We start from the raw sequence: 57671 nt of genomic DNA, 5'->3' as shown, positions 1-57671 counted from the left end.
TAGCGGAAACGACCACAATCGTTAGCGCCAACAGGCAAGGTTTGCGCTAACATGCTGATAATTCTGTCATTTTGGGCTTTGAAAATGGGGGGGGCTTGTGTACATCCAACCCAATGGGGCGTGGATATGAGGGTTTGAAATGACAATAACCATCGGAATCAATGGTTTCGGACGTATTGGGCGCTGCACTTTGGCCCATATCGCGGAAAGCGCGCGAAATGATGTACAGGTCGTCGCAATAAATGCGACCGGCCCGATTGAAACCAATGCCCATCTTTTGAAATACGACAGCGTGCATGGGCGTTTCCCCGGTACGGTTCGGGTTTCGGGCAATACGCTGGATCTTGGGCGTGGCCCGATGCGCGTAATGTCCACCTACAATCCGGCAGAGCTGGACTGGGAAGGTGTCGACGTGGTCCTGGAATGCACCGGCAAGTTTAACAACCGCGATGCGGCGGCTGTGCATCTGGGCCGTGGCGCCAAGCGGGTACTGGTCTCGGCCCCTGCCAAGAACGTCGATAAAACCGTGGTCTATGGTGTAAACCACCGCCAGCTGACGACCGATCATCACGTTGTTTCCAACGGCTCCTGCACGACCAACTGTCTTGCGCCTTTGGCAAAAGTGCTCAACGATACAATTGGCATCGAAACCGGTATCATGACAACGATCCACAGCTATACCGGCGACCAGCCCACGCTCGACCGTCGGCATGAGGATCTTTACCGTGCGCGGGCTGCGGCGATGGCGATGATCCCCACCTCGACCGGTGCCGCCAAAGCACTGGGTGAGGTCTTGCCAGAGCTTGCGGGCAAGCTGGACGGCACCGCAATGCGCGTGCCGACACCGAATGTCTCGGCAGTGGATCTGACCTTTGTGGCCCGTAAATCGGTTACTGCGGTCGAGGTGAATGAAATCGTGCGCGAAGCTGCCCAAGGCTATATGGGCATGGTCATGGCCTATGACCCAGAGCCAAAGGTTTCCATCGACTTCAACCACACCCCCCACTCCTGCATCTTTGCGCCCGAGCAGACCAAGGTTATGGGCAATTGCGTACGGGTCATGGCGTGGTATGACAACGAATGGGGCTTTTCCTGCCGGATGGCCGATGTTGCCGGCGCAATGGGTCGGCTGCTGCACTAAGACGGGTCTATGGTGGTCCGTGTAAAAAGGGACCTTATGACAAACACATTAGCCATTTGGCTGGGCATTGTGATCACAGCCGCTGTTTTGGGGGACTTTCTTCTGAACGGCGGCGGTGCTGCCCTCTTTTTGTTACGAAAATTCGCCGTATTCATCGATTACCTGTCTTTTTGGCGGTAAATAGGGCAAGCTATGCTTGAAACTTGCGCTTAAATCGTGATGTTAGCGCTAGCAATCAGGGCGTCCCGCCCCGATCCAAGCATGGAGAACCTGCCATGACTGTCAAAGTCGCTATCAATGGATTTGGCCGTATCGGCCGCAACGTCTTGCGCGCAATTGTGGAATCCGGCCGCACCGATATCGAGGTGGTCGCGATCAATGATCTGGGCCCCGTGGAAAGCAACGCGCATATGCTGCGTTTTGATTCGGTGCACGGTCGCTTTCCGGCCGAGGTCAAAACCACTGAAACCTCGATTGACGTGGGCCGCGGCCCGATTGCCGTGACCGCGATCCGCAACCCCGCGGAACTGCCTTGGGGTGATATCGATATTGTTCTGGAATGCACTGGCATTTTTACCGACAAGGAAAAGGCCTCTGTGCATCTGGAAAACGGGGCAAGCCGGGTTTTGGTCTCGGCACCGTCCAAAGGGGCGGATAAAACCATCGTTTACGGTGTAAACCATGACACGCTGACGGCGGCGGATGTGATTGTCTCTAACGCGTCTTGTACGACGAACTGTCTTTCGCCGGTGGTGAAGGTGCTGAATGATGCGATCGGTATCACCAAAGGCTTCATGACCACGATCCACTCTTATACCGGTGATCAGCCGACTTTGGACACATTGCACAAGGATCTGTATCGCGGACGTGCAGCGGCGCTTTCGATGATCCCGACATCTACCGGGGCGGCAAAGGCTGTAGGTCTGGTCTTGCCCGAGCTTAACGGCAAACTCGACGGGGTCGCCATCCGTGTGCCGACACCGAATGTCTCTGTGGTGGATCTGACCTTTGAGGCGGCACGCGCCACGACGGTCGAAGAGGTAAACGCCGCCATTATCGCTGCGGCGAACGGGCCGCTCAAAGGGGTTCTGGGGTTCACCGACCAACCAAATGTGTCATCGGACTTCAATCATGATCCGCGTTCTTCCATCTTCCATCTGGACCAAACCAAGGTTCTGGACGGCAATATGGTCCGGATCCTGACTTGGTATGATAATGAATGGGGCTTTTCCAACCGCATGGCCGACACGGCGGTGGCGATGGGCAAATTTCTTTAGCCCTGCGTCGTAAATATCTTGCATAAAAGGGGGCGACATTGCGCACGCCTCTGCCATAAATCGTTAATGGCCTGTCCATTTTGCGGCAGGCCATTTCTCTGTGGTATAAGGCGCGCCTTATCCCGCACCAAGGCATGCCTCTGCCTTTGAGGGTCAGACTTCGGGATTAGATCCGACGTTGCGCTTGTCGATGCGAGGCCACGGAAAGCCAGAACGGGATCGCATGTGCGACGGCAGCAGGATCATTGCCAATGCAGACCACCGACGCCCTAAGACCCGACCGGCTGGATGCGGCTTGGGTGGCCAACGGGACAATAAGCGGTGGGATGTCCGCCCCCTATGCCAAGTTCCGATGATGGGTCATCATCGACAATCCGGATAGCCACAAAGACCAGATGCGGCGCGCGGTCCCTCTTTCTGCCGCTCGACCGCCGAGATCTTATAAGCTTTTTCAAAGCGCCAGGATGCTGAGGTACTTTTTAATACTCACAGTTTAAGGCTCGGTCCCTGTGTGCTCATTTTCGGTCGAATCAGCTATGCGCCCTGTGCATGGCGGCATGGTCGACACAGCAGTTGTTAGCGCAACCAGATGCCCCAATATAGAGGAGAGATCGGCTGGCATAGGGCCAACCCTTCAGATGTATGTGAGGAAGAACATGAAAAACCTTATTAACCGCCTTAAAACCGCCTTCGGCAATTACGCCCTCTATACCAAAACCCGCAACGAAATCGCTCGCTTGCCCCGAGATGTCGCCCTTGACGTAGGACTATATCGCGGCGATGCCGACCGGATCGCACGCCAAGCGGTCTGGAACTAAGGGCTGCCTCAGTTTTTCTGGCTATAGCGTTCAACCAAAGCATCGCGCACGGCGGGCGGAACGAATTTGGAAACGTCCCCGTCAAGCCGCGCGATCTCTTTGACCAGCTTTGAGGCAATGGCCTGACGGCGGGCATCGGCCATCATAAACACCGTCTCAATCGAGGCATCCATCGCGCGGTTCATGCCAACCATTTGAAATTCATACTCAAAATCGGCCACGGCACGCAGCCCCCGCACTATGACGCTGGCCCCCACATCGCGGGCACAATCAATCAGCAAATTGTCAAACGGATGAACCACAATTTGTCCGCCCGTGTTGGCCACGATCGGCGCACATTCCGCCTCGACCATCGCCACCCGCTCTTCCAGCGTGAACAGGGGGTTCTTGTCGCGGTTTATGGCAACGCCAATCACCAGCTTATCGACCAGCCCCATCGCACGCTGGATAATATCGGTATGGCCCAAGGTGATTGGGTCGAAAGTTCCGGGGTATAGGCCGGTACGCATGGCAACTCCTGATTTGACGGTTAACGCAACAATATTGCGCCGTCCATTGCAAGCAGAAACACCACTTTTCTCGGCTTAAAACCCCTTGATCATGCCCTCCAGCGCGTCTTTTTCCATCGCCAGCTCTGACAGGCGGGCCTTGACCACGTCACCGATGGAGACAAGACCCGTCATCTCCTCTCCCTCCATCACCGGCATATGGCGAAAGCGGCCGTCCGTCATGATCTGCATCACACCGTCCGCACTGTCTTTCTTGGTACAGCAGATCAGCTTGGAGGTCATCACGCTCTCGACGCCATCCGACATACAGCCGACCCCGCGCTTACCCAATTCACGCACGATGTCACGTTCTGACAAAATGCCAAGCGGGTGCTTTCCATCCTTTGAGATGATGATCGCCCCGATACGCTTTTCAGACAACAGCGCCGCCGCTTCGCTTAACGTCGCCGTGGGCGCAAGCGTCAGGACTCCTTGGGTGGGTTTGGACTGAAGAATTTGTTGCACCAGCATAGCGATCTCCCTTTGGCATCTTGGGATAGCGTTGGCATTTGCGGGCAAGCTGTCAAGTCAAAGCTTCAAGACGCAGCAATTCACGGCGCACGCCTGTGGCCAAAAGCTCTGCAAACCGGTTCAACCGCTCAATTTTTGCATCATCGGCATGGCGCACCAGCCAGAAGCTGCGGGTAAGCGAGACATCCTGCGGCAAAACGCGCTGCAGTTCAGGTGCGAAGGGCATCGCAAAATCATGGACCATACCCACGCCGCCCCCTGCCCGCATCAGCTGTGTTTGTACTGAAACCGAATTGGATGAAATCTCGGGCACTGCAGAACCGATCTCATCCAGATAATCCAGTTCCTTGTCAAAAATCATATCGGGGATATAGCCGATGATCCGGTGGTTTTGCAGATCCTCGCGGCAGGTGATCTTTGCATTCTGCGCCAGATAGTCCCGCGAGGCAGCAAGATGCAGGTGGTAATCCGTCAGCTTTTGAACCGTCAGCCGTCCCGTTTCGGGGCGTGACACGGCGACCGCCATATCCGCTTCGCGTTTTGACAGGTTAAACACGCGCGGCAAGGCGACAAGCTGCACCTCCAGCCCCGGATTTTGCGCTGTGATCCCCGTCAGAACCTGGGGCAAAAGATAATTCGCCGCCCCGTCCGGCGCCCCAAGACGGATTTGACCAGTCAGCCCATCGTCTTCATTGCGCAGCCGGTCTTGCGCACTGGCAAGCGCGGTCTCCGCCGCCAGGGCCGGATCCATCAGACGTTGCCCGTCTTTGGTCAGCGCATAGCCCTGCGGGGTCTTGCTGAACAGCCGGGCCGATAGGGTGCCCTCCAGCCGCGCAATCCGCCTGCCCACAGTGGCCGGGTCAATCCGCAATGCTTTGCCCGCCCCAGAAAGGCTTTCCGATCTGGCAACCGCCAGAAATATGCGCAAGTCGTCCCAGTCCATCCACGCCCCTTTGCAAAAATGCAAAACGCTTTTGACATATTACCTCTTTATCGGGCATATTTGCAAGGCTAGAGTATGGACAACCATGAAAACCCCAGAGGAGGATACCATGCAAGAGCTTACCCATTGGATCAACGGCCGCCACGTCAAAGGCACATCGGGCCGCTTTGCCGATGTCATGAACCCTGCAACAGGTGAAGTGCAGGCACGCGTGCCACTGGCCACCAAGGCCGAGTTGGACGCAGCCGTTGCCGATGCCGCCAAGGCACAGCCTGCATGGGGTGCGACCAACCCGCAAAAGCGCGGTCGCGTGATGATGGCGATGGTTGGCCTGATCAACCGCGACATGGACAAGCTGGCCGAGGCCCTCTCGCGCGAGCACGGCAAGACCATCCCCGACGCCAAAGGCGACGTGCAGCGCGGGCTGGAAGTCATCGAATATTGCATCGGCGCCGCCCAGATGCTGAAAGGTGAATTCACCGATGCCGCCGGTCCGGGCATCGACATGTATTCCATGCGTCAGCCTTTGGGCGTGGCTGCGGGCATCACGCCCTTTAACTTCCCGGCGATGATCCCGCTGTGGAAAATGGGACCGGCACTTTCGTCCGGCAACGCCTTCATCCTGAAGCCATCCGAGCGCGACCCGACCGTTCCCCTGATGCTGGCCGAACTCTTCAAAGAGGCCGGTCTGCCCGACGGTGTTTTGCAGGTCATCAATGGCGACAAGGATTCGGTCGATGCGATCCTCGACAATGAGACCATTCAGGCCATCGGCTTTGTCGGCTCCACCCCGATTGCCGAATATATCTATGGCCGTGGCTGCTCTAACGGCAAGCGCGTTCAATGCTTCGGCGGTGCCAAGAACCACATGATCATCATGCCGGATGCCGATCTTGATCAGGCCGCCGATGCGTTGATCGGTGCCGGTTACGGCGCTGCGGGCGAACGCTGCATGGCGATTTCGGTGGCCGTGCCAGTGGGCAAGGAAACCGCTGACCGTCTGGTTGAAAAGCTGGTTCCACGGATCGAAAAGCTGAAGGTCGGCCCTTATACCGCTGGCAATGACGTGGATTACGGTCCTGTTGTGACGGCTGCGGCCAAAGCCAACATCCTCAAACTGGTCGAATCCGGTGTAGAGCAAGGCGCCAAGCTGGTCGTCGATGGTCGCGGCTTCAAATTGCAGGGCTATGAGGACGGCTATTTCGTCGGGCCGCATCTGTTTGACGATGTGACCACCGATATGGACATCTACAAGAAAGAGATCTTCGGTCCGGTTCTGTGCACGGTTCGCGCCGACTCCTATGAAGAAGCAATCGGCTATGCCATGGACCACGAATACGGCAATGGCACCGCGATCTTTACCCGCGACGGTGACACGGCGCGCGATTTCGCCAGCCGGATCAACGTGGGCATGGTCGGCATTAACGTGCCAATCCCGGTTCCGCTGGCCTATCACACCTTTGGCGGCTGGAAGAAATCCGGCTTTGGCGATTTGAACCAGCACGGGCCGGATGCGTTCCGTTTCTATACACGGACAAAAACCGTAACCTCGCGCTGGCCATCGGGCCTGAAAGAAGGCGGAGAGTTCCACTTCAAAGCTATGGATTGATCCAAAGCGACATTTGGGGGGCGTTCGCGCCCTCCTTCCCTATCGATATTCCGATCCGGCATGATGGTTGGCAATCTCTTGAAACAGTCTTGAAATGGTTGGGCATTAAGCAGAACGCAACTTTTTGAATTCTGATCTTGTGAGGATATGATGGACCTTTCCCTGACCGAAGAGCAGCAAGCAATTTTTGAAATGGCCCAAGGGTTCGGGCAAGAAAAGATCGCCCCCTTTGCACGAGACTGGGAAAAGGCCGAAAACATTCCCAAATCGCTTTGGCCCGAAGTCGCGGCCCTTGGCCTTGGCGGAATCTATGTGTCCGAGGAATCCGGCGGATCGGGGCTATCGCGCCTAGATGCGACCTTGGTTTTTGAGGCGCTGTCGATGGCCTGCCCCTCAGTCGCCGCCTTCTTGTCGATCCATAATATGTGCGGCGGCATGATTGACCGGTTCGGCTCCGCCGAGGCCAAAGCCCGTTGGTTACCAAAACTGTGCGGAATGGAAACTATTTTTTCCTATTGTTTGACCGAACCGGGGTCGGGCTCTGATGCGGCTGCGTTGAAGACGCGCGCGGTCAAGGGCGATGACGGCTGGCGCATGACCGGCACCAAGGCCTTTATCTCGGGCGGGGGCTATTCGGATGCCTATATCGTCATGGCCCGCTCGGGCGCGGACGGGCCCAAGGGGATCTCTGCGCTGATCGTCGAGGATGGTGCCGAGGGGCTTTCCTTTGGCGGGCTTGAGGACAAGATGGGCTGGCGCGCGCAACCCACGCGGCAGGTGCAACTAGATGATTGCGCGGTGCCCTTGGATAACCTTTTGGGTGAGGAAGGGCGCGGCTTTTCCTATGCGATGGCGGGGCTGGATGGTGGACGCCTGAACATTGCCGCCTGTGCCTTGGGCGGCGCACAAAGTGCCTTGGACGCCACCATGACCTATATGGCCGAGCGCAAGGCCTTTGGCCGCTCGCTTGACCAGTTCCAGGCCCTGCAATTCCGGCTGGCCGATATGGAGGTAAAGCTGCAAACCGCGCGGGTTTTCCTGCGCCATGCTGCGGCAAAATATGATGCGAAGGCGCCTGATGCATCGAAATTCTGTGCGATGGCAAAACTTTACGTGACGGATGTCTGCTTTGACGTTGCCAATAGCTGTTTGCAGATGCATGGCGGCTATGGATACCTTGCCGACTACGGGATCGAAAAGATCGTGCGTGATTTGCGCGTTCACCAGATCCTGGAAGGCACCAATGAGATTATGCGCCTGATCATCAGTCGCCAAATGTTAATGGACCGTGAATGACTGAAATAAAAACATGGACCGAGGGGCGCTGCGGCCGTATCAGGCTGACCCGCCCCGAGGTCCTGAATGCCCTAAACGAAACCATGTGCCAAGCGCTCGATACCGCCTTGATTGCATGGGAAAACGATGACGCCGTGGATCTGGTGGTTATTGATGCCGACGGCCCCCGCGCCTTTTGTGCCGGGGGGGATATTGCGGCGCTATATCATGCGGGCACGCGTGGTGATTACGGTCTTGGCCGCCAGTTCTGGCGCATGGAATACCGGATGAACCTGCGCATCGCGCGCTATGCCAAGCCGGTTGTCAGCCTGATGCATGGCTTTACCATGGGCGGCGGCGTTGGTGTTGGCTGTCACGCCCGCCACCGTGTCGTTGGCGAAAGCAGCCAGCTTGCGATGCCGGAATGTGCGATCGGATTGGTGCCGGATGTCGGTGGCTCCTATCTCTTGGCGCGGGCGCCAGGGCGGCTGGGGGCCTATCTGGCCGTAACCGGCACGCGCATGGGGCCAGGCGATGCGATCTATGCGGGCTTTGCCGATTACTTCGTACCCGAGGCTGACTGGCCCGCCCTGACCGCCGCCTTGGTGGCCGAGGGTATCACCGCGCTGGAACGTTACACGCAACCCGCACCCGAGGCGGGCCTGCCGCCACAGCAATCACAGATCGACAGGCTTTTCGGGCCTGAGGCCTGCCCCAATATTATCGCAGCGCTGCGCGCGGACAAAAGCGAATTCGCCCAAACCACGCTGGAGATCATAGAACGTGCCTCACCTTTGGCTACATGGGCCGCGATCGAGATCCAGAACCGGCTGCGCCCTGCGCCCGATCTGGCCGAAGCGTTGGAGCTGGAGTACCGCTTTACCCACCGCGCACAACAGATGAGCGATTTTCAGGAAGGCGTACGCGCCGCCGTGATCGACAAGGACCGCAGCCCGCGTTGGCTACATGAAAGTATCGAGGCCGTTAGCGCGGCTGAAGTGATCGCCATGCTCGCCCCCTTGGGCGCGCAGGCTTGGACAGTGGAGGATGATATATGAAAATCGGGTTTATCGGGTTGGGCAATATGGGCGGGCCAATGGCGGCCAATCTGGCGGCTGCGGGCCATGAGGTCACAGGTTTCGACCTGAGCGCGGCAATGCCAAAAGGTGTGGCCGCAGCAGCCACCGGCGCAGAGGCCGCCACGGGCAAGGATGTGGTGATCACCATGCTGCCCAACGGGGCGATCCTGCGCTCTGTCGCGGCAGAGCTGATCCCGGCGATGACGGCGGGCGCGGTCCTGTGTGATTGTTCCACCGTGGATGTCGAAAGCACACGCGCCGTGGCCGAACAAGCCGCCGCCGCAGGGCTTGACGCATTGGACGCGCCGGTTTCCGGCGGTGTCGGAGGGGCGACCGAGGGCACGCTGACCTTTATGGTCGGTGGGTCTGATGCGGGGTTTGCGACGGTAAAACCGCTCTTTGATATCATGGGGCAAAAGGCCGTGCATTGCGGCGATGCGGGGGCCGGACAATCGGCCAAGATCTGTAACAACATGATCCTTGGTGTCACCATGATCGCCACCTGCGAGGCTTTTGCCCTGGCCGACAAGCTGGGCCTGTCGCGCGAGAAGATGTTTGATGTGGTCTCCACCTCTTCGGGCTATTCTTGGTCGATGAATGCCTATTGCCCTGCCCCCGGTGTTGGTCCCAAAACGCCGGCGGATAATGACTACACCCCCGGATTTGCAGCCGAACTGATGCTCAAGGATCTGCGTCTTTCGCAGCAAGCCGCCGAGGCCGTTGATGCGGATACGCCAATGGGCCAAACCGCCGCAGCGCTTTACACCGATTTTGTTGAGTCCGAGGGCGGCAAGGGCAAGGATTTCAGTGCAATGCTTCCCCGGTTTGAAAAACGCGGGCGCGGCTGATCTACATCAATTGCAACAACGTGAATATGTCTTATCCTGATGCCAATGGCCGCGTGTTGCGACCTCAAGCAAGGAGACCGATATGTTCAAGACCAACGTTGGCGGTGCAGACCGCGTTTTGCGCATTGTACTTGGCATTGCCTTGATAGCTGCATTCTTTGCCCTGCCCGAACTGGGCTGGCGCTGGGTTCTGGGGCTTGTCGGGGCGGTGGCACTGATCACCGGATTGTTCCGGTCCTGCCCGCTCTATAGCCTGATCGGTGTAAATACCTGCCCGTTGAAGAAATAGGAAAAGGGGGGCACAGGCCCCCTTTTTTACTCCGCGGCCATTTTTCGCGGCTTCAGCATCCCTTTCAGATAACGCCCCGTATGGCTGGCCTCAACCTTGGCGACATCCTCAGGCGTGCCTTTGGCTACGATCTGGCCGCCCCCATCGCCCCCCTCGGGACCGATATCAATGACCCAATCGGCCGTCTTGACCACATCGAGGTTATGCTCGATCACGATGACCGTATTGCCTTGGTCAACCAGCTCGTGCAGCACCTCCAACAGCTTTTTCACATCCTCGAAATGCAGGCCCGTCGTTGGCTCATCAAGGATGTAGAGCGTGCGCCCGGTTGCGCGCCGCGCCAGCTCCTTTGACAATTTGACACGCTGCGCCTCACCGCCCGAAAGGGTCGTCGCCTGCTGGCCGACCTTGATATAACCAAGCCCCACGCGCACCAGCGCGTCCATCTTTTCACGAATGCTTGGAACCGCTTGAAAAAAGCTTTGCGCATCTTCAACCGTCATATCAAGAACATCCGATATGCTTTTGTTCTTGAACTTAATTTCCAATGTCTCACGGTTGTAGCGTTTGCCTTTGCAGGTCTCACACTCAACATAAACATCGGGTAGGAAATGCATCTCGATCTTGATCAGCCCGTCCCCCTGACAGGCCTCACAACGTCCTCCCTTGACGTTAAAACTGAACCGGCCCGGCGCATAGCCGCGGGCTTTGGATTCAGGCAGCCCCGCAAACCAGTCGCGGATCGGGGTAAAGGCACCGGTATAGGTGGCAGGGTTGGAACGGGGCGTACGCCCGATGGGGCGTTGGTCAATATCGATAACCTTGTCGAGATGCTCAAACCCTTTGATCGTCTCACAAGGTGCAGGGGTTTCCCGTGCGCCATTCAGCCGTGTCGCGGCAGTTTTATACAGGGTCTCCAGCGTCAGCGTCGATTTCCCGCCGCCCGAAACCCCGGTCACACAAACGAACTTGCCCAGAGGAAAGTCGACCGTCACATTCTGCAGATTATTGCCCGAGGCCTTGACCACCGTCACCTTTTTCCCTGAGCCTTTGCGCCGCACCGCAGGCACCGGAATTTCGCGCGTGCCTTGCAGATACTGCCCCGTCAGGCTGGCCGGATCAGCCATGACCTGCGCAGGCGTCCCATGGGATACCACCATACCACCATGCACCCCTGCCCCCGGCCCCATGTCGAAAACATAATCCGCCTCGCGGATCGCATCCTCGTCATGTTCGACCACAATCACCGAATTACCCTGATCACGCAGGTTCTTGAGCGTGGTCAAAAGCCGGTCATTGTCGCGTTGATGCAGCCCGATCGAGGGCTCATCCAGCACATAAAGCACCCCGGTCAGCCCCGAACCGATCTGTGATGCAAGCCGGATCCGCTGGCTTTCCCCACCCGAAAGCGTACCGGCATTACGCGAGAGCGACAGATAGTTCAGCCCGACATTCACCAAAAACCCAAGGCGTTCGCGGATTTCCTTGAGGATCGCGCGGGCAATTTCGTTCTTTTGGTTGGTCAGATGCTCTGGCACATGGCCGATCCAATCATGGGCCTCCTGAATGGACATCTGCACGACCTCGCCCGCATGAAGCCCCGCAATTTTGACGGCCAGCGCCTCGGGGCGCAAACGGTAGCCGTTACAAGCACCACAGGGCCGGTTGTTCTGATAACGCTCAAACTCTTCGCGGACCCAGTTGCTATCGGTTTCACGGAACCGGCGTTCCATATTCGGGATCACGCCCTCAAACACGCGGCTGACCTGATAGATGCGCCCGCCCTCGTCATAACGAAAGGCGATTTCTTCCTCGCCAGAGCCGCGCAAAAAGATTTCCCTTACTTTTTCGGGCAGGTCTTTCCACTTGGTTTTCTTGTCGAATTGATAGTGTTTCGCAATACAATCAATCGTCTGGGTGAAATAGGGCGACTTGGACTTGGCCCAAGGCGCCAGCGCCCCTTGCGCCAAGGTCAGGTTTTGATCAGGCACCACAAGACGTTCATCAAAAAATAGTTCAACCCCTAAACCATCACAAACCGGACAGGCCCCAAAAGGCGCATTAAAGGAAAAAAGCCGCGGCTCGATTTCGGGAATTGTAAAGCCGGACTCGGGACAGGCGAATTTTTCCGAGAATGTCGTGCGAACAGGCTCGTCACCCGCAGTTTCCAAAATCGCGATGCCATCGGCCAAATTCAACGCCGTGCGCAGGCTGTCCGCAAGGCGGGTCTCTATCCCTTCCTTGACGATAATCCGGTCGACCACCACGTCGATATTATGGCGGAATTTCTTATCCAGCGTCGGCGCATCTTCCAGCTCATAGAATTCGCCGTTCACTTTGACCCGCTGAAACCCCTGTTTGCGCAGATCGAGAAACTCTTTTTTATACTCGCCTTTCCGGTCACGGATGATGGGCGCCAGCAGATAGGCTCGCGTCCCTTCCTCCATTGCCATGATGATGTCGACCATATCCTGCACCTGCTGCGCCGTGATCGGCTTGCCGGTCGTCGGGCTGAAGGGCGTGCCCGTACGCGCAAAAAGCAAACGCATGTAGTCATAGATCTCGGTCACCGTCCCGACAGTAGAGCGCGGGTTTTTCGAGGTGGTTTTCTGTTCGATCGAGATCGCAGGGGACAGACCAGAGATGTGGTCCACATCCGGTTTGCCCATCATATCAAGAAATTGGCGGGCATAGGCCGAGAGGCTCTCGACGTAGCGGCGCTGACCTTCGGCATAGATGGTATCAAAGGCGAGGCTGGATTTTCCAGAGCCTGACAGCCCCGTGATCACAACCAGCTGGTCGCGCGGAATATCCACGTCGACGCCCTTCAGGTTATGTTCCCGCGCGCCACGTACTTCGATAAATTTATGCTCGGCCATGCCTGCCCCCGGTTATTCAAAGCCATAGATAGGGGGTTTTATCCGAGTCTCCAACCATTAAGCGTGAACATTGTATGAACATAAGCGTGATTGAGCAAATTTCACTGTCCCAGAACAGGAAAGAAGGCCGCCCGGATCAGAAGCGGCCCAATGGTTACGTCACAATCAGGACCGATTGCGACGGCGCGCAAGGCCGATCAACCCAAGCCCTGCCAGCAACAAGCCACCAGCGGCCGGAACGGGAACAGGGGCGACAACCTCTTCGATGCGCACATTGTCCAAGGCCGGGCCAACAACACCGGTTTCATTGCTTGCAAATCGCAGTAGGGCCGATGTGTCCGTGGCTTGGAACTGGAAGGATTGCGTCACCCAGCCCATATCGGAATTGCTTTGACCCGCTGTGTCAAACTCGAACACGCCACCGGCGCCCTCGATCGATGCCGCCAGCGACATGATCGTGCCGCCGTAATAGGTATTGCCGGCCATGTCAAAAGACAGGGCGTAATAGGCCCCCACTACCAGATCCGCGACGCGCTGCGAGATAATGCCCAAAGCGCTGCCATTCATATCGAGGCTGTAATCCCCATCGGAATGCTGCCAATAGCTTCTGATCAAGTCGACGCTACCGCTTTCGATTGTCCAGCCGTCAAGTGCTGTGGACCCCGCGACCAAGGTTTGAAAGCTTCCGCCATAGGTGCCGGGGGCCTCAAAGCTGCCGTTGAGCAAAGTCGCAGCACCGGCCGATCCGGAACAGGCCGCGGCTAAAGCCGTCATCAGCAAAATTTTTTTCATTATAAAGCTCCTAATATACCCCTCAATTATTACGCAAAAGGGAAAGGAGACAGCAAGAAGTTCCTGATATTTAGCCAAAGCAAGCCTACAATATAGCTCGCTTTGGCCCAATTATGTGCTGAATTCAGAACAATTTACATGTGAATGACCTGGCCATAGGCGTCCAGAACCGATTCGTGCATCATCTCTGATAAAGTCGGATGCGGGAAGACGGTGTGCATCAGGTCCTCTTCGGTGGTTTCCAGCTGACGGCCGATGACATAGCCTTGGATTAACTCGGTCACCTCTGCACCGATCATATGGGCACCAAGAAGCTCACCTGTTTTGGCGTCAAAAATCGTCTTTATCAACCCGTCCGATTCACCCAAAGCAATGGCTTTGCCATTTCCGATAAAAGGAAAACGACCAACCTTGATGCTGTGACCGGCCTCTTTGGCCTTGGCTTCGGTCAAACCGACAGAAGCCACCTGCGGGTGACAATAGGTGCAGCCCGCAATGGAATTCGGCTTGATCGGATGCGGTTTTTTGCCCGCGATCAGCTCTGCCACCATCACACCCTCATGACTGGCTTTATGTGCAAGCCACGGCGCGCCAGCGATATCACCGATGGCATAAAGCCCGTCAACGCCCGTGCGGCAGAATTCATCCGTCACAACATGAGTGCGATCAATCTTGACACCCAAAGCCTCCAACCCAAGATTCTCGACGTTGCCAACGATGCCCACCGCCGAAATTACCGTATCAAACTCCATGGTTTCGGTCTTGCCGCCCGCTTCGAGATGAGCCGTCACCTTGCCCTTTGCCTTCTCAAGCTTTTTGACCGTGGTCTTTTCCAGGATCTTCATGCCTTGCTTGACAAAGGCCTTCTTGGCGAGCCCGGAGATTTCGGCATCTTCCACCGGAAGCACACGGTCCATCACCTCAACCACCGTGGTATCAGCACCCAAGGTATTGAAGAAGCTGGCAAATTCGATACCAATCGCGCCCGATCCGATCACCAGCAGCTTTTTCGGCATCCGCTTGGGTTGCAGGGCATGACGGTATGTCCAGACCAGATCACCGTCGGCCTCCAACCCCGGCAGGGTGCGGGCGCGCGCGCCGGTGGCAAGGATGATCGCAGGCGCTTCCAACTCTTCCACGCCCTTGTCGGTTTTCACCGAAACCTTGCCTTTGGCGGGCAACGTGGCCTCGCCCATGAAGACGGTGACCTTGTTTTTCTTCATCAGATGGCCGATGCCGCCCGAAAGCTGCTTTGCCACCCCACGAGACCGCGCAACAACCGCGTCAAGATCGTATGACAATCCACTGGCGCCCAGACCAAACTCCTTGGCGCGGTGCATCAGATGGAACACCTCGGCAGACCGCAACAGCGCCTTGGTCGGGATACAGCCCCAGTTCAGGCAAATGCCACCAAGGTTTTCGCGTTCGACAATAGCAACCGATTTCCCCAATTGAGAGGCCCTTATGGCGGCGACATAGCCCCCCGGACCCGCGCCTACAACGACCACATCAAATTTCTTGGCTGCCATGTCTTTCCTCCTCAGAAAAAGTAGTTTGCCATTAAACTATTTCTTTATTTCAAGCAATGTTTCTCCTGCGCAGGCCCTATGCGCTGATTGCATGGCTATGACTCCGTTTTTTGCAAGGAACGCACAACCGCGCCGTAAGCTCCTTCATTCATAAAAGCTTCCTCCGCTTTGGTCGATTTGCGCCCCAAGGCCGCGTTGCGAAAGGGAAAGCGGCCGTACTTTTGGATAATATGCTGATGAGCCCGCGCATGCAGTGCGGACTCCGGGTTGTCCATGCGGGTGGTAAAACAGTCCACCGCAAGCGCCTGATCGGCGGCATCCTCGGAATGCTCGAACGGCAGGTAAAAGAACTGGCGTTCCGGTGTGGGGGCATCCAGATCCCAGTTTTCGGCCAAGGCGCGCCGGGCGGCATCACGGGCCAGCGTATCGGTGGCAAAGGCGCGCGGATCGCCACGGAACATATTGCGCGGGAACTGATCGGTGACGATCAAATAGGCCAAAGTCCCCACCGTTCCAGAAACCCAATGCTCCAACCCGCCATCATGAGCCGCCTGCCAAAGGTCGCCAAAGCGATCCGTAATCTCGGCATCCAGCGCCGGATTCACCTCATACCAGCCCTTTGCACCGACCTTTTGTAACCAGAAATCCAACACCTCCATCGGATCTGACATAGGCCTGTCCCTCCCCTGTTAAGGTTCAGCGTGGCAGGTTCGGAATGTAATTTCAATGGCTTTTGCGTTACTGCTCAGCTGCGGCGCTATCGTCCGGTTCGACCCCCGGGCTATCGCTGTCGCCTTCGATCATTGCCACCTCCATTACCACCTGCGTGGCCGATGCCAGCACGGCTTTATAGCTGGAGGTCGCCTCAACGGTTCCCTTGCGCTGCGTCATCCGCCAAATGGTATAGATTGCCAGAATGCCCAACAAAACGCCCATGAACAGGAAAAAACCGCTGGGCCCATAGATCGCCATGACCCACCCCGTGATGACCGGTCCGGTGATCGCACCCAGCCCGTTGATGAACATCAAACCCGCCGAGGCCCCCGCCATATCCGAGCGGTCCAGATAATCATTCACATAGGCCAACAGCAGCGAATAAAGCGGATTTGCCGCCGCCCCCGCCAGCCCACCGATAACACATAAGGCCCAGAATGGAATGGTCATGGCGACTGGAATCATCAGGCCGACCGCGCCCACGGCAGCCAGACCGAATATCACTTGTCGGCGGTCCATTCTGTCCGACAGCAGCCCGATCGGATATTGAAAGATCACCCCGCCGATATAAATACAGGCGATGAAAATCGTTGTGTCGCGCACATTCAGGCCCGATTGCGTGCCCCAGACAGCTGCCATGCCGTATTGCGCCGAGAACACGCCGCCCAGAATGAACATCCCCACACAGCCCAGAGGCGACGCCTCATAAAGCGCACGAAACGTCAGCCGTTTGGTGGTATCAAACGCAGGCGCCCGGGCAACCGACAGCAAAATCGGGGTAAAGGCCAAGGACACCAAAATCGACGGGATCACGAACAGGATATACCCCCCCGGATCGCCAAGGTTCAAAAGCCCCTGTGCCGCAATCAGCCCGATCATCTGCACGATCAGATAGAGCGAGAGCGCCTGACCGCGGTTCTCGTTGCTTGAGGCATCGTTAAGCCAGCTTTCCGCCGCGATATACACCCCGGCAAATGAAAATCCGATCAACACGCGCATCAGCGACCATGCAATCCAGTTCGGCGCCACCGCATACATGATCAGCACCGCCGAAATCAGTGAGCCGAGGGCCGCGAACACCCGCACATGGCCAACCCGGCGGATCATATTCGGCGCGATTTGAGAACCGATCAGATAGCCAAGGAAGTAGCTGGACATGACGATCGACAGATGGAACGTCGACATATCCTCTTGGCCGCCACGGATACCCAGCAACGAGCCTTGCATACCATTGCCCAGAACCAGCAGCATCACACCCAGCAAAAGGGCCCAGGAGTCTCGTAGAACACTCAGCATCACGTGGCCTTCTCTTGTCGTCGCCGCAATGGCTGTTGCTGGCCCCAGTCTGTTATCAAACCGACCTTACGGGGGGATTAAGCACCCTGTGCTATCAGCAAAGAGGCATCTCCGTAAGAGAAGAATCTGTAGTTTTGGGCAACAGCATGCGCATAGGCTTTTTGCATCAGGGACTGCCCCATGAGTGCCGCAACCAGCATCAAAAGGGTCGATTTCGGAAGGTGGAAATTTGTTATCAACGCATCAGTCGCATGAAATTTGAAACCGGGGTAAATGAAGATATCGGTTTCCCCCTGCCAAGGCTCCACCTTGCCCGTTTCGCGCGCCGCAGATTCGATCAAACGCAGCGCCGTGGTGCCCACGGGAATCACCCGCCCGCCCGCAGCACGGGTGGCGTTGATCTCGGCTGCGGCCTGTGGCGTGACCTCGCCCCATTCAGCATGCATCTTGTGGCTTGCGATGTCCTCGACCTTGACCGGAAGGAAGGTGCCTGCACCCACGTGCAGCGTCACCTCAGTCATCTCGACCCCCATCGCGGCCAGCTCGGCCAAAAGCGCATCATCGAAATGCAACGAGGCCGTAGGTGCGGCAACGGCGCCGGAATTTCGGGCAAAAACGGTTTGGTAATCATGATCGTCCTGCGCATCAGGCGCACGTTTCGCCGCGATATAGGGGGGCAACGGCATGGTGCCCGCGGCTTGCAGGGCCGCGTCAAAATCAGCGCCCGCGTGGTTGAAGGTCAGCCGCAGGTCGGTCTCGGATTTCTCGGCCACGGTTGCGGTCAGCCCGCCTTTGAACACGATATCCTCCCCCACCAAGAGCTTGCGCAGGGGCTTGGCCATCGCCCGCCAGCCGCCTTGGGCGTCCGGCTCCATCAAAGTCACCTCGATCTTGGCCGAGACCGGGCCTTGGGCGCTATTGCGGTGGCGCGCGCCGATCAACCGTGCGGGGATCACACGGGTATTGTTCAACACCAAACGATCCCCCCGGCGCAGCAGCTTGGGCAGGTCAAAGACATGGCGATCCGCCAGCGCATCCCCTTCCACCACCAGCATACGCGCGGCGGTGCGCGGGCGCGCGGGGCGGGTTGCGATCAGCTCTTCGGGAAGGTCGAAATCAAAATCGTCGAGTTTCACTCAGTCGGCTCCAGTTGCGGTGGCGGGCTGCGAAATATCTCGCGGAACATGCCGGGGGTCAGAATAGACAGCGGGTTAACCGAAACATCCGGCGTTTTTGCAGTCCCTTTGATCGTATAGCTCATGCCGAACAAACCTTCGCCCTTACGCGTAAAAATCGACCCGATCTGGTTGATAAGATAGATCGGCGAGACCACACCCTGCAAATCCAGCCGCCCGCCAGTCAGCACATATAGCCCCGAAAGCGACACGCCAAGCGACGCCCCCACGGCCGACGCCCTGTTGATCTGGATGGTGCGCGGGGTCAAGCGAAAGATGGCCTCGGCCTCATCAAACAACAGCCCGCCGCTTTGCAACTGGTCCAGCAGGCCGACCACGGAAATCGCGTTGATCAGCTCTGCCAATGCGGGGGCTTTGTGGATGCGGATGTTTTGCATTTTCAGGCTGCCATCATAGCTGCCTTTGTCGCCAGTGGGGGTCAGGATCAGATCCAGCGCCCCGCCCTCGGCATTGGGAAACACATTTGCCGCCGAGAAAACCGACCCCGCATCATTGGAACGGATGCGCACCGCCGTGCCCTTCAACGAGGGCGCAAGGCTGCCTGCAACTGTCGTTTGCCCGTTCACACGCCCCGTGAAATCCCCTGCAACACCGCCCGCTATGGGGGTGATCACGGTTTGAAACCCGCTTAGCGCAAGCCCCTTGGTGACAACTAGCCGGTCAAGCGCGATGGTCATTGGCGTGCCCGCCTGCCCTTGCCCCCCGCCACCTCGCGCGGGCAATCCGCGCAAATCCAGCATCCCGCCCGTGACCGCAACAACAGGTGTTTGCCCTTGACCCCGCCCCGTCAATTCCACCTGCGCATCAAGCCAATTGTCCAGTTTGACCGAGGACAGGCGCGCAACCCCCATCCCCCCGCCTTCCAGCAGGCCGATCTGGCCCGTAACATGCAGCCCCGCAGCATCAAGGGCAAGCCGGTCCACATTGGCGGGCTTGCCCAAGGTCATATCCAATGCCAGCTGTCCATTCGTGTTCGGGCTTTTGGTCCACCCCAGCGATGAAATCCCCATGCCGACGCCCCCAAGATCGGACCGCAGCGACAGTTTCGGGGTTTGACCCTGATGCAGATCCACCACGAAATCGGCCAAGCCCTGCCCCGTCAACAGCTCTTCAGGCAGGTTCACACCCAATTTTGTGGCGGCAGAATGGCTCAACTCTGCGCGGCCCTCGACCTTGGAAATGCCTTTGGCCTTAGGGGTGAAAACCTTGCTGAAACGGCCGTCGAAGGGCACATCCTGCAATGCGCCCTTGCCCGCGATTTCCATTCCGGCGGGCGTCACGTGGACCGCCAAACGGTCTGCACGCAACACGCGCCCCGGCACCAGTTGATCCGAGGAAAACCCTGTGATCGTGCCAGCCACATCGAAATCCACATCCTGAATCTTTACGCCCTTGCGCAATGGCATATCGATCTGTCCCACGACCTCGGCGCGGCCATCGCCCAGATCCACAGGCAGCTTGGCCTTGGTCATAAATTCAAAGGGTTTTTGGTCCAGCAGCGAGAGGGCCGCCGTCAAACCGGCGCGCGCCTTGACCCCGATATGCGCGCGCGCCGGTTTTTGCGTCACATCACCCACGGCAAAGATGCTGCCTGCGACGTCAACCTCCCCCCCTGCGGGGGCGGTGACCGTGCCCTCTTCGATCACCATGGAATAGGATTTACCCTCAACCACAGAATAACCGCGTCCGTTCTGGATCGGTGGCAAGGTTTTCAAGAAACGCACATTGCCACCGGAAAAGTCATACCCCAGCGAAAAGCGCGGCTCGTGCCCCGGTGCGCTGCGAAAACCGGCATGCAGGTTGGAAAGCTGTCCTTCTTGTACATTATCCGCCACCCAGACACGGGTTTTGGGAACCACCTTTGGCGGCCAGACCGCCAAAAGCCCGTCCCGCGCGATATGGTCAAGGCTGGCATCCACCGCGACTGACCAACCCTCAGGTCCGGCCTCAACCACCCCCGAGGCTTGCAAACGCTGGCCCTGCTGGATCAAGGCCGCCTGACCGATATCAATGCCAAAGGGGTTCATGCGGACTCGAAAATCCAATGCGCCCTGGTCAAAGACCACCGCCTCTTCCAGCGCGTCTTGCGGGTCCAGTTGCAAACGATCAATCTGGATCTGTGCCAGAATGTTCTGCGGTATCCCCGTCGTCACCCCCGGCAAATACGCGTGGCCCGATGCGGATAATACAAGGTCCTGACTGTTCACCGTCCATTCGCGCAGGTCCAGGCGCTCTTGCGCGGGATCATATCCGAAAAACACCGATGCCCCCTCAAAGGCGACGGGTTTGGTATCCGGCGAGGGGTGCAATGCACCCTTGTCCAGCGTCAAGGAAGCATCAAGCGATGACAGCGCGCCTTGCTGGTCCAGTGTCGATGCAATCTGCCCCGATATCGGCGCGTCGAGCACCCCCAGCCATGACAAGGGGGCGGCCTGCACCGCGATATCCGCGGCGGGTACACGGTCCACTGTCACCGTCATACGCGCACTGGCATCCGCTTTGGCCGCGATCAGGGTCACCGCGGCTTGGGCCGCCTGATCACCCGCCACCGAAACCCCAAGCTCCACCGCCAGCTCTTCACCGCGGTTCACAAGTCGCAAACGCCCATCGCCCAGATCCCACACCCGATCAAGCATCCGGTCTTCGATCTGGAATGTCAGGGCCTGTGCCTCCACCTGACGCAGATGCGAAAGCAGAGGCTGCTCAAATATCGCAACAAGGGTCTTGATCAACCCCGACAGGCCGACAGCCTGTCGGGGCTGCTCGGGCACCTCAAAGGCCAGATCGAACTGCCCGTCGTCCAGTCGCCGCAAATCGACCCGCGCCCCGATCAGGCGCAAGCTGCGCAGACGGATGTTACCGCCCGCCAAGGCTCCGGGATCCAGTGCCACCCGCAACTCCGGCAAGGACACGGCTGTCTTGCCGGATTTCTCCAGCAAACGGACATCCTCCAGCGCCAGGCGCGGCACCCAGTCTGTATCCACCACAAAGACCGCACCCCCAACAGAAACCGCCGTCCCCTCACGCGTCAGATCGCGCAGGGCGGTATTCAGCCGCTGCTCGGCCTCGACCACCATCCAGACCGGCAGGCGGATCGGCTTGCCCGTCAGCGCAAGCCCCGCAAAGACCACAGCCAGCGACAAAAAAATCAGCGTTGGCACCAGCCAGAATGTCCCGCGCCGATGTCGGCGAACGGCGTTTTTGGGTTTAAGGCGGGGCTTGCGCGAGCGTTCCAGCAACAGCGCAGGCTGCGGCGGGCCGATGAAATCGCACCGGTCGGGCCGCGGCCCCTTTTGCCCCGGCGTAGGCTCACCCATCCTTCAACAACCCTTTTACCTTTCACCCGTTGCGGTTACCGCAATTGCCCCTATCCTTAACCAATGACAGCCCGAATACAAAACACAGCTTTGACATCAAAGGAACAGATCATGCCGGACATTGGCGATATGGCACCCGATTTCACCCTCCCCCGCGACGGAGGAGAGACGATTACCCTTTCCGCGCTGCGCCCCGGCCGCGTGGTCGTTTATTTCTATCCCCGTGACGATACGTCGGGCTGCACGCTGGAGGCAAAGGACTTCACAGCCCTTGGCGCGGATTTCGCAGCGATCGGTGTCACTGTGATCGGCATTTCCAAAGACAGCGTTACCGCCCATGACAAATTTGTGGCGAAACACGATCTGGGCGTAATCCTTGCCTCGGATGAAAACGGCCAGACCTGCGAGGATTATGGCGTTTGGAAAGAAAAGAAGATGTACGGCAAGACCTTCATGGGGATTGAACGGACAACCTTTCTGATCGATGCGGATGGCAAGATCGCACAGGTCTGGCGCAAGGTTTCCGCCAAGGGCCATGCCGAGGCGGTGTTGGCGGCGGCAACATGACCCAATCGCTTGCAGAGCGCGCCGTCGAGGTGCTTATGACAGCCGACGGGCGCGCGAAAACCGCGCTCGGGCGGCGCCATGCGGCGGAATGGCTGGCAGCACGCGCAGCTGGCACCCCTTTGCCGATCGGAGAGGCAAGCCCGCCCCTGCGCCCCGCCCGCCCCGATGCGCCGGAACTGTTATCACCCCGCGATATGCCCCGCCGCCGTCCCGGCTCTGCCATGGGACGCAACGCCCTTTTGCATGCCGTGGCGCATATTGAGCTGAACGCTGTGGATCTGCATTGGGACATCATCGCGCGCTTTACCCATGTGCCAATGCCCTTGGGCTTTTACGATGACTGGGTACGCGCGGCAGATGATGAGGCGAAACATTTCAACCTGATGTGTGATTGTCTGGAGGCCGCAGGCAGCCATTACGGCGCCTTGCCAGCCCATGCAGGCATGTGGCGCGCGGCCGAGGATACGGTGGACGATCTCTTTGGCCGTCTTGCCGTGGTGCCGATGGTGCTGGAGGCGCGCGGCCTCGACGTCACCCCCGGCATGATCGCTGTGTTTGAAAAGGCAGGCGAGGCCGGCCCCATTGAGGCCCTCAAAACCATCTATAGCGAAGAGGTCAGCCATGTGGCTTACGGCTCCAAATGGTTCAACTGGCTTTGCGGGCGCGATGGTCTGGACCCCAAGGACACCTTCCACAGCCTTGTGCGGCGCTATTTCCACGGGGTCCTCAAACCCCCGTTCAATGAGGAAAAACGCGCCGATGCCGGATTGCCCCCTGACTTCTATTGGCCGCTGACAGAAGCCGAAACAGTTGAGATTCCGCCTGAAACCGCTTGACTTATCGGCGACATCTTGCCGGTTTATTTGCATCTGCGGGTTGCAAGCCGTTATTTGTTGCACCAGTGGCCCCTGATTTGTATGCCTGACCCGGATGTTAACCCTGCGGGATTCTTTGGTCGGGGGGCGTCCGAACTTCAACAAGACCGGAAAATGTTCAGTGCTGAAGCGACTTTCCTATCGTATTAACACAGGCCTTGGCCGCTATTTCCCCGAACAGCGCCTGTTCTTGAAATCCGATACCGATACGCGCTTTATCCGCCTTCAGCCTCTGACACAGGCGGTCGCCGTTACCGGCGCCGCGCTCTGCCTCGGGTGGACGATTCTGGCGACCTCGATCTTGTTAATGGATTCGATCTCGGCAGGCTCGGGGCGTGATCAGGCACTGCGCCAGCAATCACTCTATGAGGCACGGCTGAATGCGCTGTCCGCCGACCGTGACCTGCGCGCCGTTGAGGCGATGCGCGCGCAAGAACGCTTTAACCTTGCCCTGAAAGAAGTCAGTGACATGCAAGCGCGGCTGCTTGCCTCTGAGGATGGGCGCCGCGAGATGGAAACCGGGGTCGAGGTGATCCAGAACACCCTGCGTCGCACCATCAAGGAACGCGATGCCGCCCGCACCGAAAACGCCACATTGACCGCAAGCCTGCAAGAGCAAACCGGTTCCACCCGTACCGGCGAGGGCCGCATCCGCGATGCCGCAGCCACCGTCGAGGCGCTGGCCGCCGCCCTCTCTGGCACGTCCGAGCAGCGCGACAGCATTGCTCTGGTCGCCATGGCTGCCCGCGAAGAAACCGAAGAAATCGCCGCCCAGAAACGCGCGCTCGAAGTCAAGAACGACATGATCTTCAACCGGCTCGAAGAGGCGGTGGCCCTGTCAATGGAACCGCTGGACAAGATGTTCCGCTCTGCGGGCATGTCGCCCGACGACCTTTTGCGCACCGTGCGCAGGGGTTACTCGGGGCAAGGCGGGCCACTGACGCCCTTTACCCTCTCAACCAAGGGAGAGCCCCTGAGCAATGACGAGATCCGCGCCAATGCGATTTTGCAAGGGCTTGATCATATGAACCTTTACCGGCTGGCAGCAAGCAAGTCGCCCTTTGCGACACCTCTCAAAAGCGGCTTTCGTTTTACCTCTCCTTTCGGGTACCGCAATGACCCCAAAGGGGCCGGACGCCGCTTGCACGCTGGCACCGATTTCGCCGCCCCCTATGGTACCCCTATTTATGCAACCGCTGACGGGGTGGTCACCCATGCAGGCTGGGCCAGCGGTTATGGCCGCCTCGTCAAGATCAAGCATGAGTTCGGAATCGAGACACGATACGCCCATCAATCGAATATCCGCGTAAAAGTTGGACAAAGGGTATCGCGCGGGGATAGGATTGGTGATATGGGGAACTCAGGCCGGTCTACCGGCACTCATCTTCACTACGAGGTTCGGATCGGGGGCAAACCTGTTAACCCGATGACCTTTATCAAGGCAGCGACAGATGTTTTCTAAAAGCAAGATCAATGAACCCGGCCCAAAAACTGAGGCTGACAAGTCCCACGCCACGCAAGGCACCCCCGGGCGCAGCTCGATGGAATTCGGCAACGCGGCAGCCAAGACCAAGCCGTCGGCCTCTGTTCTTTCGTCTGATTTGACCATTACCGGCAACCTGCGCACCACCGGCGATATTCAGGTTGAGGGAACCGTCGAAGGCGACATTCGCGCGCATCTTTTGACCGTTGGCGAAACTGCCACCATCCGCGGTGAGATCGTGGCCGATGACATCGTGGTCAATGGTCGTGTGATTGGCCGCGTTCGTGGGCTCAAGGTTCGGCTGACCTCCACCGCGCGCGTGGAAGGCGATATCATCCACAAGACCATCGCAATTGAGTCGGGTGCGCATTTCGAAGGTTCGGTCCAGCGTCAGGATGATCCATTGGCCACCGGCCGCGCTTCAGCTGCTGCCCCTGCGCAAAATCAGACCCCTGCACCTGCGTCCGCTCCGGCTGCGCCAAAAGCACCGCCTGCCGACAACCGCTAGGCAAGGCGGCATTCTTATTTCGGGCATCCCTGTCATCGGGATGCCCTTTTTCATGCGCAGTCAGGCCAATGCACGTCGGTACAGATGCCATGTTGCGTGCCCCAGAACCGGCAACACGATAAACAAGCCAAAGAATCCCAATGCCATCCCGACAAATATCATAAGCGCAATCATCGCGCCCCATACCAGCATAAGCAACGGATTGTTCAGCACCACCGACACCGAGGTGATCATCGCGGTAACAAAATCCACTTCGCGGTCCAGGAGCAACGGCAGGCTGACAACCGTGAGGGAAAACAAGACCCCTGCGAAAACTGCGCCCACGATGGTCCCCACCCCCAGCATCATCAAGCCGTTCACCGTCAGGAACACATCCAAGGATGTGCTGATATTGGTCATGGCCTGAAGCCCCAGAAACAGCGCAAAAATCATATGCGCGAGGAAGTTCCAGAACAGAAAGAACACGACGACAACCGCCGCCATCGAAGGGATCTGCCGGTCTTTCTGACGGAAGATCACGCCCAGAATAGCGCGCCAGTTCAACGGTTCGCCGGTCTCCAACCTGCGGCTGACCTCATATAACCCACATGCGATGAAAGGGCCAAGGATCGGAAACCCAGCGGCCGCGGGCAGCGTCCACCACACCTGCCCTGTAGCTGTCAGCGCATAAAGGATCAACCAGCCACCGGCCACATAGACCGCCGCAAAGAACAGGCCAAAGACGGGGGCTGCACGAAAATCCTGCCAGCCAGCCGCAAGGGACGCACGCAGATCAGCCGCCTCCAGTATCAAGACTTCAGGCTTCGGGGGGGCGATCGCGGCGGATTGGGACATAGGCTTCTCCTGTCTGGTTTGGATAAACCCTAGCCAGACGCAAGCCGCCTATAAAGATATATTTGGGGTGGCGGAGCGGTTTAATCGTCCAGATTTGCCTCTGCGCGTGATTTCCCCGAGACATCCATCGCCAGCGTCGCCGCCATGAACTTGTCCAGATCGCCGTCCAGAACCCCTTGGCTGTCCGATGTCTCCACCCCTGTACGCAGGTCCTTGACCATCTGGTAGGGCTGCAACACATAAGAGCGGATCTGGTTACCCCAACCCGCATCACCCTTGTTCTCGTGGGCGGCGTTGATGGCCGCGTTGCGCCTGTCCATCTCCATCTGGTAAAGCCGGGAGCGAAGGGCATTCATCGCGATCTCGCGGTTCTGGTGCTGGGACTTCATCGAAGAGGTCACCACGATATTCGTCGGCAAGTGGGTAATCCGCACCGCGGAATCTGTGGTGTTCACATGCTGTCCCCCCGCCCCTGATGACCGGTAGGTATCAATCCGGATGTCCTTGTCGGGGATCTCGATATCAATATTGTCATCCACCACCGGATAGACCCAGACCGAGGAAAACGAGGTATGCCGCCGCGCCGCACTGTCATAGGGGCTGATGCGCACAAGCCGGTGGACGCCTGATTCCGATTTCAACCAGCCATAGGCATTCGGCCCCGAAATCTTGTAGGCGGCGGATTTGATGCCCGCTTCCTCACCGTCGGTCATGGATTGAAGCTCGACCTTATAGCCCTTCTTTTCCGCCCAACGAACATACATCCGCGCCAGCATCGACGCCCAGTCACAGCTTTCGGTCCCCCCTGCGCCCGAATGCACCTCAAGGAAGGTGTCATTGCCATCGGCCTCACCGTTCAGCAGGGCTTCCAATTCCTTGTTGCCCGCAAGGGTTACCAGCTCGCGCAGCGCATCCTCGGCCTCGGTCACCACCTCGGCATCATCCTCAGCTTCGCCCATCTCGATCAGCTCGACATTATCCCGCAGGCCGGTTTCGATCAGATTATAGGTCGCCAGCTGGTCAATCACACCCTGCCGTTCGCGCATCAGTTTTTGCGCCTTGGGCGGGTCGTTCCACAGGTCCGGATCCTCGATCATGGCGTTGAATTCTTCAAGCCGGTGCGGGGCCGTTTCCAAATCCATGCGCTGCGCAAGAAGCGTCAGTGATTTGCGGATGGCTTCCACATTGGACTGGGTTTCTGCGCGCATGTGAGTACTTCCTTGAAGGCGGTGTCAGGTTTCGGGTCATATCGCTTTGCGGGGGTATTTGGCAAGGGCCGCAGCCCCTAGTACAACCCCCCTGAGCTGAGCGTACCAAAATCAGCCTTGTCCGGGATGATCTTGGTCTGCCCGCTAGAGGTGGTCACAGCGCTACCGCCGCCGGTTCCATCATCTTCCTCGCCATAAGCAAAGAGGGGCAAATTCGTCCCCATCCCAAAGCCACCGTCGACATAGGCGCCAAAGCCGGACATCGGTTCATCCCCATCGCGGAAATATTCGGAAACCACATTCGGGCCGGATGCATCATCAGGCAGGACCGCACCGGTAAAGCGGTCGATCTTGCGGAAGAAACCGCCCGGCGGCACCTTGAATTTCCCACCGCCGTATTTGCTGACGGCCTTGCGCATGAACCGCTCAAACACCGGGCCGCAGGTCGTGCCACCATAGGCGCGCCCCATGCTGCGCGGGTTGTCATAACCGATATAGCAACCCGCCGCGATATTGGACGAAAAGCCCACGAACCAAACGTCCTTGGCGTCATTAGTGGTGCCCGTTTTACCCGCGATTGGCACCGGCAAGTTGATGCCCGCAGCCGTCCCGCGTGTCACAACCCCTTCCAGCATTGAGGTCAGCTGATAGGCCGTAATCGCATCCATCACCCGCTCTCGGTTGGAATTGATCCTTGGTAATTCGCGCGGGCTGAGCGCTGCCAGCTGGCAATCCTCACAGATGCGCTGGTCGTGACGATAGATGGTTTTGCCGTAACGGTCCTGCACACGGTCAACCAGCGTCGGCTCAACTCGCTCACCGCCATTGGCAAACATTGCATAGGCGGCAACCATCTTGAACAGGGTCGTCTCCTCAGACCCGAGCGAGTTCGCCAGAAACTGTCCCATCCGGTCGTAAACGCCAAAACGTTCGGCATAGGAAGCCACCACATCCATGCCGATCTCCTCGGCAATCCGCACCGTCATCAGGTTCCGCGATTGCTCAATCCCGGTGCGCAGGGTTGTCGGCCCGTAGAATTTATTCGACGAGTTGCGCGGCCGCCAGATACCTTGGGGGGTGTTCACCTCAATCGGGGCGTCGATAACAATGGTGGCGGGGTTAAAGCCGCTATCAAGTGCCGCCGCAAAGACAAACGGCTTGAAGCTGGAGCCGGGCTGACGCTGTGCCTGAGTGGCGCGGTTAAACACCGAATGCTGATAAGAGAAGCCACCCTGCATCGCCAAAACCCGCCCCGAGTTCACATCCATCGCCATAAACGCGCCCTGCACCTCTGGCACTTGACGCAGGGTCCAGCGAATAAAGCTGCCGTCGCTGTCTTTTGTCATCGCCCGTACCAAGACAACATCGCCCACAGAGACCAGATCGCCGGCGGCGCGCGCCTTATTGGCAAGCCGCCCGTTCGACAAGCGTTTGCGCGCCCATGTCACATCGGCGGCGGGGATGAAATGACCATCGGCGTCTTCTTCGACGCCCTCAATCCCGATCCGCGCCGAGGTATCACCAACCTCCAGCACAACGGCAGGCATCCAGCCTTCGATATCGCGGGCGACATCCACCTCACGCAGGGCTTTGCGCCAGCTTTCTTCATCGGTCAGCTGTGCAGCGTCGATCACCTTGCCCGTGCCGTTCCAAATGCCACGCCCGCGGTCAAATTCCTCCAGACCAGCCTGAAGCGCCTTGGCCGCTTCTTTTTGCAATTCGGGATCAACGGTGGCGCGAATGGTCAAACCACCGCCGAAAAATTCCTGCTCACCAAAGGTGCCGGACAACTGGCGACGGATCTCGTCGCTGAAATAATCGCGCGGGGGCAGGCTTTCACGGAATGCCGGATAATCCCCGTTTTGCACGGTTTTAAGCGGCAGCTCCTTTTCGCGCAGATACGTTTCCTCATCGATATAATTATTCTGCCACATCTCGCGCAGCACATAGTTGCGCCGGTCCACCGCACGGTCATAATCGCGCACCGGATGCAACCCGCGACCGGGCGATTTCGGCAACGCGGCAAGATAGGCGGTCTCTCCCGGCGTCAGCTGCGACAGGATCTTGTTGAAATAGGTCTGTGCGGCGGCAGCGACCCCAAAACTGCGCTGCCCCAGATCGATCTCGTTGAGGTAAAGCTCAAGGATTTTTTCCTTGCTCAGGGTTTCTTCGATGCGGGTAGCAAGGATAATTTCCTTGATCTTGCGTTCTGCCTTACGCTCACCGCCCAAAAGAAAATTCTTCATCACCTGCTGGGTGATGGTCGAGGCACCGCGCACGTTTTCCCCGCGTGATCGAACCGCCTCAAGCGCCGCCACGGCGATACCCCGCGCATCATAGCCGTTGTGGGTATAGAAGTTCTTGTCCTCGGCGCTGATGAAGGCCTGTTTGACAAGAGCCGGAATTTCCTCGGAACTGGCAAAAATCCGGCGCTCCTTGGCGAATTCATCCATCATGTCCCCGCCGCCCGAATAGACCCGGCTGATGGTGGGCGGCGCGTATTTCGCAAGGCTTTCATGGCTGGGCAGATCGCGGCTGTACATGTAGAAAATCGCCCCGACAGAGAGGGCCGCAAAAAACAGGCCCATCGTCAAAAGGGTGAACAGACCACCAAAAAAAGAGCCGATAAATCTGATCACACGCATTTCCCCATGGTTTAGACCTGCTCTATATAGCCTATGCGCCCTGCAAGCAAAAGCGCCGCCCGCGCGCAGAGTACAATTTTGCCCAACTCTTCGTGATCAAGGTTAGCGATGTTCAGGGTCTGGCAGAACCCGCCAAGGCGGCCTCGCGCGCGGCCCATTGCGCAAGACCTTGGTGCAGCGCCGCCATCATATACCCCCGCCACGCCGGGTCGATAAGTCGCGCCAGATCCTGCGAGGATGATAAAAAGCCAAGTTCAATCAAAACCGAGGGGATATCAGGGCTTTTGAGAACCGAGAACCCGCCGGATTGGATTGGCTTACGGTGCATCGGCAGCCCTTCATCTTGGATGGCACCTTTCAACGCCTCCGCCAGCCGCGCGACCTTAGGCGTGGTTTCAGCCCGCGCCATATCCATCAAGACATTCGCGACCAGATCATCTTGCTCGGTCAGATCCACCCCCGCAAGCAGGTCATCACGGTCATGACGCTCGGCCAGCAATTCGCTCGCCGCATCAAACGCATCCTCTGACAGTGTGTAAATCGTCGCCCCTGTCGCCTCGCCCTCGGCCAAAGCATCGGCATGCAGCGACAGCAGCACATCCGCCCCCGCCGCCCGCGCAAGAGATATGCGGGCCTCAAGCGGTACAAAGACATCATCATCCCGGGTCAGGATAACCCGGTAATCGCCGCTACGTTGAAGATATTCCTTGAACTCGCGCGCAAAGGTCAGCATCAGATCCGCCTCGCGGTAGACGCCATTTTCGGCCCCCGGATCAAGCCCGCCATGGCCGGGATCAAGCACCACAACCATCGGGCCCGCCCCGTTCGCCATCGCCTTCGGCAGGTCTGCCGGTTTGGGCAGCGCCCAGCCCTCCGGTTCGGGTCGCGCCGCCAAAGTGGCAAATGTGTCAGCATCTGTCGGGGCAAGGGTCACATGGATCTGCGTTGCGCCCTTGGTCCGCATTGTCGCCGACTGCACCGCCATAGGTCCCGAAAGCTCCAGCACCAGCCGCGACCAGCCGGGGCGAAACACCCCCGCGCGCAGATCAACCACCCGCGAACCAACGCGCGGCAGGTTTGCCACCTGCGAGAAATCGACCTCTCGGGTATCAAGCACCAGCCGCGGCGGGTTATCCAGCACGCGCACGCGCCACGGCACAGGTTGGGAAATTGCAAGCGAAAGTGCCACCCCCCGCCCCTTGTCCTCTACCTGAGACGCGGCCAGATCCAGCCGCGCAATGGCCGAAAGCTCTTGCCCCCAAGCGGGAAGCACCATCAGCATCAACGCCCAAACCGCCAAGATTGCCCGCATCACGCCAAACCTCTCATTTTGCACAGCTTCTAGGACCAGCTTAAGAGCGTAAAATCACGGCTTGATATAGCCCACCATAAAGCCCTTTAGCCGGGCGATGCCCTCTTCGATCTCAGCCGTGCTGCGGGCATAGGAAAAGCGCAGCGTATGTTTGCCCCGAACCGGATCGAAGTCGAGCCCCGGCGTCACCGCGACCCCCGCCTGCCCGAGGATCATCGAGCAGAACTTCAAGCTGTCATCGGTCAACTCCGACACATCGGCATAGACATAAAACGCGCCATCGGGCGGGGCTATCTTGGTGAAACCGGCCTCGCGCAGCCCCTCTATCATCAGAGCACGGTTCTTGGCATAGACGGCGCGGTTTGCCTCCATTTCATCGATGCAATCCAATGCTGCAAGGGCGGCAATCTGGCTGGCATGGGGCGGGCAGATAAACATGTTCTGTGCCAGACGTTCCACGCGGCGCACATGCGATTGCGGCACCACCATCCAGCCGATGCGCCAGCCGGTCATGCTGAAATACTTGGAAAAGGAGTTGATGACATAGGCATCATCGCTGATCTCCAGCGCCGTGACCGCCCGATCGCCGTAATGCAGCCCGTGGTAAATCTCGTCCGAGATGAAGGCGATGTCATGGTCGCGGCAATGATCCATCAACGCCTTGAGCGCGGCGTGGTCCAGCATGGTGCCCGAAGGATTGCCTGGACTTGCAACGATAAGCCCTGACATATCCACACCCGCCAAATCATCCAGCACGGGTTGCAGCCGGTTTTCAGCACGGGTCGGGATGCCCACCGGCGTCAGCGACAAGGCGCGCAGGATCTGCCGATAAGAGGGATAGCCGGGTTCCCCCAGACCAACCTTTTCGCCCGCGTCAAACAGCGATGTAAAAGCCAACAAGAACCCCGAAGAAGAGCCGGTCGTGACAATCACGCGGCTGGGATCAAGCTCCACATCATACCAACGTTTGTAAAGCCCCGCGATGCCTGCGCGCAATTCCGGCAGGCCAAGCGCCACCGTATAGCCAAGCGCGCCCTGCCCCATTGCCGCGGTCAAGGCATCACGCGCTCCTTGGGCCGCGCCGGTTCCGGGCTGACCGACCTCCATATGGATAATGCTGCGCCCTGCGGCCTCGGCAGCGCGCGCGGCCTCCATCACATCCATCACGATAAAGGGATCAACCGCCCCGCGCTGTGATTGTCTCAGGCTTTTTGCCACTGTCATATCCCCGTCTTCAAAGCTGTCTGTGCATTGCCACATCCCTTACAGAGTGGCCGCAATATCGTCAAACCTTTGGCACTGCGCCGAATTATCACGGGCAATTTGGTTGCCCTCCCCCCCCGCAATCGGGCATGAGGGGGCAAGGTCAACCAGACATGGCGCCACAGGTGCCACCACATCGGAGTACATTATGAACAAGCTGCTTGCCACCACGGCCCTCGCATTGGCCCTTGCCCCGCCCGCCTTCGCGCAAAGCAAGCTGTCGGATGCCGAGCGCGCCGATTTCCGCGCCGAGGTACGCGCCTATCTGCTGGAAGAGCCCGAAGTGCTGATGGAGGTCTTTGCCATCCTCGAAGAGCGCCGCAACAGCGATGCAGTGGCCGATGATCTGGCCATGCTTGAAACCAACAAAGACGAGATTTTCAACGATCCCGCAAGCTGGGTCGGCGGTAATCCCAATGGCGATATCACTGTGGTGGAATTCATGGATTATCGCTGCGGCTATTGCAAGAAAGCCTTTGAGGATGTGGCAGAGCTGGTGTCATCCGATGGCAATATCCGCTTTGTAGTCAAAGAGTTCCCTATTCTGGGCGAACAATCCGACTTGGCCTCACGCTTTGCGATTGCGGTCTTGCAGATGGACGGAGCGGCGGCCTATGAAAAGGTGCATGACGCGCTGATGGTGATGCGCGGTGAGGTGACGCCGGATAACCTTGCCAGCATCGGGAAAGATGCGGGACTTGCGGATGTCGACGCGGTCCTGGCGCATATGACATCCGCCGAAGTTACTGCCGTGATCGATGCAAACCGCGCCCTTGCCCAGCGTTTGGCCATCAATGGCACACCGACCTTCGTGATCGACAATACCTTGGTGCGTGGCTATGTGCCGCTGGACGGTATGCGCCAGATTGTCGAAGGCCAGCGCGAGGGCTGAATGTTTGGCCGGGGGTAAGCCCCCGGCGCACCCCTATTTACCAGCCGGTTCAGTCGGATCTTTGTCGGCGTCCAGCTCTGCCGCGCGCTTTTCGACAAGTTCGACAATATGGTCGATCATCGCCTCATTGCCCAGCTTGTGGCTTTGCTTGCCCGCAAGATAGACCATGCCCGACCCCGCACCACCACCGGTAAAGCCGATATCCGTCAACAGCGCCTCTCCGGGACCGTTGACGACACAGCCAATGATGCTCAGGCTCATCGAGGTGGTGACATGGGACAGACGGTCCTCCAGCTCGGTCACGGTTTTGATCACGTCGAACCCCTGCCGCGCACAGGACGGGCAGGAGATGATCGTGACACCCCGGTGGCGCAAGCCAAGGGATTTCAGGATCTCGAACCCGACCTTTACGTCTGCTTCGGGATCAGCCGACAGCGACACGCGGATGGTATCACCAATCCCCGACCAAAGCAGATTGCCAAGGCCGATGGCGGATTTGACCGTGCCAGATTGCAGACCACCCGCCTCAGTGATGCCAAGATGGATCGGCGCGTCAGTCACAGCGGCAAGTTGGGTGTAAGCAGCCGCAGACATAAAGACGTCCGAGGCTTTGACGCTGATCTTATATTCATGAAAATCATTGTCTTGCAGCAATTTGATATGGTCCAAACCGGATTCGACCATCGCATCAGGGCAAGGTTCGCCGTATTTATCAAGCAGATGGCGTTCCAGTGAGCCGGCATTGACACCAATCCGGATCGAACATCCATGATCTTTTGCGGCCTTGACCACTTCGCGCACACGGGCGGCATCCCCGATATTGCCGGGATTGATCCGAAGACAGGCCGCCCCCGCCTCTGCCGCCTCAATCGCGCGCTTATAGTGGAAATGGATGTCGGCAACGATGGGCACGGGGGATTCACGGCAAATCTCACGCAGAGCCAGCGCGCTTTCGCGGTCGGGTGCCGAGACGCGCACAATATCGGCCCCCGCGTCGGCGGCACGCTGCACCTGCGCAATCGTGGCCTTGATGTCGGTGGTCAACGTATTGGTCATCGTCTGGACCGAAATCGGGGCATCCCCGCCAACAGCGACCTTGCCCACCATGATCTGGCGGGATTTGCGACGTTCAATATTGCGCCATGGACGAATTGGATTATGGGTCATTGGATACTCGGGCCAAGGGAATTGCGTCCCCATTGGCTAGGGGGAAAGTGGCCAAAAGGCAACCGTTTGCTTGATCACAAAGACGGGCTGGAGGGGCAAAGCACCATTGCGTTATTGGCATCAGCCACGGCCACGGATTGCCCAGTCTCTACATTCGGGAATTTTCCCTGAACCGCATCCGCCGTCAGCACCACATTTTTGACAACCTGCGCACCCGGTGCCGAGGGGCCAAACGTCTTGCCATTGACGGTGAAATAGACCGAACCGGAATTGCCCGCGCGCAGCACAGGTGCAGCATCCATCAGCGGCACGGTATAGCGTTCACAGGAATCAAGAACTTTTTCCAGCAACACGGTCCCATCTGCCGAGGAAACCCGCACCCAAGACGGGCGCACGGCCAGAATTTCAACGATATTGGGATCAGCAGCGACGACCTGCACTTCGTTTTCAACCGAAACGGTTTCGGGCGCGCCTGCCACTTCGGCCACCAACTGCGCAATTGCTTGGCGCTGCGGATCAATCGCGGCAATCGGCCCGTCACGCGAGGTCAGCACAGGAACATCCAGCGCTTGAGGACGATATAGCCGGTCAGATCGGACCGGCATTTGCGTATTGGCAGCGATTGAGGTTGAAGTTTCCTCGACCGTCTGGCTTTCCGGAGCCGAACGGACCACCGGGGCCACGCCTTGCACATTGCCCAGGGGGTCGATTTCAGCGATGACTTGGGGTGCCTGATCTACGGGGGCAAGCTGTACGCGCTGCACCTCTTGCAAGACAGACCAGCCGCCATAGCCCAAACCACCGATCAGCCCGAGCAAGACCAACAAAGACCCGACAGCGCCCGGCTCCACACGCGAGAACAGCGACTCACTGCGCGGAACGAAGGTCGCATTAGGATTTGCCAAGGGGTCGCCAAAATCCTGCACGCGGCTGCGCGCCTTGGTCAGCCGGGCGGGGGATGCCTCAACCGACATGCCATGCGCCAGGGTGAAATTCGCCTCACGGCAAAACTTCGCATAGGCCCAATCAGGGTCCATGCCAAGATAGCGCGAATAGGACCGCACATAACCGGCCACAAACCCTTGGGTTTCAAAAGCAGAGGTGTCGCAGTTTTCGATGGCAGCAATATAGGTTGCCTTGACCTTCAACTCTCGTTGAACATCCAGCAATGACTTGCCCAAGGTTGCGCGCTCCCCGCGCATAAGGTCGCCCAGACGTAGCTCGAAATCGTCAAAGCCCTTGGGCTTGTCGCTTTCGGACGTCGAAGGTACTTTCCTTCGGCCGATCATCAAGTATGCCTCGTTTTCTGCCCCATCTTCTGCGCCTGAGTCGTATCACCGACTCGACGCTATCGTATTGCCCCTATAGTAGCACATTACAATCCAAATAGCACATCTAGATATAAATCAAGCCGTCAACTCGGCACGATTTAGCGCACATTGCTGCCAAAGTTTATCCATCGCCTTAACCAATGCGTCAATCTGGGCCGCATCATGCACCGGCGACGGGGTAAAACGAAGCCGCTCTGTCCCGCGGGGCACAGTGGGGAAGTTGATCGGTTGCACATAGATGCCGAATTGCTCCAGCAACATATCAGACAGCGCCTTACAATGCACCGGATCGCCAACATGCACCGGCACGATATGGCTGCCGTGGTCGATCAATGGCAGACCGATCGCCTTAAGCCGGCTCTTGAGAATCCGCGCATGAAGCTGCTGGCTGTCACGCAAATGCTGCGCGGATTTCAGATGCCGCACCGAGGCCGCAGCCCCCGCAGCAACCGCAGGCGGCATCGAAGACGTAAAGATGAACCCCGGCGCATAGGACCGCACCGCATCGCACATCTTGGCCGAAGCCGCGATATAGCCACCCGCAACCCCATATGCCTTGGCCAGCGTGGCATTAATGATATCAATACGCCCCATCAACCCGTCACGCTCGGCCACCCCTGCGCCGCGCGGGCCATACATGCCCACGGCGTGAACCTCATCGATATAGGTCAGCGCGCCGAATTCATCAGCCGCGTCACAAATCGCCTCAATTGGCCCAAAATCGCCATCCATCGAATAAATCGATTCAAATGCAATCAGTTTTGGTGCGGCCGGATCATCGGCAGCCATCAATTCGCGCAAATGCGCCACGTCGTTATGACGGAAAATCCGCTTGGCCCCGCCATTGCGGCGCACACCCTCGATCATCGAGGCGTGGTTCAGGGCATCCGAATAGATGATCAGCCCCGGAAACAGCTTGGGCAGGGTCGAAAGCGTCGCATCATTGGCGTTATAGGCCGAGGTAAAGACCAAAGCGGCCTCTTTCCCATGCAGATCGGCCAGTTCGGCCTCAAGCCGGTTGTGATAGACGGTCGTGCCCGAAATATTGCGCGTCCCACCAGAGCCTGCGCCCGTGGCATCCAGCGCCTCTTTCATCGCGTCCAGCACAACTGGATTTTGCCCCATGCCGAGGTAATCATTGCCGCACCAGACCGTAATCTTGCGCTGCTCCCCATCCGGTTTGCGCCAAATCGCAGCAGGATAGGCACCTTTGTGTCGTTCAATATCGATGAAAGTGCGATAGCGCCCCTCTTCGTGCAAACGGTCGAGGGCGGTGTCGAGGGCGGCATCATAATTCATCTTCATCTCCAGCTTTTCCTGCCCGAATCATGACGTTTACAGCAGGTTAAGGCCAATTTACGCCGGTAAACGGTATGGCGCTTTGATACTTATCAAGGCTTATAAACGAAAGGGGGCAATTTGCCGCCCCCTTTCGTCAAATTTCTGGTTATTCGGGATCGGCAACCACAACTTTGCAGTCATCTGCGCCCTTATCGGCACAATCCCTTAGCGCGCCTGCCTGTGCCTGCGCCCCTTTGCCCAAGGCAAAAAAGCCGGTTGTGGCCGATGTCGCCAGCGCACGCCCGCCACGGCGACCGTAATCCTCTGCCATCGCAACCGTGCCCTCAACTGACAACTGCAAGACGCGCGACTCCCATCCTTTGGGCCGCACAATGGCAGCAATCACGCATTCGGTCGCCGATTTACGCAAGGTATTGCACCCCGCCAGCGCCGCCGCCGAAGCTGCCTCAACGCTGTGATGGTTGGCAACAAGTGTCGTCGCCTCGGATTTCAAAAGTTCCTCTTCGGGCGCAATCGCGGCGGCGGCGTAATAGGCGTAATCCTTGACCACACCGGCCAAAAGCGCGGAATGCTCAACCGATAGCCCTGCGACCGCCAACATCTGCACCTCTGATCTTTTGGCGGAATAAAGTTGTTTGGCCGCCTGTTTGCCCGTTAATGGTTCGGCCAGCACCGCCCCCGAGCATAGAGCAAGCCCCAAGCCCGCACAGATCAACGCCTTACCTGATTGCAACATCACCAAACACCCCGCCTTTGTCGTCAAAACCCATTCTGCGCTGGCTTTACCCGATCTTGCCCCCTCTGGACAGGGGCCGCGTTGCTGTTACCTTGCGCAAAATATCAAAAACCGGAGAGCGCCATGACCATCCAAGCCGTCCTTGCCCGAATTGACCAAGCCTTGCCCGAGGCCACCGACCGCTTGCTCGATCTGTTGCGCATCCCGTCGATCTCCACCGATCCCGCCTATCAGGCCGATTGCGACCGTGCCGCCGATTGGCTGGTTGCGGATCTGCAGGGCCTGGGGTTTGAGGCCTCCAAGCGCCCAACGCCGGGGCACCCCATGGTCGTCGCCCATTATGACGGGCCGGAAGTTGCAGGCACACCGCATCTGCTGTTTTACGGCCATTATGATGTGCAGCCCGTTGATCCACTTTCCTTGTGGGACCGTGACCCCTTTGATCCACAGATCGAGAATACCCCCGCAGGCAAGGTGATCCGCGGGCGCGGTGCCTCGGATGACAAAGGCCAGTTAATGACCTTCCTCGAGGCTTGCCGCGCATGGCGCGCCGAACATGGCCGCCTGCCCTGCCGTCTGACGATTTTCCTTGAGGGCGAAGAAGAGTCGGGGTCTCCCTCGCTGATCCCGTTCATGCAGGAAAACGCCGAGGAACTGCGCGCCGATGTCGCCCTGATTTGCGATACAGGGCTGTTCCAGTCCCAAACCCCGTCGATCGTGACCATGCTGCGCGGATTGCTCGGTGAAGAAGTCACTATCAAAGCCGCCAGCAAAGACCTCCATTCCGGCATGTATGGCGGGCTGGCGATGAACCCGATCCGCCTGCTGTCGCAGATCATCGCGGGGCTGCATGATGATACCGGCCGTATCACCCTTCCGGGATTTTACGACGGCGTGCCGGAACTGTCGGACGAAATGCGTGCCCAGTGGCAGGGCCTCGCTTTTGATCACGCACGCTTTCTGGGCGATGTCGGCCTGTCCGTTCCTGCGGGGGAAACCGACCGCACGCCATTGGAAATGCTATGGTCACGCCCGACATGTGAGGTGAACGGCATCTGGGGCGGCTATACCGGCGACGGCTTCAAAACCGTGCTGCCCGCCGAGGCCCATGCCAAGATCAGCTTCCGCCTTGTCGGCCAACAAGACCCGCTGGCCATCCGCGAGGCCTTTCGCGCCTATGTCACGGCCCAGCTTCCGCCCGATTGCACCGCAGAGTTTTCCGCCCATGGCGACAGCCCCGCAGGCCAGATGAGCGTGGAAAACCCCGCGTTTGAGCCCGCCCGCGCCGCCCTGACCGAGGAATGGGGCACCGCCGCTGCCTATGTCGGTTGTGGCGGGTCGATCCCGATTGCGGGCTACTTCAAGACCTATCTGGATATGGATGCGATGCTGATCGGCTTTGCCAAGGACGATGACCAGATCCATTCCCCGAATGAGAAATACGACCTGCAAAGCTTTCAAAAAGGCATCCGGTCCTGGGCGCGCGTTCTGGACCGGCTGACCACGGCAAAAGGATAAACGGATGACCGTTGCAATACGCGACATCACGCCAGAGGATGAACCCCTCTGGCGAGATCTATGGGATCAATATCTGACGTTTTACGCCGTTCAGCTTGCCCCCGAGGTCACGGATAAGACATGGGCGCGGCTTATCGACCCGCAAGCGGTTTTGCGCGGTCGGGTGGCGGTGCTTGATGGCGTGGTGGTAGGCTTTGCCTTGTATCACCATCACCTGTCCACTTGGGCCGCCAATCCCGATTGCTATCTGGAGGATCTGTTTTTGACTGAGGCCGCGCGCGGCCATGGCCTCGGGCGCGGTCTGATCGATGATCTGATAAAAATCTGTCACGAGAGCGGTTATTCACGGCTCTATTGGCACACGGATGAGGGCAATACCCGCGCCCGCAAGCTCTATGACAGCTACACCCCATATGATGGGCACCTGCGCTACCGCATCAAGCTTTGATCGCCATGCGCGCCAGTTTGGCAATCAGCAAGACCACCGGGGCGGCATGCATCAACAAATCGAAAATATCAACGGGGCGGGTCAAGGTGCCTGCCCCCAACATCTTCAGCTTTTCCCACAGGTGCGGCTCCGGCACGAAAGGCGCAAGGCCCAGCCCCAAAGCGGCAATCACCAACAGGCCAAGCGGTATCGAATCAAGAAATGACATAGCAACCCCCATATGTTCGGAGCTGTTTATCGAATATATATGAAAATGGGAATGTATTAATGGCGCGGTTGACGGGACTCGAACCCGCGACCCCCGGCGTGACAGGCCGGTACTCTAACCAACTGAGCTACAACCGCGCTTTTAATACACGTTCGGGCGGGCGAATGGCGCGGTTGACGGGACTCGAACCCGCGACCCCCGGCGTGACAGGCCGGTACTCTAACCAACTGAGCTACAACCGCAGCACCATCCGGATCCGCCCGAACGTGAGGGGGTATTACGGAAGCACGCTGGCGGCGTCAAGCGGCCAATGTGGTTTTTCATCGCTTTGATGCAGGAATTATTTTTCGGGGCTGTCGGGAGCCATCAAAACCGTCCAATGCACGGCAGTCAGGCGATCGCCCGCGCAAGCCGCGTCAGCTTGGCACGTTTCAACAAAGGGCGCAGGGCCTTCTCCTCGCCCGAGAGGCGCGAAGCAGTGGCGCGCACCTCTTCCAATGCGGTTTCCACCGCTTGCGGGTGATGCGACCACAGCTCCCACAACAGGCCATCGGGGTCACGACGGTCCAGCCCCTCGGCGGCCAAAGTCCCGCGCGGAAAATCCTTGGCGTTCAGGGTCACAACCGCATCGGCATTGCCCGCTATCGCCACGGCCAGAACATGCAAGTCATTGTCATCCGGCAGATAGAGCCGCGCCTCCAACCCCGGCTGGGCGGGAATGCGGGCCTTTGGAAACAGATCCTGCGCGCGGGCGATGGCGGCCAAGGCCTCCCCCTCGGCCTGCGCGCCATAACGGGCGGCAGCATGTTGCCATTCGCCCAGTATCCGGTCGGACCAGATCGGCACGAACAACCCCTGCCCGGCCACCGCCAGCAATACCTCCCGCATCACCGTCGGGAATAAAACGCATGCATCAAGGCAAAGCATCATCCGTCAAGCCGGTAGAACAACGCCTTGAGGTATCCGCTTTCCGCCAGCTGCGGCAGCATCGGGTGGTCCGGCCCCGCGTGGCCGGTATAAATCAACTGCCCACGCCGCCCCGCGCGCCCAATCCCGCGCCCGCTGGCATTGCGAAACGCCGACAAATCAGCCGCATGCGAGCATGAACAAAGCCCGAGATAGCCCCCCGGTGCCAGCAAGGGTGCCGCAAGCCGCGCAACCCGCTCATAGGCGCGCAAACCGGCCACCAGCGCCGGCTTGGCAGGCGCAAAGGCAGGCGGGTCACAGATGATCACGTCAAACTGCGCGCCCTCGGCGGCCAAGGCCTCCAGCACCGCGAAAGCATCGCCTTGACGGGTGGTAAAACGATCGGCAAAGCCCGAAGCCTCGGCCCCCTGCTCCGCCAGCTTCAGCGCAGGCGCAGAGCCGTCCACCGCCAGCACAGAGGCCGCCCCCCCCGCCAAAGCCGCCAGACCAAAGCCACCGACATGGGAGAACACATCCAAAACCCGCGCGCCCTTTGACAAGCGGGCCGCAAAGGCGTGATTGGGGCGTTGGTCAAAGAAGAGACCGGTTTTCTGCCCGCTGATCAGATCGGCCATATATGTGGCCCCGTTCATCGGCACGGGGATCGGCCCGTCGATGGTGCCTTGCAGAACGGTGGTCTCCTCAGCCAGCCCCTCAAGGCTGCGAGCGCGGCCGGTGCCGTTTTTCAGGATATTCTTTACCCCCGTCACAGCGGTCAGGGCCGCAGCCAGCGCATCGATATGCGACTCGGCCCAAGCGGCATTGGGCTGAATAACGGCGGTATCACCAAAACGGTCGATCACCACACCGGGCAAACCATCTGCCTCGGCATGGATCAAACGGTAGAACGGCGCATCATAAAGCCGGTCACGCATCGCAAAAGCACGGGCCAGACGCGCCTCAAGCCAAGGCTGATCAATCTGGGTTGCGGGATCCTGGTCCAGCATCCGGCAGATGATCTTGGAATTGGGATTGACCGTAACCAGCCCCATAGCGCGGCGGTCGCCATCCTCCAGCACCGCAAGGGTACCGGGGGCAAGTTTCTGGGTGCGCCTGTCTGTCACCAGCTCATCGGCGTAAACCCATGGGAAGCCGTGGCGGATCGCCCGCGCCTCGGCCTTTGGTTTCAGGCGAACGACCGGCCGAGGGCCGGTGTCGGTTCTTGCGGGGGCGCTGTCACGCGAGATTGGGGTATGGTTCATCGCCTGATCCTTAACCTGTTCCGCAACCCACGAAAACCCCGTCTGTTGGTCTTAGCCCTTTCCAAAGATGCGATTTTCGGCCTAGCCTAGCCTTATCTTTGTTAAAACGCTTTCTTTTTGATAAGGTTAGCGCTAACATGTGCGCAATCACAGCTAATGAGGTCAGCCATGACATTGAACAGCACGATTGACCGGGTCACCGACCGCATCCGTGAAAGATCCGCAGACCTGCGAGGCGAGTATCTGACACGAATGGCGGCAGCCGTCGACAAGGGCCCTGCGCGGGCGCATCTGTCTTGCGGCAATCAGGCCCATGCCTATGCCGCGATGACCGCCGACAAAGATGCGCTGGTCGCTGAACGTCAACCCAATCTGGGTATCGTGACGGCTTATAATGACATGCTATCGGCGCATCAGCCCTATGAACGCTATCCCGACCTGATCCGCGATGCTGCCCGCCGCGCCGGTGCCACCGCACAAGTGGCCGGCGGCGTGCCTGCCATGTGTGACGGCGTGACCCAAGGCCAGCCCGGCATGGAGTTGAGCTTGTTTTCGCGCGATGTGATCGCCTTGGCGGCAGGTGTGGCGCTATCGCATAATGTGTTTGATGCGGCGCTTTATCTGGGGGTTTGCGACAAGATCGTGCCGGGGCTGATAATCGCGGCGGCCACCTTTGGCCATATCCCGGCGGTCTTTGTGCCTGCGGGACCGATGCCTTCGGGTATCCCGAATGATGAGAAAGCCGCCGTGCGCAACGCTTTTGCCCAAGGCGAGGTGACCCGCACCGAATTGATGGCCGCCGAGATGGCCAGCTATCATGGTCCCGGCACCTGTACCTTTTACGGCACCGCCAACACCAACCAGATGTTGATGGAGTTTATGGGGCTGCACCTGCCCGGCGCATCTTTTGTCAATCCCGGCAACGGGTTGCGCGATGCGTTGACCGGGGCCGCAGTGGAACGCGCAGCGTCAATCACAGCGCTTGGCAACAACTTCACCCCAGCGGGCGAAGTTCTGGGTGTGCGCAATTTTGTCAACGGGATGGTCGGACTGATGGCGACGGGCGGCTCGACCAACCTCGTGCTGCATCTGCCTGCGATGGCGCGTGCCGCCGGTATTGTACTGGACCTTGAGGATTTCGCCGATATCTCCGAGGCGGTGCCCTTGATGGCCAAGGTATATCCGAACGGGCTGGCCGATGTGAACCATTTCCACGCGGCGGGCGGGCTTGGCTTTATGATCGGGGAATTGCTGGACGCAGGGCTTTTGCATCCCGACACCAAGACAATTCTCGGCACGGGGCTTGAGGCTTACCGCAAAGAGCCCAAGCTGCAAGGCGATACGCTGGTTTGGGAGGATGGCGCGCGCGCCTCGCTCAACGAGAAAATCCTGCGTCCGGCGGCGACGCCCTTTGCCTCTGTCGGCGGGCTGAAACAGCTTGCGGGCAATCTGGGACGTGGGGTCATCAAGGTTTCCGCCGTTGCACCCGAACGTCATGTGATCGAGGCCCCTGCCCGCATCTTCCACACCCAAGAGGCCGTCAAAGCCGCCTTTCGTGCCGGAGAGTTCACCTCGGACACGATCGTTATCGTGCGCTTCCAAGGCCCCCGTGCCAATGGCATGCCTGAATTACACTCGCTGACGCCGGTGCTTTCGGTGCTGCAGGATCGCGGCCTCAAGATGGCGCTTGTCACCGATGGTCGCATGTCGGGCGCCAGCGGCAAAGTGCCTGCCGCCATCCATGTCTCGCCCGAGGCGGCCTGCGGTGGCCCGCTTGCCAAACTGCAAGACGGCGATATGATCCGGCTGGATGCCACGACCGGCGTGCTGGAGGTGCTCGACGTTGATCTTGACAGCCGCAGCGATGCCGTGGCCGATCTTTCGGGCAACGCGCATGGGATCGGGCGCGAACTGTTCGAAGTGTTTCGCCAGAATGTTGGCCCCGCAACCGACGGCGCGCGGGTGGTCTGACACCCCTGCCCCCCACCCTAATAAAGGACACCCCAATGACCCCTGCCGAACAATCGCTTCGCTCTGCTAAAATCTGCCAGTTGGCCCCTGTGGTGCCGGTGCTGGTGGTCGATGACCTGACCCGCGCCGAGGGGCTTGCGCGCGCTTTGGTCAAAGGTGGCCTGCCTGCGCTGGAGGTCACATTGCGCACCGCCTGCGCGCTGGATGCGATCCGCGCCATGTCACAGGTCGAAGGTGGCGTGGTCGGTGCAGGCACATTGCTGACCCCCGCCGATGTAAAGGCCGCCAAGGAAGCAGGCGCGAAATTTGGCGTCTCTCCGGGGGCAACGCCACGGCTGCTGGAGGCTTGTGCGGAATATGAGCTGCCGCTGCTGCCGGGTGCCGCCACCGCGACCGAGGTGATGACCCTACTGGAGCTGGGCTATACCGTGCAAAAGTTTTTCCCGGCAGAGGCATCCGGCGGCGCGCCCGCGCTGAAATCCATTGGTGCGCCGATCCCGCAGGTACGCTTTTGCCCGACCGGCGGCATCGGATTGAAAAACGCCCATGATTATCTGGGGTTGCCCAATGTGATGTGCGTTGGCGGCTCTTGGGTGGCACCACCCGCGATGGTTGCCGCCGGGGATTGGGATGGCATCACCAAGCTGGCGGTTGAAGCGGCCGCCCTCTCCTAACCGCGATCACGGGTATATCCCAAGCGTGCACCCCGCCCGCCCTTGCGCTTTGCAGGTGGGGGGGGCGCCAGCGCTGCTTGCAAAACCCCCGTCATCGGATGATCGGCGCGCCCGTAATGGGCCAAAAGCAAGCGCAAGGCCGCAGGCGTATCCGCGCCAAAAGCCACGGAAAGCGCCCAATCCATAAAGATGGATTTGCACTCATCGAGGGTGATCCCTTCTATTCGGTAGCTTTCGCGGATCAGCCCCTTTGGGTCGGCCTGCCCAAGGTCCATCAGCGGCGCAGTCTCGGTCGATGACGCCATCAGCCCTTTCCTCCCAGCACACGGTTGATCACTTCGGCAGATCCTGCAAGCACCTTTTCCAAACGGGAAAGCAGCGCCGCCTCATCCTGCTGATCGGTTTCGCGCAGCAAAAATGCCCGCGCACCGATGCCCAGCCGGTCCATATCCAGCGCCTTATCGGTCAACAGGCGCGATGCGGCCTGTAACCGCCAGCACAGACGATATGCGCCCAGCACGGCTTGCTCATCGGATGCGGACAAAAGACCCGATTTTACACCGACCCGCAACTGTGCCTCTACCCGTCGCGCAGGATCACCGGCACGAAGCGCCCCGGTTTGCGCCAAAAGCTCTATGTCCATCAGGCGGCCGGGGCCGTTTTTGGCGTCCCAATCATTGGCGGCGGGCTTGGCCGTGGCCAGACGGGCGCGCATATCCGCCACATCCGCCAGCACGGTTTCCCCCGTACCTTTGGTCGTCAGAACCTCACGGCGCAAATCCTCGAACTCGGCGCGCAGACTGGCATCACCGGCAAGGGTACGCGCACGGGTCAGGGCAAGATGTTCCCAGGTCCATGCCTCTGCCATCTGGTAGTTGCGAAAGGAGTGGATCAAGGTCGCCACCGGCCCTTGCCGCCCCGAAGGCCGCAGGCGATATCCACCTCATAGAGCCGCCCTTCGGGCAGTTGCGCGGTCACGGCGGTAATCATCGCCTGCGTCAGACGCGCAAAATAGGGCCGGATCCCAAGCGGCTTCGGCCCGTCACTGGCCTCGTCGTCACCGGCATCATAGATCACGATCAGATCGAGATCGGAGCCCGCATTCAACCGACCCGCCCCAAGGCTCCCCATCCCCAAAAGGATCGCGCCCCGTCCCGGCGGTGCCCCGTGTTTTTGCGCAAATTCCGCCTCGACCACCGGCCAGAGTGCTGCCAGACAGGCCTCGGCCAAATCGGCATATTGCTTGCCAGCCTCAAAGGCGTCGACCAACCCACGCAGGTGATGCACCCCGACGCGGAAATGCCATTCCTTCATCCAGCGCCGTGTCGCATCAAGCTTGCGTTCATAATCCGGGGTTCCGGCCAGCACCGCGCCAAGCTCGGCACTCAGGGCGGCCGTACCGGGCCAAGCGGCAAAAAAGCTGCCGCCAAGCACTGCATCGAAAACCGAGGCATTGCGCGACAGATAGCGTGCAAGCGCGGGCGATGTGGCAGCGATATCAACGATCAGGTCAATCAACTGCGGGTTCGCCTCAAAGAGCGAGAAAATCTGCACCCCCGCAGGCAGGCCCGCAAGAAAGCCGTCAAAGGCAATCAGCGCCTCATCCGGGTTGGCGGCCCGTTGCAACCGCGTCAACAACCCCGGCTTGACCCGCCGGAAAATCGTGCCCGCGCGTTCCGTGCGCAAGGCCTGATAGCTGTCCCAGCCGCGCACAATCTCATCGGCGCTTTCGGAAAGCTCCGGCCCCTCTTCGACCTCGGAAGGCGCAAAGAACCCTTCGGTCAGGTAATCCGTGCGCTCCAGGCGATCAATCAGGGCGCCGCGGAAAGAGGCATCCTCTTGCCCGCAAAAGGCCGCTATACGGGCCACGCCCTCGGGCGTATTCGGCATGTCATGGGTTTGCGCGTCATTCACCATTTGCAGGCGATGTTCCACCTCGCGGTGGGCACGGTAGAGGGTGATCAACTCCGATGCCACCTCTGCGGGGATCCAGCCCTTTTCGGCCAGCGCGGTCAGGCTTGGCACGGTTTCGCGGCCCCGCAGATCGGGGTCACGCCCGCCGGCAATCAACTGGCGGGTCTGGGTGAAGAACTCGATCTCGCGGATGCCGCCTACACCCAGCTTCATGTTGTGCCCTTCGACCACAATCGGGCCGTGCAGGCGGCGGTGATCGCGGATGCGCAGGCGCATGTCATGGGCGTCCTGAATGGCGGCAAAATCCAGATGTTTGCGCCAGACAAAGGGTGTCAGGGTTTTCAGGAACCGCTCCCCCGCCGCCAGATCACCGGCACAGGGGCGCGCCTTGATCCATGCGGCACGCTCCCATGTGCGACCCACGCTTTCATAATAGCTTTCGGCAGCAGCGAAAGACAGACAGACCGGCGTGACCGCCGCATCGGGACGCAGGCGCAAGTCGGTGCGAAACACATATCCCTCGGCGGTGCGGTCGCCCACAAGGGCCGCCATCTTGCGGGTGACGCGGATGAAGGCCGCGCGTGCCTCGGCGGCATCCTCGGGATAGAGGGATTCGTCAAACAGGCAAATCAGGTCGATGTCGGAGGAGTAATTCAGCTCCCCCGCGCCCATTTTCCCCATGGCAAAGACTACCATCCCCGCAGCCGTCACGGCATCCTCTGGCTTGGCACCCGGAATTTTGCCGCGCCGGATCTCCTCGGCCACAAGACGCTGCAACGACAGATCTACGGCGCGGTCAGCCAATTGCGTCAACGCGCCGGTCACTGCCTCTAACGGCCAGACACCGCCCAGATCGGCAAGCCCTGCCAAAAGGGCAATGCGGCGTTTTGCGCGGCGCAATCCGGGGCCAAGATCCGCCAGTGTCAAAGCGTCCAACGCCGCCAGCTCATCGGCCAAAGCCGCTTCGGGGGGCTGCATGAGTGCCTCACAAAGCCAATCGCCCTCGCGCTGCATCAGGTCCCAAAGATAAGGGCTGCACCCCGCTGCGCCGGTCAGAAGCGGCGCGAAATCGGGGCCGAGCCCCGCAAACCGGGCCGCAGCCTCATCCGCAATCGCGGGATCGAAGGGGAAGGGATGACGGGTGATACGGGGGGCAAAGGCATTTTCCATAGGCGCAGAATGGCGGGGCTTTGCCGCGTGGTCAACGGACGAAACGCACACAGCACGCGCCAATATGATCGCTTATCAGGTCATTTTATTCACGAACTTCAATTTAATATCAATGTCTTGGCGACATGATGTGCGCATCTGCCGAAAAAAATGTAAACCAGTTTAACATGAGGTCTTGTAATTGCCTGCCCGAGGGGCAATCTTAATAATGTAAAACAAATAAACATTGAACCATGGAGAGTGCAAAATGTACGACTCGACCAACCAAAACACAGCCGGTGCCTTGTTGTACTGGCCTCGCCGCGTCGAAAGCTGGCTGGATGCGCGTGGCAAAGGGGCCTGGATCGCCGCAATGGTGCTGGCCTTTATCTTCGTCTGGCCATTGGGCCTCGTCATTCTTGGCTATATGATATGGAGTAAACGCATGACCAAACCGACCCTTTGCCGCCACAACAGACAAGACCGCTGGGCCTCTACGGGCAACAGCGCATTTGATGCCTACCGCGATGAAACCATTCGTCGGCTCGAAAACGAGCGCAGCGCCTTCGAGGCCTTCCTGAAACGATTGCGCGATGCCAAGGACAAGCAGGAATTCGATGCTTTTATGGAAGAGCGCACCAAGGCGAATCTGCGGCCGACAGATGACAAAGATATCGCGGCCTATTGATTGATTGCCCGCAGCTCCCCATTTGGGGGGCTGCCCCTTGAAAGGACAGATATGATGTATGCAAACACGCTTCCCGACCCGGAATATCAATCCGAGTTTTATGAGGGGGTCGCCCTGAAACGCGGCTTGGCGTGGATTGTCGATACCATTTTTACCGCACTTATCACCGCGCTGATCGTGCCCTTTACGGCCTTTACAGCTCTCTTTTTCTTGCCGCTTTTGTATCTGACGGTAAATTTCGCCTATCGCTGGATGACGATCTCAGGGAAATCCGCCACCTTTGGCATGCGCCTTGCCGCGATCGAATTCCGCCGCGCCGATGGTCGCCCCTTTGACAGCGGCACGGCAGCATTGCACACCCTTGGCTATGCGCTCAGCATGGCGTTCGTCTTACCGCAGGTTCTTTCGGTTATCATGATGGTTTTCGGACCCAGGGGTCAGGGGCTAAGCGATACGGTGCTGGGAACCGTCGCAATCAACCGGAGCGCGCGCTTCTAGGTCGGCGGACATAACCAGAACAATGACCTCACCTCGCACAAAACAACGTGAAAACCGTCCCAACTCAGGAATTAACTAAAATTCTATCCTTGGCGACCCGGTTATGCCTTGCTAGTCTACGCCTTACATTCATGATCTTGCCGGAATACAATGCGCCACACCCTTCCTCTCGCGCCGCAGTTCTACGTGACGGCACCGCAGCCTTGCCCCTATCTTGAGGGGAGGATGGAGCGTAAGCTTTTCACAGCGCTGCAGGGTGAACATGCGCAAAAACTGAATGATTCACTATCCAAGCAAGGCTTCCGCCGATCGCAAAACGTGCTTTACAGGCCCTCTTGTGCGGAATGTTCAGCCTGTATGTCGGCGCGCATCCGTGTGGCCGACTTTGTCCCGACGCGGACCCAGCGCAAGATCTTGCGTCGCAATGAATCCCTTCAGCGCAAGGCCACAAGCCCTTGGGCCACCGAAGAGCAATTTGCCCTTTTTCGCCGCTATCTGGAATTTCGTCATGCCAAGGGCGGGATGGCGGATATGGACATATTTGAATTCGCCGCGATGATTGAGGAAACCCCGATCCGCAGCCGTGTCATCGAATATTCGGAGGCCAATGGCACCGGCCCGGCAGAGCTGTCAGCCGTCTGTCTGACCGATGTCTTTGATGACGGGCTGAGCATGGTTTATTCATTCTATGCGCCGGATTTGGTCAAACGCTCGCTTGGCACCTTCCTGATCCTCGATCATATTGAAATCGCACGAGAAACAGGTCTGCCATTTGTCTATCTTGGCTATTGGGTGCCGGGCAGCAAGAAAATGGGCTATAAGTCCGGCTTTACAGGGCTGGAAATTTACAAAGCCGACACGTGGCAACCCATCGGCAACCCCGAAGATCACAACGCCGAGCTTAACCCGCTTTCGGTGGACCCCATCGCAGAGCAGGTCGCCCGCATCAATCTGCCCGATGGTCGCAGCACCCTTGAGGCGCCGCCTTCATTTTCATCCGACCGCCGCACCGCCTCGGACGATCTTTAAGCCTGATTTCAGCCATCCCAGATATGAAAAAGCGCGACCAAAGCCGCGCTTTTCTGAATATTGATGTCGCCAAACTTAACGCTTGGAGAACTGGAAGCTCTTACGGGCTTTGGCCTTACCGTACTTCTTACGCTCAACAACACGGCTGTCGCGGGTCAAGAAGCCTGCGGCTTTCAATGCTGCGCGCAGGGTCGGATCATAAAGCTGCAAAGCTTTGGAAACGCCGTGCTTTACCGCACCAGCCTGGCCCGAAAGACCACCACCGGCAACAGTTGCCATCACGTCAAACTGACCTTCAACGCCAGCGACCGAGAACGGCTGGGCAAGGATCATCTGCAAAACCGGACGGGCGAAATATTCGGCCATTGGTTTGCCGTTGACCACAACCTTGCCGGAGCCGGGCTTGATCCAGACGCGGGCAACCGCATCTTTACGCTTGCCGGTTGCATAGGCGCGGCCAAGCTTGTCACGAACAGGCTCACGAACAACAGCGGCAGGGGCTGCTGCTGCGGGCGTGTCAGCAACGGCGGATTTCAGATCGTCAAGGGATTTGATATCGGACATGCTCAGGCGCTCCGCGTGTTCTTGGGGTTCATCGACGCAAGGTCAAGAACGGTGGGCTGCTGGGCTTCATGCGGATGCTCGGCACCTGCGTAAACGCGCAGGTTTGTCATCTGCTGTGCTCCAAGGGAGTTACGCGTGATCATACGCTCAACCGCTTTGGTCACAACGCGCTCTGGGTGCGCACCATCAAGGATTTGTGCCGCGGTGCGGAACTTGATGCCGCCCGGGTGACCTGTGTGCCAGTAGTAACGCTTGTCTGCGCGCTTGTTACCGGTCATCTGGATTTTGTCGGCATTGATCACGATGACATTGTCACCCATGTCCATATGCGGCGTGAAAGTCGGCTTGTTTTTACCGCGCAGGATATTCGCTACGATGGTAGCAAGACGGCCCAGAACGATGCCTTCAGCGTCGATCAGGATCCATTTCTTTTGAATATCCGCTGGCGTTGCGGAGAAAGTTTTCATCGTACACCCTTTAAAGTGTTGTGGGGGGAAGCCCCCTTATGTCTTCGATGGCGTCTGTATCCTTTAAGCGGCGCATACAGTCAAGGCATCTGGGCCACAAATTACAATGCCAAAACAAATGCTTAAAAAATAGGTATCATGATACCCCACGCAATCAACGCAGCTTTGGCGGCTTGGTCGGGTCCATACCCGGTGCTGCGGGTTTGGGCGGTTCGGTCACAGCGGGCTCTGGCATATCGAAACGATGGGCTACACGTGCCATACGCTCTGCTGCGGCCCTGCCTGCCGCGTCACCGATATCAAGGAATGTCACATCCATCTCACCGGCCTCGACGCCGGAAAAGGTCAAGGCCTCACTCGCGGCGCGGGTAAGGGCGGTTTGCGCCCCCGGCGCGGCCCCGACAAAGGCCAGCATATGCCCCTGACGGCCATCGTCATAGCGAACAGCCACCAAAAGCGCTGCCTGCGCAAGGCCACCCGCCCGCGTCAGCTTGCCCTCGATCGCTTGCATCAAACTGGCAGGCAGACCGTGCGGCACCTCAAAGGACACAGGCCGCGCGCTAACATCAACAGGGCTGTGTTCCAATGTTTGCGACAGCCACGAAAGCGCCTCGGGCGCGACCAAGAACTCTGCCTCACCCAAGCCCAGATTGATGCCAAGCGCCACATTCTGCCCGGCCAGTTGCGCCGCAATCACGCGCCCCGGCAATTCGGCATAGGGCACCGGCGCATCGGTGGCCGCCCCCATCCGTTCCTCGCTGTCATAGGCAAGCACGACCGAACCCTCATCCAGATCCAGCACAACAGGGCGGATATTGCTGCCGACGGCCTCTTCTTCCAGCACCAGATACAGCATGCCATCAGCAAGCCGCGCGTAATAGCGCAGGCGTGCCGCCTCATCCTCGGGGTGGGTCGTCATCGCGGCATGGGCCGCATCCAAACTTTGCGCGTCAGTCATAGCCACTCCGTTTTTATCCTCAACTGTCCGAATAATCCCAAGCCCCGCAAGGAACAAGATGCAAGGGCGGCACACCTGCAGCATTTTATCGCGCTGCAATTGCGGCCGGATACGCGCAGACCTATGAATGGAAGAAATTGTTACACAATCACAAGGCTGCCGCCCCCGTGACCCCTGCATCCCCCCGTCTGATCCACTACGCCACAGCCCTCTTGCTTGGGGCTGCAACGGCAACCCTTGCTGTAAACACGGCACCGGGAGTTTATTACGATATCATCCAGTGGCTGCCATTCGACAGTGATCCGCTGCACCGTCTGCGGCTGTTCTATCCGGGGTTCACGCTGGCGACTTTAGTATCCTGCTTGCTGATGCCGATCTTTATCTTGCTGATCAGCAAAGAGCTGTGGGAAGCGCTGGTACAGGAAAACGGCCCCCTGAGTGGGACGCGGGCGGTGGCACCGCTGGCGATGGTCGCGGGCGGCATGGCGGTATCGGCCGTGCTTTGGCAGGTCTTGACCGCACGATGGGAAACCGCCGAAGAGGCCATTGGCGCAAATGGCTGGGTCATGCCCTTTGGCAGCGATATGGTGCTGGCCTTCGTATTTGGCCGGATGATCTTTGGCCGCGGACATCCCGCCCTTCAGCTTTTGCTGTTCTTGTGTATATCGGACGGGCTGGCGGGGATGGTTATCGGTGGTTTCGCCGCCCCTATCGAGGGCAAGCTGCGGATTTTATGGCTTATCGTTCCGCTTTGTGCTGCCAGTTTCGGCTATTTCCGCCTGACGCGCCCGCTGCACAATGTAAATTTGACCGAGCGTGAACGCCAACGCAAATCGCGCCTTTGGCCGTGGCTGGTTCTGGGACTGATCAGCTGGATCGGGGTGTCCGCTGCCGGACTGCCGCCTGCGCTGGGGCTGTTGCCGCTGCTGCCTGCGATCGCACATGGCACCCGCAGCTTTGGCCTCTTTGCCGAGGCTGAGGGCTATTTGACCGATCCGCTGAACCGGCTGTCCAATGCTCTGATGGGGCCTGCGATCCTGATCCTGTTCTTGTTCGGGTTGACGGCCGGCGCGCTGGACTTTGCGGCCTTGGGTGCCACCAGTTTTGTAACGCTCGGGGCATTCTGGCTGGGCAAGCCTGCGGGGATTTTGCTGGTCGCCCTGGGTCTTCGGATCATCGGGCAGCCGCTTCCTAACACCCTGAATATGCGCGATATTGCTTTGGTTGCGGGGTTGATGGGCATCGGCCTCACGTTGCCGCTGATACAATTGCAAACCGCCCTGCCCGGCGGCGCGATGCAAGAGGCCGGGCGGCTTGGTCTGGGCATGACAATCCTTGCTGGCCCCGCATTGGTTTTGCTGGCCCGCGCCTTGCCGGAACGCAACACTCAGCCCACCCCGCCGCGACGCCATTAACCTTGCCGATATAAGCCGGAAACGACATAATACCAACGGTAAGCCGGCAATGGTCCAACCGGGAGGGTTCAGGCCAAGGCTAGTTATGAATCCTTAACCAAATCAGCATATTCCGGATTGAACCGGAACAGGGGCGTATACTGAAAGCAGGTCGATGATCGCGTTCGAAAATGTAAGCAAATCTTTTTGGACCGGCCAATCCCGCAAGGTTATCCTTGATCGGGCCTCATTTACGGTGGAACTGGGTAATTCGCTTGGCATTCTGGCACCAAACGGGACCGGCAAGACAACGCTTATCAACATGATGGCAGGCCTGGAAAAACCGGATGAAGGGTCGATTATCCGCACATCTCGCATATCCTTTCCTTTGGGGTTCATGGGCGGGGTGATGAACAAGCATAGCGGCACCGAAAATGCACGCTATATCGCGCGGCTATACGGGCTGGATCCCGACTATATGGAGAGTTTCTGTCGCTGGCTGGCCGGGATAAACGAATATTTCGACATGCCGGTGGGGACTTATTCATCTGGCATGCGGTCACGGTTCTCATTTGCCCTGATGCTGGCGCTGGAATTCGACTTTTATCTGATCGACGAGGGTATGCCCTCCACGGGGGATGTCGAATTTAACAGAAAAGCCGGCGCGATTTTGCGTCAACGCCTTGAAAACGCAACAGTCATCGTGGTGTCCCATCAGGCAGCCACGTTGGAAAAATTCTGTCGCTCTGCGGCGGTGCTGCGCAACGGGCAGCTTTATATGTTTGAAACCCTTGAAGAAGCGAAACGTCTTTATGACTACGAAGCTCACAGCTAAGCGGTTCCGCATCCGCCGCCCGGAATTTCCGCCTGCCCCCGTCGAGGGGGATAAGGGTCTGTTCGATAACGCCGATGACGGTTTTGGGGACAATAAATTTCCGACCGCCACCCCTTCGACAACCCAAACCTCTGTTACACATGAGGGCGACGACGAGGCCTTGCAAGAGATCAAGCGCGAGGGGTTGACCGGCCGACAGCTGCGCATGGCCCGCAAGCTTGCGCGCAAACATGATATGCCCGCCACCAGCGATTATGACGCGGTGCGTCTGCTGCGCGCGGCGAATATCGACCCGTTCAAACGCACAAGCATGCTGGACCTTGTGACCTCTGACGGGCAGCCGGTTCAATCCGATACATCCCACGCCCTGGCAAATGTGCCCAAAGATGACGGATCAAAGCTGCCGCAGACGATCAAGCCTGTTCAGCTGCCCTCAACCGCGGCGCGGGCAGAGACAAGCCATGCAGCCGAGATCATGAATATCCAGCGGGATTTATCGCGTCGCAGGCGCCGGAAATCGATGCTGTTGATCGCCAGGCTGGTCTGCTTTGTCTTGCTGCCCACGCTTGTCACCGGTTGGTATTACTACATGGTTGCGACCCCGCTTTATGCCACTCAGACCGAATTTGTGATCCAGCAATCGCAAAACCCCACCTCTGGCGGGGCGAGTGGGTTGGGCGGCTTGTTGCAAGGCTCCCCCATGGCCACATCACAAGATAGCATCGCAGTACAGGGGTATTTACAATCACGAGAGGCAATGCTGCGCCTCGATGAAGAACATGACTTTCGCGCCCATTACAGCGCCAAAGACATCGACCCTATTCAGCGGCTTGCACCCGACGCAACCTTGGAAGCTGCCTATAAGCTTTATCAGCGCAATTTCCAGATTTCCTATGATCCGACCGAAGGTCTGGTAAAAATGGAAGTTATCGCAACCACACCAGAGAAATCTGTCGATTTTGCCCAGGCCCTCATCGAATATGCCGAAGGTCAGGTCGATCATCTGACCCAACGCCTGCGCGAAGACCAGATGCGTGGCGCACGTGAAGGGTTTGAAGAAGCGCAGACCAAAATGATGGAAAGCCAGCGCAGCGTGGTAGACCTTCAAGAGAAGTACAAGGTTCTGTCGTCTGAAGTAGAGGTGTCTTTGATCACCAACCAAGTCGGTCAACTCGAAACCCTTCTAAGCCAGGACAGGCTTTCGCTCCAGCAAATGAAATCCAACAGCAATCCAAACCCCGCGCGCATGGAACCGCTAGAGCGCCGGATAGAGGCGCTGGAGACCGAAATCGCGCTCCTCCGCGGCAAGTTGACCGAAAGTATGGACGGAGAGGACTCCCTGCCGCAAGTGCAAAGCGCCTTGCTGATGGCCCAAGCAGATGTGCAGACCCGGCAGTTGATGCTTGCCCAGGCCATCCAGTCAATGGAAACCGCCCGCTCAGAAGCGAACCGGCAGACCCGCTATTTGTCCCTATCGGTGAAGCCGATCATGCCTGATGAACCCAGCTATCCCCGTGCATTCGAAAGCACATTGGTCGCCATGCTGATTTTTGCCGGGATATACCTTATGATCTCCATGACTGCCGCCATATTGCGAGAGCAAATGTCTGCATAAAATGAGCATCCAATGCTTCTGCGATGCAGCGGGCAGCTTTCCCCTACAGCCATGCGCCTACTGCAACTCGGCCTTGTGGCATTGGCTGTTTATACTTTAGCTGCGGTGCAGCATACTCTTTCTCAAGAACACAGAACATCTACCCGTGAAGGAGTAAATCATGGCTTATATCACCACCGCAAAACCAATCGGTTCCGTTTTTGCCATCGCAGCTCGTCCATTTCAGGCAGTCTGGAACTTTCTGATCATGTTGGCAGAAGCTAACCCGCGCATGAAGCAGGTTGACAAGCTGAGCCAGGAAACCGATGAGCAATTGGCTGCGCGCGGCACCACACGCACCAAAGAAATCCAGCGCCTTTTCGGTGTGCACCTGCATATGTGATTGACGGGCCAAAACGTATAAAGTTTGTACTTAAGAGAGAGACTCACAACGCAGTCGTGAGTCTCTCTGTACAAAAATTATATTTTTACCCTCCACAATGTCAAAGTTTTAGCCGTGCAATGTCGATAACATTGCACGGCCATACTTAATGGAGGGATCCTCTCTCCAATTTTAGAAGATGCGCTCTGTTTCGGAAGCTATTTCACGAAAGTAGAGGCCTTCGGTTGCCGAGTTTTATCAGCCGGATGAGCGGGAGAATTAAGGCGAACATAATGTCATTGTTCAGCGGGTGCTTGCCTGCACCCGCCAACAGGGAATGCGTCGCTCTACAAACGGCAGGCAAAGTATAGTGGCATGCGCTTTTGGCCCTGTCGCGTTTTGATGCTCTTACTTTGACAAAATTTACTGCACCAAAGGAGACTGGCTATAGGACTGAAACGGACGAACGAATTCCGCCGGGATGCGTTGCGGACCGCACGGGCCAGCGGGCTTATGCGCAAGCAGGTGGCAGATGATTTGGGCGTTGGCATGTCGACGCTGAACAAGTGGATCAAGGCGCAGATGTGCTGTCGAAAGACGAGTTAAAACGCGCCAACGGGAATGACCGGCTTCGGCGCGAGAACCGTATCCTCAAGGAGGAGCGGGAAATTTTAAACTAAGGAGGGACAGAAAACCGTCTGGGGGGTTGTTTTCCCGGCGAAGGCCACAGTGTTCTTTGCGATCCAAAAGCCGTGAGGTTTAGGTTCATCAAAGAGCATCAATCTACGTTTTCCACCCGGCGTATGTGCCAAGTGGCGCAGGTCAGATCGCGTGGATTGCGGGCCCTGCGCGGCCGTCACGCCAATCGCAGGCAACGGACTGACTTGGTCACATTTGCACATATCAAGGAACAGTCTCGACTTAGCCTTGGTCGCTACGGCAGGCCACGGATGACCGAAGAGCTGAAAAGAGATTGGTCTGAATGTCGGTCATAGTTGCGTTGGCCGCTTGATGCGTCAGAACGGCATAGGTCACGACAGATAGCGATCATAAGGTCAACATTGCGCC

The 57671-nt window shown here is 58.5% G+C and carries 50 protein-coding genes, 2 tRNA genes and 2 pseudogenes; 25 read left to right on the top strand and 29 right to left on the bottom strand.

Annotation, left to right across the window (positions count from 1 at the left end; all coding sequences use genetic code 11):
• The first annotated feature begins 139 nt into the window (after window positions 1–139).
• The 3 genes from gap (AKU94_RS11165) (at window position 140) to AKU94_RS20035 (ending at window position 3236) form a co-directional block, all read left to right on the top strand.
• Complete coding sequence (gap, locus tag AKU94_RS11165) at window positions 140–1141, top strand: type I glyceraldehyde-3-phosphate dehydrogenase (protein WP_050527348.1); 1002 nt, start codon at window positions 140–142, stop codon at window positions 1139–1141.
• 275 nt (window positions 1142–1416) lie between these two features.
• Complete coding sequence (gene gap / locus AKU94_RS11155; protein ID WP_050527346.1) at window positions 1417–2418, top strand: type I glyceraldehyde-3-phosphate dehydrogenase; 1002 nt, start codon at window positions 1417–1419, stop codon at window positions 2416–2418.
• 656 nt (window positions 2419–3074) lie between these two features.
• Window positions 3075–3236 (top strand): DUF1127 domain-containing protein, encoded by a 162-nt coding sequence (locus tag AKU94_RS20035; protein ID WP_198144895.1) that lies wholly within the window; start codon window positions 3075–3077, stop codon window positions 3234–3236.
• Between the two features lie 8 nt (window positions 3237–3244).
• Here AKU94_RS20035 and coaD read toward each other — a convergent pair whose 3' ends face one another.
• From coaD to AKU94_RS11135, 3 genes are all read right to left on the bottom strand, one after another.
• Entirely contained in the window at window positions 3245–3745 is a 501-nt protein-coding gene (coaD, locus tag AKU94_RS11145) for a pantetheine-phosphate adenylyltransferase (protein WP_050527344.1), read from the bottom strand.
• A gap of 75 nt (window positions 3746–3820) precedes the next feature.
• Complete coding sequence (locus tag AKU94_RS11140) at window positions 3821–4255, bottom strand: CBS domain-containing protein (RefSeq protein WP_050527343.1); 435 nt, start codon at window positions 4253–4255, stop codon at window positions 3821–3823.
• Between the two features lie 52 nt (window positions 4256–4307).
• Window positions 4308–5198: a LysR family transcriptional regulator gene (locus AKU94_RS11135; RefSeq protein WP_050527342.1), complete on the bottom strand. Its 891-nt coding sequence runs from the start codon at window positions 5196–5198 to the stop codon at window positions 4308–4310.
• Window positions 5199–5307: 109 nt separating this feature from the next.
• Between AKU94_RS11135 and AKU94_RS11130 the strand changes: the two genes are divergently transcribed.
• From AKU94_RS11130 to AKU94_RS11110, 5 genes are all read left to right on the top strand, one after another.
• Entirely contained in the window at window positions 5308–6807 is a 1500-nt protein-coding gene (locus AKU94_RS11130; RefSeq protein ID WP_050527379.1) for a CoA-acylating methylmalonate-semialdehyde dehydrogenase, read from the top strand.
• 150 nt (window positions 6808–6957) lie between these two features.
• Window positions 6958–8103 carry an acyl-CoA dehydrogenase family protein gene (locus AKU94_RS11125; protein WP_050527378.1) on the top strand — a complete coding sequence of 382 codons (1146 nt, stop codon included), beginning with the start codon at window positions 6958–6960 and terminating at the stop codon, window positions 8101–8103.
• Window positions 8100–9140, top strand: coding sequence for an enoyl-CoA hydratase/isomerase family protein (locus AKU94_RS11120; RefSeq protein ID WP_050527341.1), 1041 nt, complete (start codon window positions 8100–8102; stop codon window positions 9138–9140). Before AKU94_RS11125 ends, AKU94_RS11120 begins: the two co-directional genes overlap by 4 nt.
• Window positions 9137–10009 carry a 3-hydroxyisobutyrate dehydrogenase gene (mmsB, locus tag AKU94_RS11115; protein WP_050527340.1) on the top strand — a complete coding sequence of 291 codons (873 nt, stop codon included), beginning with the start codon at window positions 9137–9139 and terminating at the stop codon, window positions 10007–10009. The genes AKU94_RS11120 and mmsB overlap by 4 nt, the downstream gene beginning before the upstream one ends.
• 82 nt (window positions 10010–10091) lie before the next feature.
• Window positions 10092–10298, top strand: coding sequence for a YgaP family membrane protein (locus tag AKU94_RS11110; protein ID WP_050527339.1), 207 nt, complete (start codon window positions 10092–10094; stop codon window positions 10296–10298).
• A gap of 26 nt (window positions 10299–10324) precedes the next feature.
• Here AKU94_RS11110 and uvrA read toward each other — a convergent pair whose 3' ends face one another.
• From uvrA to AKU94_RS11075, 7 genes are all read right to left on the bottom strand, one after another.
• On the bottom strand, window positions 10325–13177 hold the full coding sequence (gene uvrA / locus AKU94_RS11105; protein ID WP_050527338.1) for an excinuclease ABC subunit UvrA: 2853 nt from the start codon (window positions 13175–13177) through the stop codon (window positions 10325–10327).
• Between the two features lie 165 nt (window positions 13178–13342).
• Entirely contained in the window at window positions 13343–13969 is a 627-nt protein-coding gene (locus AKU94_RS11100) for a choice-of-anchor C family PEP-CTERM protein (protein WP_083445040.1), read from the bottom strand.
• A 134-nt stretch (window positions 13970–14103) separates the two neighbouring features.
• Window positions 14104–15498, bottom strand: coding sequence for a dihydrolipoyl dehydrogenase (gene lpdA / locus AKU94_RS11095; protein ID WP_050527337.1), 1395 nt, complete (start codon window positions 15496–15498; stop codon window positions 14104–14106).
• 95 nt (window positions 15499–15593) lie between these two features.
• Window positions 15594–16169, bottom strand: coding sequence for a DUF924 family protein (locus AKU94_RS11090; protein WP_050527336.1), 576 nt, complete (start codon window positions 16167–16169; stop codon window positions 15594–15596).
• A 67-nt stretch (window positions 16170–16236) separates the two neighbouring features.
• A complete protein-coding gene (locus tag AKU94_RS11085; protein ID WP_050527335.1) occupies window positions 16237–17508 on the bottom strand; it encodes an MFS transporter in 1272 nt (423 codons plus the stop codon).
• Between the two features lie 77 nt (window positions 17509–17585).
• Complete coding sequence (gene queA, locus AKU94_RS11080; RefSeq protein WP_050527334.1) at window positions 17586–18644, bottom strand: tRNA preQ1(34) S-adenosylmethionine ribosyltransferase-isomerase QueA; 1059 nt, start codon at window positions 18642–18644, stop codon at window positions 17586–17588.
• Window positions 18641–22021, bottom strand: coding sequence for a YhdP family protein (locus AKU94_RS11075; protein WP_050527333.1), 3381 nt, complete (start codon window positions 22019–22021; stop codon window positions 18641–18643). Before AKU94_RS11075 ends, queA begins: the two co-directional genes overlap by 4 nt.
• 111 nt (window positions 22022–22132) lie before the next feature.
• Here AKU94_RS11075 and AKU94_RS11070 point away from each other — a divergent pair, with 111 nt between their 5' ends.
• The 4 genes from AKU94_RS11070 (at window position 22133) to AKU94_RS11055 (ending at window position 25454) form a co-directional block, all read left to right on the top strand.
• Window positions 22133–22588 (top strand): peroxiredoxin, encoded by a 456-nt coding sequence (locus AKU94_RS11070; RefSeq protein ID WP_050527332.1) that lies wholly within the window; start codon window positions 22133–22135, stop codon window positions 22586–22588.
• Window positions 22585–23424 carry a ferritin-like domain-containing protein gene (locus AKU94_RS11065; protein ID WP_050527331.1) on the top strand — a complete coding sequence of 280 codons (840 nt, stop codon included), beginning with the start codon at window positions 22585–22587 and terminating at the stop codon, window positions 23422–23424. Before AKU94_RS11070 ends, AKU94_RS11065 begins: the two co-directional genes overlap by 4 nt.
• 160 nt (window positions 23425–23584) lie before the next feature.
• Window positions 23585–24925 carry a M23 family metallopeptidase gene (locus AKU94_RS11060; RefSeq protein WP_050527376.1) on the top strand — a complete coding sequence of 447 codons (1341 nt, stop codon included), beginning with the start codon at window positions 23585–23587 and terminating at the stop codon, window positions 24923–24925.
• The gene (locus tag AKU94_RS11055) at window positions 24915–25454 is read left to right on the top strand and encodes a bactofilin family protein (RefSeq protein WP_050527330.1); all 540 of its coding nucleotides are present in this window, start codon (window positions 24915–24917) and stop codon (window positions 25452–25454) included. Before AKU94_RS11060 ends, AKU94_RS11055 begins: the two co-directional genes overlap by 11 nt.
• Before the next feature lie 60 nt (window positions 25455–25514).
• On the opposite strand, the gene AKU94_RS11050 is transcribed toward AKU94_RS11055, so the two are convergent.
• The 5 genes from AKU94_RS11050 to AKU94_RS11030 all read right to left on the bottom strand — a co-directional run bounded on the left by AKU94_RS11050 (window position 25515) and on the right by AKU94_RS11030 (window position 32659).
• Complete coding sequence (locus tag AKU94_RS11050) at window positions 25515–26288, bottom strand: DUF2189 domain-containing protein (RefSeq protein WP_050527329.1); 774 nt, start codon at window positions 26286–26288, stop codon at window positions 25515–25517.
• A gap of 80 nt (window positions 26289–26368) precedes the next feature.
• Complete coding sequence (gene prfB / locus AKU94_RS11045; protein ID WP_050527328.1) at window positions 26369–27496, bottom strand: peptide chain release factor 2; 1128 nt, start codon at window positions 27494–27496, stop codon at window positions 26369–26371.
• Between the two features lie 77 nt (window positions 27497–27573).
• A complete protein-coding gene (locus tag AKU94_RS11040; protein WP_050527375.1) occupies window positions 27574–30135 on the bottom strand; it encodes a penicillin-binding protein 1A in 2562 nt (853 codons plus the stop codon).
• A 118-nt stretch (window positions 30136–30253) separates the two neighbouring features.
• The gene (locus AKU94_RS11035) at window positions 30254–31453 is read right to left on the bottom strand and encodes an N-acetylmuramoyl-L-alanine amidase (protein ID WP_050527327.1); all 1200 of its coding nucleotides are present in this window, start codon (window positions 31451–31453) and stop codon (window positions 30254–30256) included.
• A 54-nt stretch (window positions 31454–31507) separates the two neighbouring features.
• Complete coding sequence (locus tag AKU94_RS11030) at window positions 31508–32659, bottom strand: pyridoxal phosphate-dependent aminotransferase (RefSeq protein ID WP_050527374.1); 1152 nt, start codon at window positions 32657–32659, stop codon at window positions 31508–31510.
• Window positions 32660–32864: 205 nt separating this feature from the next.
• Between AKU94_RS11030 and AKU94_RS11025 the strand changes: the two genes are divergently transcribed.
• On the top strand, window positions 32865–33608 hold the full coding sequence (locus tag AKU94_RS11025; protein ID WP_050527326.1) for a DsbA family protein: 744 nt from the start codon (window positions 32865–32867) through the stop codon (window positions 33606–33608).
• A 33-nt stretch (window positions 33609–33641) separates the two neighbouring features.
• Here AKU94_RS11025 and ispG read toward each other — a convergent pair whose 3' ends face one another.
• From ispG to AKU94_RS11005, 4 genes are all read right to left on the bottom strand, one after another.
• Complete coding sequence (gene ispG, locus AKU94_RS11020) at window positions 33642–34775, bottom strand: flavodoxin-dependent (E)-4-hydroxy-3-methylbut-2-enyl-diphosphate synthase (RefSeq protein ID WP_050527325.1); 1134 nt, start codon at window positions 34773–34775, stop codon at window positions 33642–33644.
• 74 nt (window positions 34776–34849) lie between these two features.
• Window positions 34850–36064, bottom strand: a complete 1215-nt coding sequence (locus AKU94_RS11015; RefSeq protein WP_050527324.1) for a helix-turn-helix domain-containing protein — start codon at window positions 36062–36064, stop codon at window positions 34850–34852.
• 117 nt (window positions 36065–36181) lie between these two features.
• Entirely contained in the window at window positions 36182–37405 is a 1224-nt protein-coding gene (gene hemA / locus AKU94_RS11010) for a 5-aminolevulinate synthase (protein WP_050527373.1), read from the bottom strand.
• Window positions 37406–37553: 148 nt separating this feature from the next.
• Entirely contained in the window at window positions 37554–38144 is a 591-nt protein-coding gene (locus AKU94_RS11005) for a hypothetical protein (protein WP_050527323.1), read from the bottom strand.
• A 123-nt stretch (window positions 38145–38267) separates the two neighbouring features.
• On the opposite strand from AKU94_RS11005, the gene AKU94_RS11000 reads away from it, so the two are divergent.
• Together AKU94_RS11000 and AKU94_RS10995 are read left to right on the top strand one after the other, a co-directional pair.
• Window positions 38268–39662: a M20/M25/M40 family metallo-hydrolase gene (locus AKU94_RS11000; RefSeq protein ID WP_050527322.1), complete on the top strand. Its 1395-nt coding sequence runs from the start codon at window positions 38268–38270 to the stop codon at window positions 39660–39662.
• A gap of 4 nt (window positions 39663–39666) precedes the next feature.
• Window positions 39667–40110, top strand: a complete 444-nt coding sequence (locus tag AKU94_RS10995; RefSeq protein WP_050527321.1) for a GNAT family N-acetyltransferase — start codon at window positions 39667–39669, stop codon at window positions 40108–40110.
• Here AKU94_RS10995 and AKU94_RS10990 read toward each other — a convergent pair.
• The 5 genes from AKU94_RS10990 to AKU94_RS10970 all read right to left on the bottom strand — a co-directional run bounded on the left by AKU94_RS10990 (window position 40100) and on the right by AKU94_RS10970 (window position 42486).
• Entirely contained in the window at window positions 40100–40318 is a 219-nt protein-coding gene (locus AKU94_RS10990; protein ID WP_050527372.1) for a hypothetical protein, read from the bottom strand. The genes AKU94_RS10995 and AKU94_RS10990 overlap by 11 nt on opposite strands.
• A gap of 60 nt (window positions 40319–40378) precedes the next feature.
• A tRNA-Asp gene (locus AKU94_RS10985) sits at window positions 40379–40455 on the bottom strand.
• A gap of 28 nt (window positions 40456–40483) precedes the next feature.
• Window positions 40484–40560 (bottom strand) — tRNA-Asp (locus AKU94_RS10980).
• A gap of 148 nt (window positions 40561–40708) precedes the next feature.
• Window positions 40709–41248 carry an RSP_2648 family PIN domain-containing protein gene (locus AKU94_RS10975; protein WP_050527320.1) on the bottom strand — a complete coding sequence of 180 codons (540 nt, stop codon included), beginning with the start codon at window positions 41246–41248 and terminating at the stop codon, window positions 40709–40711.
• Window positions 41245–42486 (bottom strand): RSP_2647 family RNA methyltransferase, encoded by a 1242-nt coding sequence (locus AKU94_RS10970; protein ID WP_050527319.1) that lies wholly within the window; start codon window positions 42484–42486, stop codon window positions 41245–41247. Before AKU94_RS10970 ends, AKU94_RS10975 begins: the two co-directional genes overlap by 4 nt.
• 168 nt (window positions 42487–42654) lie before the next feature.
• Here AKU94_RS10970 and edd point away from each other — a divergent pair, with 168 nt between their 5' ends.
• A complete protein-coding gene (gene edd / locus AKU94_RS10965) occupies window positions 42655–44457 on the top strand; it encodes a phosphogluconate dehydratase (RefSeq protein ID WP_050527318.1) in 1803 nt (600 codons plus the stop codon).
• A 35-nt stretch (window positions 44458–44492) separates the two neighbouring features.
• On the top strand, window positions 44493–45131 hold the full coding sequence (eda, locus tag AKU94_RS10960; RefSeq protein ID WP_050527317.1) for a bifunctional 4-hydroxy-2-oxoglutarate aldolase/2-dehydro-3-deoxy-phosphogluconate aldolase: 639 nt from the start codon (window positions 44493–44495) through the stop codon (window positions 45129–45131).
• Here eda and AKU94_RS10955 read toward each other — a convergent pair.
• Window positions 45128–45436: a hypothetical protein gene (locus AKU94_RS10955; RefSeq protein ID WP_232295753.1), complete on the bottom strand. Its 309-nt coding sequence runs from the start codon at window positions 45434–45436 to the stop codon at window positions 45128–45130. The genes eda and AKU94_RS10955 overlap by 4 nt on opposite strands.
• Window positions 45436–48215 (bottom strand): annotated as a pseudogene (locus tag AKU94_RS10950) ([protein-PII] uridylyltransferase family protein). The gene AKU94_RS10955 and the pseudogene AKU94_RS10950 overlap by 1 nt, the downstream one beginning before the upstream one ends.
• A 247-nt stretch (window positions 48216–48462) precedes the next feature.
• Between AKU94_RS10950 and AKU94_RS10945 the strand changes: the two are divergent.
• From AKU94_RS10945 to AKU94_RS10935, 3 genes are all read left to right on the top strand, one after another.
• Complete coding sequence (locus tag AKU94_RS10945; RefSeq protein ID WP_050527316.1) at window positions 48463–48882, top strand: DUF2852 domain-containing protein; 420 nt, start codon at window positions 48463–48465, stop codon at window positions 48880–48882.
• Window positions 48883–48933: 51 nt separating this feature from the next.
• Window positions 48934–49380 (top strand): RDD family protein, encoded by a 447-nt coding sequence (locus tag AKU94_RS10940; protein ID WP_050527370.1) that lies wholly within the window; start codon window positions 48934–48936, stop codon window positions 49378–49380.
• Window positions 49381–49530: 150 nt separating this feature from the next.
• Window positions 49531–50409, top strand: coding sequence for an arginyltransferase (locus AKU94_RS10935; RefSeq protein ID WP_050527315.1), 879 nt, complete (start codon window positions 49531–49533; stop codon window positions 50407–50409).
• A gap of 75 nt (window positions 50410–50484) precedes the next feature.
• On the opposite strand, the gene rpsI is transcribed toward AKU94_RS10935, so the two are convergent.
• From rpsI to AKU94_RS10920, 3 genes are all read right to left on the bottom strand, one after another.
• The gene (rpsI, locus tag AKU94_RS10930) at window positions 50485–50973 is read right to left on the bottom strand and encodes a 30S ribosomal protein S9 (RefSeq protein WP_050527314.1); all 489 of its coding nucleotides are present in this window, start codon (window positions 50971–50973) and stop codon (window positions 50485–50487) included.
• A 2-nt stretch (window positions 50974–50975) separates the two neighbouring features.
• Entirely contained in the window at window positions 50976–51440 is a 465-nt protein-coding gene (rplM, locus tag AKU94_RS10925) for a 50S ribosomal protein L13 (RefSeq protein WP_050527313.1), read from the bottom strand.
• A gap of 154 nt (window positions 51441–51594) precedes the next feature.
• A complete protein-coding gene (locus AKU94_RS10920; protein WP_050527312.1) occupies window positions 51595–52398 on the bottom strand; it encodes an SseB family protein in 804 nt (267 codons plus the stop codon).
• Window positions 52399–52565: 167 nt separating this feature from the next.
• On the opposite strand from AKU94_RS10920, the gene AKU94_RS10915 reads away from it, so the two are divergent.
• The 5 genes and pseudogenes from AKU94_RS10915 to AKU94_RS19730 form a co-directional block, all read left to right on the top strand.
• Window positions 52566–53813, top strand: coding sequence for a Na+/H+ antiporter NhaA (locus AKU94_RS10915; RefSeq protein WP_050527311.1), 1248 nt, complete (start codon window positions 52566–52568; stop codon window positions 53811–53813).
• Between the two features lie 154 nt (window positions 53814–53967).
• Window positions 53968–54627: an ABC transporter ATP-binding protein gene (locus tag AKU94_RS10910; protein ID WP_050527310.1), complete on the top strand. Its 660-nt coding sequence runs from the start codon at window positions 53968–53970 to the stop codon at window positions 54625–54627.
• A complete protein-coding gene (locus AKU94_RS10905) occupies window positions 54605–56242 on the top strand; it encodes a capsule biosynthesis protein (protein WP_050527309.1) in 1638 nt (545 codons plus the stop codon). The genes AKU94_RS10910 and AKU94_RS10905 overlap by 23 nt, the downstream gene beginning before the upstream one ends.
• A 160-nt stretch (window positions 56243–56402) precedes the next feature.
• Window positions 56403–56624, top strand: coding sequence for a hypothetical protein (locus AKU94_RS10900; protein ID WP_050527308.1), 222 nt, complete (start codon window positions 56403–56405; stop codon window positions 56622–56624).
• A 426-nt stretch (window positions 56625–57050) separates the two neighbouring features.
• Window positions 57051–57671 (top strand): annotated as a pseudogene (locus AKU94_RS19730) (IS3 family transposase); the annotation flags it as partial.

The organism is Pseudorhodobacter aquimaris (assembly GCF_001202025.1).
GTDB classification, from domain to species: Bacteria; Pseudomonadota; Alphaproteobacteria; order Rhodobacterales; family Rhodobacteraceae; genus Pseudorhodobacter; species Pseudorhodobacter aquimaris.
The sequence above is the reverse complement of the archived record's forward strand: the minus strand, read 5'-3'. Positions and strand labels throughout refer to the sequence as shown.

Bases quoted from the DNA above. Each gene is read 5' to 3' on its own strand.
- gap (WP_050527348.1), top strand. From the start codon at position 140: ATGACAATAACCATCGGAATCAATGGTTTCGGACGTATTGGGCGCTGC.
- AKU94_RS10920 (WP_050527312.1), bottom strand. From the start codon at position 52,398: ATGACTGACGCGCAAAGTTTGGATGCGGCCCATGCCGCGATGACGACC.
- AKU94_RS11005 (WP_050527323.1), bottom strand. From the start codon at position 38,144: ATGTTGCAATCAGGTAAGGCGTTGATCTGTGCGGGCTTGGGGCTTGCT.
- AKU94_RS10975 (WP_050527320.1), bottom strand. From the start codon at position 41,248: ATGATGCTTTGCCTTGATGCATGCGTTTTATTCCCGACGGTGATGCGG.
- AKU94_RS11050 (WP_050527329.1), bottom strand. From the start codon at position 26,288: ATGTCCCAATCCGCCGCGATCGCCCCCCCGAAGCCTGAAGTCTTGATA.
- AKU94_RS11135 (WP_050527342.1), bottom strand. From the start codon at position 5,198: ATGGACTGGGACGACTTGCGCATATTTCTGGCGGTTGCCAGATCGGAA.
- AKU94_RS11130 (WP_050527379.1), top strand. From the start codon at position 5,308: ATGCAAGAGCTTACCCATTGGATCAACGGCCGCCACGTCAAAGGCACA.
- AKU94_RS11025 (WP_050527326.1), top strand. From the start codon at position 32,865: ATGAACAAGCTGCTTGCCACCACGGCCCTCGCATTGGCCCTTGCCCCG.
- AKU94_RS11075 (WP_050527333.1), bottom strand. From the start codon at position 22,021: ATGGGTGAGCCTACGCCGGGGCAAAAGGGGCCGCGGCCCGACCGGTGC.
- lpdA (WP_050527337.1), bottom strand. From the start codon at position 15,498: ATGGCAGCCAAGAAATTTGATGTGGTCGTTGTAGGCGCGGGTCCGGGG.
- AKU94_RS10905 (WP_050527309.1), top strand. From the start codon at position 54,605: ATGACTACGAAGCTCACAGCTAAGCGGTTCCGCATCCGCCGCCCGGAA.
- AKU94_RS20035 (WP_198144895.1), top strand. From the start codon at position 3,075: ATGAAAAACCTTATTAACCGCCTTAAAACCGCCTTCGGCAATTACGCC.
- gap (WP_050527346.1), top strand. From the start codon at position 1,417: ATGACTGTCAAAGTCGCTATCAATGGATTTGGCCGTATCGGCCGCAAC.
- AKU94_RS10995 (WP_050527321.1), top strand. From the start codon at position 39,667: ATGACCGTTGCAATACGCGACATCACGCCAGAGGATGAACCCCTCTGG.
- mmsB (WP_050527340.1), top strand. From the start codon at position 9,137: ATGAAAATCGGGTTTATCGGGTTGGGCAATATGGGCGGGCCAATGGCG.
- AKU94_RS11100 (WP_083445040.1), bottom strand. From the start codon at position 13,969: ATGAAAAAAATTTTGCTGATGACGGCTTTAGCCGCGGCCTGTTCCGGA.
- AKU94_RS10945 (WP_050527316.1), top strand. From the start codon at position 48,463: ATGTACGACTCGACCAACCAAAACACAGCCGGTGCCTTGTTGTACTGG.
- prfB (WP_050527328.1), bottom strand. From the start codon at position 27,496: ATGCGCGCAGAAACCCAGTCCAATGTGGAAGCCATCCGCAAATCACTG.
- AKU94_RS11070 (WP_050527332.1), top strand. From the start codon at position 22,133: ATGCCGGACATTGGCGATATGGCACCCGATTTCACCCTCCCCCGCGAC.
- coaD (WP_050527344.1), bottom strand. From the start codon at position 3,745: ATGCGTACCGGCCTATACCCCGGAACTTTCGACCCAATCACCTTGGGC.
- AKU94_RS11085 (WP_050527335.1), bottom strand. From the start codon at position 17,508: ATGCTGAGTGTTCTACGAGACTCCTGGGCCCTTTTGCTGGGTGTGATG.
- AKU94_RS10940 (WP_050527370.1), top strand. From the start codon at position 48,934: ATGATGTATGCAAACACGCTTCCCGACCCGGAATATCAATCCGAGTTT.
- AKU94_RS10955 (WP_232295753.1), bottom strand. From the start codon at position 45,436: ATGGCGTCATCGACCGAGACTGCGCCGCTGATGGACCTTGGGCAGGCC.
- AKU94_RS11125 (WP_050527378.1), top strand. From the start codon at position 6,958: ATGGACCTTTCCCTGACCGAAGAGCAGCAAGCAATTTTTGAAATGGCC.
- AKU94_RS10900 (WP_050527308.1), top strand. From the start codon at position 56,403: ATGGCTTATATCACCACCGCAAAACCAATCGGTTCCGTTTTTGCCATC.
- AKU94_RS11000 (WP_050527322.1), top strand. From the start codon at position 38,268: ATGACCATCCAAGCCGTCCTTGCCCGAATTGACCAAGCCTTGCCCGAG.
- uvrA (WP_050527338.1), bottom strand. From the start codon at position 13,177: ATGGCCGAGCATAAATTTATCGAAGTACGTGGCGCGCGGGAACATAAC.
- AKU94_RS11120 (WP_050527341.1), top strand. From the start codon at position 8,100: ATGACTGAAATAAAAACATGGACCGAGGGGCGCTGCGGCCGTATCAGG.
- AKU94_RS11065 (WP_050527331.1), top strand. From the start codon at position 22,585: ATGACCCAATCGCTTGCAGAGCGCGCCGTCGAGGTGCTTATGACAGCC.
- hemA (WP_050527373.1), bottom strand. From the start codon at position 37,405: ATGAATTATGATGCCGCCCTCGACACCGCCCTCGACCGTTTGCACGAA.
- eda (WP_050527317.1), top strand. From the start codon at position 44,493: ATGACCCCTGCCGAACAATCGCTTCGCTCTGCTAAAATCTGCCAGTTG.
- AKU94_RS11110 (WP_050527339.1), top strand. From the start codon at position 10,092: ATGTTCAAGACCAACGTTGGCGGTGCAGACCGCGTTTTGCGCATTGTA.
- AKU94_RS11015 (WP_050527324.1), bottom strand. From the start codon at position 36,064: ATGATCGGCCGAAGGAAAGTACCTTCGACGTCCGAAAGCGACAAGCCC.
- AKU94_RS10990 (WP_050527372.1), bottom strand. From the start codon at position 40,318: ATGTCATTTCTTGATTCGATACCGCTTGGCCTGTTGGTGATTGCCGCT.
- AKU94_RS10970 (WP_050527319.1), bottom strand. From the start codon at position 42,486: ATGAACCATACCCCAATCTCGCGTGACAGCGCCCCCGCAAGAACCGAC.
- edd (WP_050527318.1), top strand. From the start codon at position 42,655: ATGACATTGAACAGCACGATTGACCGGGTCACCGACCGCATCCGTGAA.
- rpsI (WP_050527314.1), bottom strand. From the start codon at position 50,973: ATGTCCGATATCAAATCCCTTGACGATCTGAAATCCGCCGTTGCTGAC.
- AKU94_RS10910 (WP_050527310.1), top strand. From the start codon at position 53,968: ATGATCGCGTTCGAAAATGTAAGCAAATCTTTTTGGACCGGCCAATCC.
- AKU94_RS11140 (WP_050527343.1), bottom strand. From the start codon at position 4,255: ATGCTGGTGCAACAAATTCTTCAGTCCAAACCCACCCAAGGAGTCCTG.
- AKU94_RS10935 (WP_050527315.1), top strand. From the start codon at position 49,531: ATGCGCCACACCCTTCCTCTCGCGCCGCAGTTCTACGTGACGGCACCG.
- ispG (WP_050527325.1), bottom strand. From the start codon at position 34,775: ATGACCCATAATCCAATTCGTCCATGGCGCAATATTGAACGTCGCAAA.
- AKU94_RS11035 (WP_050527327.1), bottom strand. From the start codon at position 31,453: ATGCGGGCAATCTTGGCGGTTTGGGCGTTGATGCTGATGGTGCTTCCC.
- AKU94_RS11090 (WP_050527336.1), bottom strand. From the start codon at position 16,169: ATGTCAGATCCGATGGAGGTGTTGGATTTCTGGTTACAAAAGGTCGGT.
- rplM (WP_050527313.1), bottom strand. From the start codon at position 51,440: ATGAAAACTTTCTCCGCAACGCCAGCGGATATTCAAAAGAAATGGATC.
- AKU94_RS11055 (WP_050527330.1), top strand. From the start codon at position 24,915: ATGTTTTCTAAAAGCAAGATCAATGAACCCGGCCCAAAAACTGAGGCT.